This window comes from Streptomyces sp. NPDC057616, from assembly GCF_042800575.1.
Lineage (GTDB): Bacteria > Actinomycetota > Actinomycetes > Streptomycetales > Streptomycetaceae > Streptomyces.
In genome coordinates this window covers 307,876-365,546 of record NZ_JBHVGU010000002.1, presented here as the reverse complement: position 1 = coordinate 365,546, position 57,671 = coordinate 307,876, and the positions used below count along the sequence as shown (strand labels likewise).

The 57,671-nt window shown below is 71.5% G+C and carries 44 protein-coding genes and 1 other RNA gene (1 of these 45 running past the window's edge); 22 read left to right on the top strand and 23 right to left on the bottom strand.

The window, feature by feature from the left end; translation table 11 throughout:
- The 4 genes from ACFU97_RS03475 to ACFU97_RS03460 form a co-directional block, all read left to right on the top strand.
- A protein-coding gene (locus ACFU97_RS03475) for an LpqB family beta-propeller domain-containing protein (protein ID WP_384250261.1) crosses the window boundary here: on the top strand, window positions 1–590 show its end. 1,237 nt of this gene lie to the left of the window's left edge; the window shows 590 of its 1,827 coding nt (coding positions 1,238–1,827); its start codon lies off the left edge, out of view; its stop codon occupies window positions 588–590.
- Between the two features lie 201 nt (window positions 591–791).
- Window positions 792–1,670: a ComF family protein gene (locus ACFU97_RS03470; RefSeq protein ID WP_384250258.1), complete on the top strand. Its 879-nt coding sequence runs from the start codon at window positions 792–794 to the stop codon at window positions 1,668–1,670.
- A gap of 310 nt (window positions 1,671–1,980) precedes the next feature.
- On the top strand, window positions 1,981–2,673 hold the full coding sequence (hpf, locus tag ACFU97_RS03465) for a ribosome hibernation-promoting factor, HPF/YfiA family (protein WP_384250256.1): 693 nt from the start codon (window positions 1,981–1,983) through the stop codon (window positions 2,671–2,673).
- 204 nt (window positions 2,674–2,877) lie between these two features.
- Window positions 2,878–3,624, top strand: coding sequence for a response regulator (locus ACFU97_RS03460; RefSeq protein WP_384250253.1), 747 nt, complete (start codon window positions 2,878–2,880; stop codon window positions 3,622–3,624).
- Window positions 3,625–3,627: 3 nt separating this feature from the next.
- Here the strand turns inward: ACFU97_RS03460 and ACFU97_RS03455 are convergent, their stop codons facing one another.
- Both ACFU97_RS03455 and ACFU97_RS03450 read right to left on the bottom strand, forming a co-directional pair.
- Window positions 3,628–4,812, bottom strand: a complete 1,185-nt coding sequence (locus tag ACFU97_RS03455; protein ID WP_384250251.1) for a winged helix-turn-helix domain-containing protein — start codon at window positions 4,810–4,812, stop codon at window positions 3,628–3,630.
- Between the two features lie 80 nt (window positions 4,813–4,892).
- Window positions 4,893–5,468: a GNAT family N-acetyltransferase gene (locus tag ACFU97_RS03450; protein WP_384250246.1), complete on the bottom strand. Its 576-nt coding sequence runs from the start codon at window positions 5,466–5,468 to the stop codon at window positions 4,893–4,895.
- Window positions 5,469–5,750: 282 nt separating this feature from the next.
- Between ACFU97_RS03450 and secA the strand changes: the two genes are divergently transcribed.
- On the top strand, window positions 5,751–8,564 hold the full coding sequence (gene secA / locus ACFU97_RS03445) for a preprotein translocase subunit SecA (RefSeq protein ID WP_384250243.1): 2,814 nt from the start codon (window positions 5,751–5,753) through the stop codon (window positions 8,562–8,564).
- A gap of 89 nt (window positions 8,565–8,653) precedes the next feature.
- Here the strand turns inward: secA and ACFU97_RS03440 are convergent, their stop codons facing one another.
- Entirely contained in the window at window positions 8,654–9,244 is a 591-nt protein-coding gene (locus ACFU97_RS03440; protein ID WP_384250241.1) for an Rv3235 family protein, read from the bottom strand.
- A 312-nt stretch (window positions 9,245–9,556) separates the two neighbouring features.
- On the opposite strand from ACFU97_RS03440, the gene ACFU97_RS03435 reads away from it, so the two are divergent.
- Together ACFU97_RS03435 and ACFU97_RS03430 are read left to right on the top strand one after the other, a co-directional pair.
- The gene (locus tag ACFU97_RS03435; RefSeq protein ID WP_384250238.1) at window positions 9,557–10,072 is read left to right on the top strand and encodes a DUF6912 family protein; all 516 of its coding nucleotides are present in this window, start codon (window positions 9,557–9,559) and stop codon (window positions 10,070–10,072) included.
- A 116-nt stretch (window positions 10,073–10,188) separates the two neighbouring features.
- Window positions 10,189–10,857 carry an HAD family hydrolase gene (locus tag ACFU97_RS03430; protein WP_384250234.1) on the top strand — a complete coding sequence of 223 codons (669 nt, stop codon included), beginning with the start codon at window positions 10,189–10,191 and terminating at the stop codon, window positions 10,855–10,857.
- 22 nt (window positions 10,858–10,879) lie between these two features.
- Here ACFU97_RS03430 and ACFU97_RS03425 read toward each other — a convergent pair whose 3' ends face one another.
- The gene (locus tag ACFU97_RS03425) at window positions 10,880–11,446 is read right to left on the bottom strand and encodes a DJ-1/PfpI family protein (RefSeq protein WP_384250233.1); all 567 of its coding nucleotides are present in this window, start codon (window positions 11,444–11,446) and stop codon (window positions 10,880–10,882) included.
- A gap of 578 nt (window positions 11,447–12,024) precedes the next feature.
- Here ACFU97_RS03425 and ACFU97_RS03420 point away from each other — a divergent pair.
- Window positions 12,025–16,971 (top strand): NAD-glutamate dehydrogenase, encoded by a 4,947-nt coding sequence (locus tag ACFU97_RS03420; RefSeq protein ID WP_384250231.1) that lies wholly within the window; start codon window positions 12,025–12,027, stop codon window positions 16,969–16,971.
- Between the two features lie 227 nt (window positions 16,972–17,198).
- Here the strand turns inward: ACFU97_RS03420 and ACFU97_RS03415 are convergent, their stop codons facing one another.
- Window positions 17,199–18,047 carry an ABC transporter ATP-binding protein gene (locus tag ACFU97_RS03415; protein WP_384250229.1) on the bottom strand — a complete coding sequence of 283 codons (849 nt, stop codon included), beginning with the start codon at window positions 18,045–18,047 and terminating at the stop codon, window positions 17,199–17,201.
- The gene (locus tag ACFU97_RS03410) at window positions 18,040–18,957 is read right to left on the bottom strand and encodes an ABC transporter permease (RefSeq protein WP_384250226.1); all 918 of its coding nucleotides are present in this window, start codon (window positions 18,955–18,957) and stop codon (window positions 18,040–18,042) included. The genes ACFU97_RS03415 and ACFU97_RS03410 overlap by 8 nt, the downstream gene beginning before the upstream one ends.
- A 151-nt stretch (window positions 18,958–19,108) precedes the next feature.
- On the opposite strand from ACFU97_RS03410, the gene ACFU97_RS03405 reads away from it, so the two are divergent.
- Window positions 19,109–19,735, top strand: coding sequence for a TetR/AcrR family transcriptional regulator (locus ACFU97_RS03405; RefSeq protein ID WP_384250224.1), 627 nt, complete (start codon window positions 19,109–19,111; stop codon window positions 19,733–19,735).
- Window positions 19,736–19,783: 48 nt separating this feature from the next.
- Here ACFU97_RS03405 and ACFU97_RS03400 read toward each other — a convergent pair whose 3' ends face one another.
- On the bottom strand, window positions 19,784–20,467 hold the full coding sequence (locus ACFU97_RS03400; RefSeq protein WP_384250221.1) for a Crp/Fnr family transcriptional regulator: 684 nt from the start codon (window positions 20,465–20,467) through the stop codon (window positions 19,784–19,786).
- Between the two features lie 116 nt (window positions 20,468–20,583).
- Here ACFU97_RS03400 and ACFU97_RS03395 point away from each other — a divergent pair, with 116 nt between their 5' ends.
- The gene (locus ACFU97_RS03395; RefSeq protein WP_384250219.1) at window positions 20,584–20,859 is read left to right on the top strand and encodes a YciI family protein; all 276 of its coding nucleotides are present in this window, start codon (window positions 20,584–20,586) and stop codon (window positions 20,857–20,859) included.
- Here ACFU97_RS03395 and ACFU97_RS03390 read toward each other — a convergent pair.
- The 3 genes from ACFU97_RS03390 to ACFU97_RS03380 form a co-directional block, all read right to left on the bottom strand.
- Window positions 20,847–21,788, bottom strand: a complete 942-nt coding sequence (locus ACFU97_RS03390; RefSeq protein ID WP_384250216.1) for an ADP-ribosylglycohydrolase family protein — start codon at window positions 21,786–21,788, stop codon at window positions 20,847–20,849. The genes ACFU97_RS03395 and ACFU97_RS03390 overlap by 13 nt on opposite strands.
- A gap of 9 nt (window positions 21,789–21,797) precedes the next feature.
- Window positions 21,798–22,778 carry a UDP-glucose 4-epimerase GalE gene (gene galE / locus ACFU97_RS03385; RefSeq protein ID WP_384250214.1) on the bottom strand — a complete coding sequence of 327 codons (981 nt, stop codon included), beginning with the start codon at window positions 22,776–22,778 and terminating at the stop codon, window positions 21,798–21,800.
- A 71-nt stretch (window positions 22,779–22,849) separates the two neighbouring features.
- Window positions 22,850–24,157, bottom strand: a complete 1,308-nt coding sequence (locus tag ACFU97_RS03380; RefSeq protein ID WP_384250212.1) for a glycosyltransferase 87 family protein — start codon at window positions 24,155–24,157, stop codon at window positions 22,850–22,852.
- Between the two features lie 131 nt (window positions 24,158–24,288).
- On the opposite strand from ACFU97_RS03380, the gene ACFU97_RS03375 reads away from it, so the two are divergent.
- The gene (locus ACFU97_RS03375; RefSeq protein WP_384250210.1) at window positions 24,289–25,860 is read left to right on the top strand and encodes a hypothetical protein; all 1,572 of its coding nucleotides are present in this window, start codon (window positions 24,289–24,291) and stop codon (window positions 25,858–25,860) included.
- Here the strand turns inward: ACFU97_RS03375 and ACFU97_RS03370 are convergent.
- Window positions 25,814–26,290 (bottom strand): MarR family winged helix-turn-helix transcriptional regulator, encoded by a 477-nt coding sequence (locus tag ACFU97_RS03370; RefSeq protein WP_384250208.1) that lies wholly within the window; start codon window positions 26,288–26,290, stop codon window positions 25,814–25,816. The genes ACFU97_RS03375 and ACFU97_RS03370 overlap by 47 nt on opposite strands.
- 121 nt (window positions 26,291–26,411) lie before the next feature.
- Here ACFU97_RS03370 and ACFU97_RS03365 point away from each other — a divergent pair, with 121 nt between their 5' ends.
- Window positions 26,412–26,825 carry an organic hydroperoxide resistance protein gene (locus ACFU97_RS03365; protein ID WP_384250206.1) on the top strand — a complete coding sequence of 138 codons (414 nt, stop codon included), beginning with the start codon at window positions 26,412–26,414 and terminating at the stop codon, window positions 26,823–26,825.
- 98 nt (window positions 26,826–26,923) lie between these two features.
- On the opposite strand, the gene ACFU97_RS03360 is transcribed toward ACFU97_RS03365, so the two are convergent.
- The 7 genes from ACFU97_RS03360 to ACFU97_RS03330 form a co-directional block, all read right to left on the bottom strand.
- On the bottom strand, window positions 26,924–29,155 hold the full coding sequence (locus ACFU97_RS03360; protein ID WP_384250204.1) for a CDP-glycerol glycerophosphotransferase family protein: 2,232 nt from the start codon (window positions 29,153–29,155) through the stop codon (window positions 26,924–26,926).
- A gap of 8 nt (window positions 29,156–29,163) precedes the next feature.
- Window positions 29,164–31,365: a CDP-glycerol glycerophosphotransferase family protein gene (locus ACFU97_RS03355; protein WP_384250201.1), complete on the bottom strand. Its 2,202-nt coding sequence runs from the start codon at window positions 31,363–31,365 to the stop codon at window positions 29,164–29,166.
- A gap of 153 nt (window positions 31,366–31,518) precedes the next feature.
- Window positions 31,519–33,765, bottom strand: coding sequence for a CDP-glycerol glycerophosphotransferase family protein (locus ACFU97_RS03350; protein WP_384250199.1), 2,247 nt, complete (start codon window positions 33,763–33,765; stop codon window positions 31,519–31,521).
- A 156-nt stretch (window positions 33,766–33,921) separates the two neighbouring features.
- Window positions 33,922–34,803 (bottom strand): carbohydrate ABC transporter permease, encoded by an 882-nt coding sequence (locus ACFU97_RS03345; RefSeq protein ID WP_384250197.1) that lies wholly within the window; start codon window positions 34,801–34,803, stop codon window positions 33,922–33,924.
- Window positions 34,800–36,149, bottom strand: coding sequence for an ABC transporter permease subunit (locus tag ACFU97_RS03340; RefSeq protein ID WP_384250195.1), 1,350 nt, complete (start codon window positions 36,147–36,149; stop codon window positions 34,800–34,802). The genes ACFU97_RS03345 and ACFU97_RS03340 overlap by 4 nt, the downstream gene beginning before the upstream one ends.
- A gap of 7 nt (window positions 36,150–36,156) precedes the next feature.
- Window positions 36,157–37,548 carry an ABC transporter substrate-binding protein gene (locus ACFU97_RS03335; protein ID WP_384250192.1) on the bottom strand — a complete coding sequence of 464 codons (1,392 nt, stop codon included), beginning with the start codon at window positions 37,546–37,548 and terminating at the stop codon, window positions 36,157–36,159.
- Between the two features lie 186 nt (window positions 37,549–37,734).
- Window positions 37,735–41,139, bottom strand: coding sequence for an FHA domain-containing protein (locus ACFU97_RS03330; protein ID WP_384250190.1), 3,405 nt, complete (start codon window positions 41,137–41,139; stop codon window positions 37,735–37,737).
- Window positions 41,140–41,505: 366 nt separating this feature from the next.
- Between ACFU97_RS03330 and ACFU97_RS03325 the strand changes: the two genes are divergently transcribed.
- From ACFU97_RS03325 to ACFU97_RS03310, 4 genes are all read left to right on the top strand, one after another.
- Complete coding sequence (locus ACFU97_RS03325; RefSeq protein WP_384250188.1) at window positions 41,506–43,152, top strand: serine/threonine-protein kinase; 1,647 nt, start codon at window positions 41,506–41,508, stop codon at window positions 43,150–43,152.
- Between the two features lie 113 nt (window positions 43,153–43,265).
- Complete coding sequence (locus ACFU97_RS03320; RefSeq protein WP_384250186.1) at window positions 43,266–44,507, top strand: serine/threonine-protein kinase; 1,242 nt, start codon at window positions 43,266–43,268, stop codon at window positions 44,505–44,507.
- A gap of 100 nt (window positions 44,508–44,607) precedes the next feature.
- Window positions 44,608–45,714 carry a peptide chain release factor 2 gene (prfB, locus tag ACFU97_RS03315; protein ID WP_384250183.1) on the top strand — a complete coding sequence of 369 codons (1,107 nt, stop codon included), beginning with the start codon at window positions 44,608–44,610 and terminating at the stop codon, window positions 45,712–45,714.
- Window positions 45,715–46,031: 317 nt separating this feature from the next.
- Window positions 46,032–46,853 carry an LPXTG cell wall anchor domain-containing protein gene (locus tag ACFU97_RS03310; protein WP_384250180.1) on the top strand — a complete coding sequence of 274 codons (822 nt, stop codon included), beginning with the start codon at window positions 46,032–46,034 and terminating at the stop codon, window positions 46,851–46,853.
- Window positions 46,854–46,959: 106 nt separating this feature from the next.
- On the opposite strand, the gene ACFU97_RS03305 is transcribed toward ACFU97_RS03310, so the two are convergent.
- Window positions 46,960–47,151 carry a hypothetical protein gene (locus tag ACFU97_RS03305; RefSeq protein WP_384250177.1) on the bottom strand — a complete coding sequence of 64 codons (192 nt, stop codon included), beginning with the start codon at window positions 47,149–47,151 and terminating at the stop codon, window positions 46,960–46,962.
- A gap of 324 nt (window positions 47,152–47,475) precedes the next feature.
- Here ACFU97_RS03305 and ftsE point away from each other — a divergent pair, with 324 nt between their 5' ends.
- The 6 genes from ftsE to ACFU97_RS03275 all read left to right on the top strand — a co-directional run bounded on the left by ftsE (window position 47,476) and on the right by ACFU97_RS03275 (window position 52,520).
- On the top strand, window positions 47,476–48,165 hold the full coding sequence (ftsE, locus tag ACFU97_RS03300) for a cell division ATP-binding protein FtsE (protein WP_004000799.1): 690 nt from the start codon (window positions 47,476–47,478) through the stop codon (window positions 48,163–48,165).
- A gap of 36 nt (window positions 48,166–48,201) precedes the next feature.
- Window positions 48,202–49,122 (top strand): permease-like cell division protein FtsX, encoded by a 921-nt coding sequence (gene ftsX, locus ACFU97_RS03295; RefSeq protein WP_384250175.1) that lies wholly within the window; start codon window positions 48,202–48,204, stop codon window positions 49,120–49,122.
- A gap of 67 nt (window positions 49,123–49,189) precedes the next feature.
- Window positions 49,190–50,368, top strand: a complete 1,179-nt coding sequence (locus ACFU97_RS03290; protein ID WP_384250172.1) for a S41 family peptidase — start codon at window positions 49,190–49,192, stop codon at window positions 50,366–50,368.
- 57 nt (window positions 50,369–50,425) lie between these two features.
- Window positions 50,426–50,968: an SsrA-binding protein SmpB gene (smpB, locus tag ACFU97_RS03285; protein WP_384250311.1), complete on the top strand. Its 543-nt coding sequence runs from the start codon at window positions 50,426–50,428 to the stop codon at window positions 50,966–50,968.
- Between the two features lie 90 nt (window positions 50,969–51,058).
- Window positions 51,059–51,427, top strand: a transfer-messenger RNA (tmRNA) gene (ssrA, locus tag ACFU97_RS03280).
- Between the two features lie 109 nt (window positions 51,428–51,536).
- The gene (locus tag ACFU97_RS03275; protein WP_384250309.1) at window positions 51,537–52,520 is read left to right on the top strand and encodes an alpha/beta hydrolase family esterase; all 984 of its coding nucleotides are present in this window, start codon (window positions 51,537–51,539) and stop codon (window positions 52,518–52,520) included.
- Window positions 52,521–52,529: 9 nt separating this feature from the next.
- Here ACFU97_RS03275 and ACFU97_RS03270 read toward each other — a convergent pair whose 3' ends face one another.
- From ACFU97_RS03270 to ACFU97_RS03255, 4 genes are read right to left on the bottom strand one after another with little or no spacing between them, the layout of a single operon-like run.
- Window positions 52,530–53,540, bottom strand: coding sequence for a LacI family DNA-binding transcriptional regulator (locus ACFU97_RS03270; RefSeq protein WP_384250169.1), 1,011 nt, complete (start codon window positions 53,538–53,540; stop codon window positions 52,530–52,532).
- A complete protein-coding gene (gene yicI / locus ACFU97_RS03265) occupies window positions 53,534–55,834 on the bottom strand; it encodes an alpha-xylosidase (protein ID WP_384250166.1) in 2,301 nt (766 codons plus the stop codon). Before yicI ends, ACFU97_RS03270 begins: the two co-directional genes overlap by 7 nt.
- An 11-nt stretch (window positions 55,835–55,845) precedes the next feature.
- Window positions 55,846–56,670 carry a carbohydrate ABC transporter permease gene (locus ACFU97_RS03260; protein WP_384250163.1) on the bottom strand — a complete coding sequence of 275 codons (825 nt, stop codon included), beginning with the start codon at window positions 56,668–56,670 and terminating at the stop codon, window positions 55,846–55,848.
- Window positions 56,667–57,617: a carbohydrate ABC transporter permease gene (locus ACFU97_RS03255; protein WP_384250306.1), complete on the bottom strand. Its 951-nt coding sequence runs from the start codon at window positions 57,615–57,617 to the stop codon at window positions 56,667–56,669. The genes ACFU97_RS03260 and ACFU97_RS03255 overlap by 4 nt, the downstream gene beginning before the upstream one ends.
- Window positions 57,618–57,671: the final 54 nt, after the last annotated feature.

Here is a 57,671-nt window from a genome sequence, read left to right as displayed (position 1 = left end):
CCGAGGACGACCGCCTGACGGCGCCCAGCTGGGACGCGAACGGCGATCTCTGGGTGGCCGACCGCAACCCCGACAAGCCCCGGCTGCTCCTGCTGGACCAGGGCAAGGGCGAGCCGGTCGAGGTGAAGACCCCGGAACTGGACGGCCGTATCCAGGACGTCCGCGTGGCCGCCGACGGTGTGCGGATCGCGCTCGTGGTGGCGAAGGGCGACAAGACGTCGCTGCTCATCGGGCGGATCGAGCGGCGGCAGGAGTCCGAGGAGACCAGCCCGACGGTCTCGGTGCTCGAACTGCGCTCGGCGGCGCCCGAGTTGGAGGACGTGACGACCATGTCCTGGGCCGGGGACGCCCGGCTCGTGGTCGCCGGCCGCGAACAGGGCGGACTCCAGACGATGCGCTACGTCCAGGTCGACGGCTCCACGCCGGAGGGCCCCGCGCCCGCGGCACTCAGCGGGATCAAGGAGATCACCTCGACCGAGTCCGACGGCCTGCCCATGGTGGCGTACTCGGAGGACGGCATCGTCCGGCTGCCGTCCGGAGCGCAGTGGCAGAAGGTCACGGACGGGCAGGCGCCGGTCTATCCCGGGTGAGGTCCGGGCGGGGTACGGCCTAAGGCTGCGCACGCAGGCCTGCGCAGGGCTGTCGCCCGCGCCCGGGCACGTCTCCGCAGGGCTGTTGCCCGCGTCCCGCGCTCGGCCGTCCCAGGCCCGCTTCGCGCCTGGGACGAGTTGTCCACAGGGAGTTTTCCACAGGGGTGGCCGGGTCACTCGGGCATTGGCACAGTGGTGGGCATGCGGGGGTGGTGGCAGGACCTCACCGACCTGGTGCTGCCGGCCGAGTGCGGAGGCTGCGGGACGCCTCGCACGGTGCTCTGCCCGGAGTGCCGTGCCGCCCTGAGCGGGGCCGCACCGGGCCGGGTGCGACCGGTGCCGGAGCCGCCCGGGCTGCCCGTGGTGCACGCGGCCGCCCGGTACGCCGACGAGGTCCGGGCCGCGCTCCTGGCCCACAAGGAGCGCGGCGCGCTGGCTCTCGCCGCACCGCTCGGCACGGCCCTGGCAGGGGCTGTGCGGGCAGGGATCGACCAGGTGCCGGGTGCGGTGGCGGCCGTGGACGGTGCGCCCGTGCTGCTCGTCCCCGTGCCGTCCTCGCGCGGGGCCGTGCGCGCACGGGGCCACGATCCGGCGCGGCGGATCGCGCTCGCGGCGGCAGGTGAGCTGCGGCGGGCCGGGACCGCGGCCCGGGTGCTCGCCGTGCTGCGGCAGAGGCGTGCCGTGGCCGACCAGTCGGGTCTCAACTCCCGGCAGCGGCTGGAGAATCTGGCGGGCGCGCTGACCGTGGCGCCCGGAGGCGAGCGGCTGCTGCGCGCCGGCCCGGTCGTGCTCGTCGACGACCTGATGACGACGGGCGCGTCGTTGACGGAGGCGGCGCGTGCCGTACGCGCTGCGACGGCGCAGGCGGAAGGGCTGATTCCGTACGGAGATTCAACTAGGCCCGTGTACACGGGAGCTGCGCGGGAAGTGATGGGGGAACAGAGCGTTGGATCAAGAGAAGAAGAGACCGGCCGAGGGCACGCAGTGCCGCTAATAGCGGGCGCGCGCGTCGCGGGTGACGTCGTCTGCGCAGCTGTGGTCGCAGCCCCGCCGGATTCTTTCGAAATAAACCGGAACTGACTGTGTAGTTGCATCGTTGCAGGTAATGAGAGGGTCAATTCACCTGAACGGAGGTACGCCGCAGTAGAGGGTGACGACATCCGTCCGGGCGAGATATGTTCGGTTGTGAGAGAAAGGCGCAGGCCGTCCCTCGCATACCCGAATGCCAGGCTGCGGGTTTTCACAATCACCCGCAGCGGTGGAGTGGAGATCTTGTCCGCGGGGGAGGAGGTGGAAGTCACCGAGTCCGAGGTTCCGGAGTTGCCGGAGCCTGGTGCAAAAGGGAGATGCTCCGCCGCCGAAGCGGAGTGATCCGGGAACGGAGTTCTGCGTGGACATCGTCGTCAAGGGCCGCAAGACCGAGGTGCCCGAGCGGTTCCGCAAGCACGTGGCCGAGAAGCTGAACCTGGAGAAGATCCAGAAGCTCGATGGCAAGGTGATCAGCCTCGACGTCGAGGTGTCCAAGGAGCCCAACCCCCGACAGGCCGACCGCTGTGACCGAGTGGAGATCACGCTCCGCTCCCGCGGTCCGGTGATCCGGGCGGAGGCAGCGGCCAGCGACCCGTACGCCGCACTCGACATGGCGGCGGAGAAGCTGGGCGCCCGGCTGCGCAAGCAGCACGACAAGCGGTTCTCCCGCCGCGGCGCGCGCAGGATCTCGGCGGCCGAGGTCCCCGACCACGTCCCCGGCGCGGCGACGCTCAACGGCCATGGTGAGGCGGTCCGGGACGACGAGCCGGACGGCGTGCCCACCAAGAAGATCGGCTCTCTCGAGGTGAAGGGCGAAGGCCCCCTCATCGTCCGCGAAAAGACTCACGTAGCAGCCCCGATGACACTCGACCAGGCCCTCTACGAGATGGAACTGGTCGGCCACGACTTCTATCTGTTCGTCGACTCCGAGACCAAGGAGCCCAGTGTCGTCTACCGGCGGCACGCCTACGACTACGGGGTCATCCACCTCAGCACGGACCCGATGGTCGCCCAGGCGCAGGCACCCGCGCCGGGCGGCACGCTGGGCGGCTGACGAGCGCGGCTGACGGCTGAGCCGGTGCCCCTGGAGCGCCTGTGCGCCCCCAGGGGCATCGGTGTGCGACCACTACGCGACCCGTTCGGTCACCGCGTTGTCGCCCGGGCATGGAATCATGGCCGCAACGGTCCAACCGGTGGGCCGTTGCCTTGGGTTGGCGTTGGCGCAGCACCACAGGCCACAGCCTCAGGGGGAGGAACGATGGCGGACAGCTTCGGACCGATGCATGACGAGGATGCCGACGACGGCGTCGTCGGCATGGGCCCAGAAGCGGGCTCCCCACGCAAGGAGCCGATCAGAGTCCTGGTCGTGGACGACCACGCCCTCTTCCGCCGGGGTCTGGAGATCGTGCTCGCGGCCGAGGAGGACATCCAGGTCGTCGGGGAGGCCGGGGACGGTGCGGAGGCCGTGGACAAGGCGGCCGACCTGCTGCCCGACATCGTCCTGATGGACGTGCGGATGCCCAAGCGGGGCGGGATCGAGGCCTGCACCTCCATCAAGGAGGTAGCCCCCAGCGCCAAGATCATCATGCTGACGATCAGCGACGAGGAGGCCGACCTCTACGACGCGATCAAGGCGGGCGCGACCGGATACCTGCTCAAGGAGATCTCCACGGACGAGGTGGCCACCGCCATTCGCGCGGTGGCCGACGGGCAGTCGCAGATCAGCCCGTCCATGGCGTCGAAGCTGCTCACCGAGTTCAAGTCGATGATCCAGCGGACCGACGAGCGCCGGCTGGTCCCCGCCCCGCGGCTGACCGACCGCGAGCTGGAGGTCCTCAAGCTCGTCGCGACGGGCATGAACAACCGGGACATCGCCAAGGAGTTGTACATCTCCGAGAACACCGTGAAGAACCACGTGCGCAACATCCTGGAGAAGCTGCAGCTGCACTCCAGGATGGAAGCGGTGGTCTACGCGATGCGGGAGAAGATCCTCGAGATCCGGTGAGGCTCAGCCCAGCGCGCGGGTGAGTTCCGCGGCCAGGGGCTCGCGCAGTTCGGGTGCGTCCACCCGCTCCACGCGCACGTCCGTGCAGTCCACCCAGGTCGCCGCCTCGATGAGGGCCTGCGCGACGGCCGGGACCGCCTTCGGGCCGTCCAGCGTGACCTGCCGGGCCACCAGGGTGTGTCCCTCGCGGGCCGGGTCGACGCGCCCGACCAGCCGGCCGCCGGCGAGGACCGGCATCGCGAAGTAGCCGTAGACCCGCTTGGGCTTGGGGACGTAGGCCTCCAGGCGGTGGGTGAAGCCGAAGATCCGCTCCGTGCGCGCTCTTTCCCAGATCAGGGAGTCGAAGGGCGACAGGAGCGTGGTGCGGTGGCGGCCGCGCGGCGGGGTCTCCAGGGCCGCCGGGTCGGCCCAGGCCGGCTTGCCCCAGCCCTCCACCGTGACCGGGACCAGGCCCGAGTCGGCGATGACCGCGTCCACCTGCTCGCCCTTGAGACGGTGGTAGTCGGCGATGTCCGCGCGCGTGCCGACGCCCAGCGACTGGCCCGCCAGACGGACCAGGCGGCGCAGGCACTCCGTGTCGTCCAGCTCGTCGTGCAGCAGCTCCTGCGGGATCGCACGCTCGGCGAGGTCGTAGACGCGCTTCCAGCCCCTGCGCTCCACGCACACGACCTCGCCGTACATCAGCGCGCGCTCGACGGCGACCTTGGCGCCGGACCAGTCCCACCACTCGCTGGTGCGCTTCGCGCCGCCCAACTCCGTGGCGGTGAGGGGGCCTTCGGCGCGAAGCTGCTTGACGACCTGGTCGTAGGCGCCGTCCGGGAGTTCGTGGTTCCAGTGCGGGCGGCCGCGGTAGGCGCGGCGGCGGAAGGCGAAGTGGGGCCATTCCTCGACGGGGAGGATGCACGCTGCGTGCGACCAGTACTCGAAGGCGTGCGGATGGGCGGACGGGGCCTTCCAGTAGGCGCTCTCCACGGTCTTGCGGCCCACCGCGCCGAGCCGGGCGTACGGGATGAGCTCGTGGGAGCGGGCCAGGACCGAGATCGTGTCCAGCTGGACCGCGCCGAGATGGCGGAGGACGCCGCGTACTCCGGCCCGGCGGTCGGGACTGCCGAGCAGGCCCTGGGCGCGGAGCGCGATACGGCGGGCGTCGTCCGCCGAGAGGTCGGTGAGGGGGCGCGGGGTCGTCATGGTCCGCACGATAGAAGGCGGCACTGACAATCGCCCGCGACCTGCGGATACGTCAGCGGAAGGCCGGTGTCGAGGTGCGGCTAGGCGCCCGGCGCGGGCAGATAGGGCGCCGTCGAGGGCAGGCCCAGGTCCGAGGGCAGCAGCGACCCCACCCAGCAGTCCCGGCGCCCGCCCTGGTGGACGATCGCGGAGCGCAGGACGCCCTCGACGACGAAGCCGGCGCGCTCCGCCACCGCGCGCGAGGCCCTGTTTCCGACCTCCGCGCGCCACTCCATCCGGTCGACCGACAGGTCGGTGAAGGCCCAGCGGGACGCCGCGACGGCGGCCTCCGTGACATAGCCCCTGCCGCGGTACTCCTTGGTGCCCCAGAAGCCGATCTCGGCCACGCTCAGGGAGTGCATGGTCAGGCCGAGCATGCCCACCAGTACCTCCCCTTCGGGGAGGAAGAGGCCGAAGGTGAGCATCGAACCGCTCGCCCAGCCCTCGGGGACGAGCTGGTGGGTGAAGGTCCGTGCGTGCTCCGGGAGATAGGGGGAGGGGATCGTCGTCCAGCGCAGGATGTCGGGGTCCTGCGCGGCGGCGTGCACGGCGTCGGCGTGCTCGGGGCCGACCGTGTGCAGCAGGAGGCGGGCCGTCGTGAGCGTCACGGGTTCCATCGGCCGATTCTGCTTGGACGGTCGATGAAGGCGCCATCTTTTTGGCCGTGCGTGAGCGGGTGATCACAATTCGCGCAATTCGGCGGCGGGGTGCGGCACCATCCGCCGGGCCCGTCCGTTGTCCCTTTTGAAGAAGATTTTGAAGCGGTGCGAGGTGCCTCCTGCGGTCGTCGTCCCGGCAGGCTCCCGGCTTGGTGGGGTCCTCGCATACGATGGCCGTTGCTCAGTACGTCAAATGGAAACCGACCGTCCCAGGCCCGACCGGCAAGGAGACCAACCCCCGTGTCCGTCCTTTCGAAGATCATGCGTGCAGGCGAAGGCAAGATCCTGCGCAAGCTGCACCGCATCGCGGACCAGGTCAACTCCATCGAAGAGGATTTCGTCGCCCTCTCCGACGCCGAGCTGCGGGCCCTCACCGATGAGTACAAGCAGCGCTACGCGGACGGCGAGAGCCTGGACGACCTGCTGCCCGAGGCGTTCGCCACCGTGCGCGAGGCGGCCAAGCGCGTCCTCGGCCAGCGCCACTACGACGTGCAGTTGATGGGTGGCGCCGCGCTCCACCTCGGCTATGTCGCCGAGATGAAGACCGGTGAGGGCAAGACCCTGGTCGGCACCCTGCCGGCGTACCTGAACGCGCTGTCGGGAGACGGCGTCCACATCGTCACGGTCAACGACTACCTGGCCGAGCGTGACTCCGAGATGATGGGCCGCGTCCACAAGTTCCTGGGCCTGGAAGTCGGCTGCATCCTCGCCAACATGACGCCGGCCCAGCGCCGGGAGATGTACGGCTGCGACATCACCTACGGCACGAACAACGAGTTCGGCTTCGACTATCTCCGCGACAACATGGCGTGGTCCCAGGACGAACTCGTCCAGCGCGGGCACAACTTCGCCATCGTCGACGAGGTCGACTCCATCCTCGTCGACGAGGCCCGTACGCCGCTGATCATCTCCGGCCCGGCCGACCAGGCCACCAAGTGGTACGGCGACTTCGCCAAGCTGGTCCTGCGCCTGAAGAGGGGCGAGGCGGGCAACCAGCTCAAGGGCGAGGAGGAGACCGGCGACTACGACGTCGACGAGAAGAAGCGCACGGTCGCCATCCACGAGCCCGGCGTCAGCAAGGTCGAGGACTGGCTGGGCATCGACAACCTCTACGAGTCGGTGAACACGCCTCTGGTGGGCTACCTGAACAACGCCATCAAGGCCAAGGAGCTCTTCAAGAAGGACAAGGACTACGTCGTCATCGACGGCGAGGTCATGATCGTCGACGAGCACACCGGCCGCATCCTCGCCGGCCGCCGCTACAACGAGGGCATGCACCAGGCGATCGAGGCGAAGGAAGGGGTGGACATCAAGGACGAGAACCAGACCCTCGCCACGATCACCCTGCAGAACTTCTTCCGCCTCTACAACAAGCTCTCCGGCATGACCGGTACGGCGATGACCGAGGCCGCCGAGTTCCACCAGATCTACAAGCTCGGTGTGGTCCCGATCCCGACCAACAGGCCGATGATCCGCATGGACCAGTCGGACCTCATCTACCGCACCGAGGTCGCGAAGTTCGAGGCGGTCGTCGACGACATCGCCGAGAAGCACGAGAAGGGCCAGCCGATCCTCGTCGGTACGACGTCGGTCGAGAAGTCCGAGTACCTCTCGCAGCAGCTCTCCAAGCGCGGCATCCAGCACGAGGTGCTGAACGCGAAGCAGCACGACCGTGAGGCGACGATCGTCGCCCAGGCGGGCCGCAGGGGCGCCGTGACCGTGGCCACCAACATGGCCGGCCGTGGTACGGACATCAAGCTCGGCGGCAACCCCGAGGACCTCGCCGAGGCGGAGCTGCGCCAGCGCGGCCTCGACCCCGAGGAGCACATCGAGGAGTGGGCGCAGTACCTGCCCGCCGCGCTGGAGCGGGCCGAGCAGGCCGTCAAGGCGGAGAAGGACGAGGTCGAGGAGCTCGGCGGGCTGTACGTGCTGGGCACCGAGCGGCACGAGTCGCGCCGTATCGACAACCAGCTGCGTGGTCGTTCCGGCCGCCAGGGCGACCCCGGCGAGTCCCGCTTCTACCTCTCGCTCGGCGACGACCTGATGCGGCTGTTCAAGGCCCAGATGGTCGAGCGCGTGATGTCGATGGCGAACGTCCCGGACGACGTGCCGATCGAGAACAAGATGGTCACGCGCGCGATCGCGTCCGCCCAGTCGCAGGTAGAGCAGCAGAACTTCGAGACCCGTAAGAACGTCCTGAAGTACGACGAGGTCCTCAACCGCCAGCGCGAGGTCATCTACGGCGAGCGCCGCCGCGTCCTGGAGGGCGAGGACCTGCAGGAGCAGGTCGGCCACTTCATGGACGACACGATCGACGCGTACATCTCCGCCGAGACCGCCGAGGGCTTCGCGGAGGACTGGGACCTGGAGCGCCTGTGGGGCGCCTTCCGGCAGCTCTACCCGGTGAAGGTCACCGTCGAGGAGCTGGAGGAGGCGGCCGGCGACCGGGCCGGTCTGACCGCCGAGTACATCTCCGAGTCCATCAAGGACGACATCCACGAGCAGTACGAGCAGCGCGAGACGCAGCTCGGCTCCGAGATCATGCGTGAGCTGGAGCGCCGGGTCGTGCTGTCGGTCCTCGACCGCAAGTGGCGCGAGCACCTCTACGAGATGGACTACCTCCAGGAGGGCATCGGCCTGCGCGCGATGGCGCAGAAGGACCCGCTGGTCGAGTACCAGCGCGAGGGCTTCGACATGTTCACCGCCATGATGGAGGGCATCAAGGAGGAGTCCGTCGGCTACCTGTTCAACCTGGAGGTCCAGGTCGAGCAGCAGGTCGAGGAGGTCCCGGTCGAGGACGCGGCGCCGGTCGACATGGCCAAGCAGGACGCCGTGCCGGCGCAGGCGGGCGCCCGTCCGGAGATCCGCGCGAAGGGCCTGGACGCCCCGCAGCGCCGCAACCTCCACTTCTCCGCGCCCACCGTGGACGGCGAGGGCGGCACCATCGAGGGCGACTTCGTCGGCGACGACGAGCCGGTGCGCTCCGAGGCCGACGGCCTCACGCGCGCGGAGCGCCGCAAGCAGGCGCGTGGCGGGCGTCGCCGCAAGAAGTAGCGCAGAAGCAGGAACAGACAGCGGCGCCCGCGGCGTCGCGGCGGCTTGAAGGGCCGGGTCCCCTCGGGGGGATCCGGCCCTTCTGCGTGCTAGTCGTCGCCCGTGGGGCGCGGGGGCCGGGGACCGCCCAGCTCCACCGCCGTGCAGCGCCAGCGGAGGTCCCGGCCGCGTTCCAGACGGAAGGCCATGGCCCGCAGCTGGTCGCCCGCGCCGATGCGGGCGAAGGCCTCGACGGCGCCGGGACGGGCCTCGTAGTAGCCGATGTCGCGGACGACCGGGCGGGCCCCGCGGGCGCGCAGGGGGCTGCGTTCGGCGAGCCAGGCCAGCTCGTCGTAGGCGCGGCCCGCGGTGTGCCCGAGCATCGCGTGGACCGGGCGCAGGCCGCTCAGCACGGCGACCAGGAGCTCGGCGAAGAGGTCGGTGGGGCGGGGCTGGGCCACGGGCCCGGTGAGTGCGGCGGCCGTCGCCCCGGCCGGCGCGCTGGGGACCGCCGGCGGACGGTTGTCGGCGGGCCGGGTGCCGGGGGATAGGGCGCGGGGCGGGCGGCCGCCGCCCGGTGCGGTACGGGTCCGGGTGCCGCCCGGCGTGCGGGGCGGGGTGCCGCCGGGGCGGCGCGGGTCGCGGCGGCCGGGCGGGCGGGATCCCGGCTGGTGCTGTGCCCTGGTCATGACCTTGTGCATGCGCGTCCCCGTTCGGTGGGGCCGGTCCATACCGGCCGGTAACTTGCTGTCGGGGATCTTGTACGGGGCGCGGGACGGCGGCGGCAAGCACCCGCGGACCCGGGGTGGGGCGGCCGGAATGTTCACCTATCAGGGTGACGGCGGGGGTGTCCGGGCCCATGATCACGGGGGTGCGCCGGGTGAGTCGCGAGGCCGGAAGTGGACGCTCCCGGGCCGGTGGGCGGGGACTCGAAAGGGGACGCGCGCACGTATCCTGAAGGCCCTCCGAGCGGCGCGTGGAGCGCCCAGCCACCGACCAGGAAAGCAGCGGCCATGCGCGTCTACGTCCCCCTGACCCTCTCCGGTCTCGCCGAGGCGTACAAGACGGGAGAGCTGGGAGCGGGGCCGCTGGTCGCCTACGCCGTCACGCCCGCCCTGCGCGAGTGGTACGTCTCGGACGACATCGAGGAGCTGGAGTACGCGGCCCTGAACCGCGCCGCTCTGGCCTCGCTGCGGCTCCTGGCCGCGGACGCCGGGGCGGCTCGCCGCCGGGTCGTGGTCGCGGTCGACGTGGCCGACGGCGCGGCCGCCGCCGACCCCGACCGGGGCCTGGACCCGGCCGCGCTCGGCGAGGTGCGGGTCACCGGGCCCATCCGGCTCGCCAGCGCCGCCGCCGTGCACGTCGACCTCGACGACGCGGAGGCGGACGTGACCGCCGCGGCGGGGGCGCTCGGCGCGGCGGACGCCGGGGACGACGACGCGCAGTTCGTCGTGGACGGGGCCGAGGACCACGAGCTGCTCTGGTACGCGACGCAGGAGATCCCCAACCTGGTGGGGCTCGGGGACTGAGTTCCGGCCGCGCCTCGCCCCCTGACCTGCCCGGCCGACCTCGGGCCCGCGCCCGCCCACACACCCCCTGACCTGCGAAGCTCTTGATTGTCAGTGGCGGCGGGTACTTTTTTGGCATGGGGAAGAAGACAGGGGCGGCGCACATCGTCTGGGACTGGAACGGCACGCTGTTCCACGACAACGACGCGATCATCGGGGCGACGAACGCGGCCTTCGCCGAGCTGGGCATGCAGCCGATCACGATGGAGCAGTACCGCGCGCTGTACTGCGTGCCGGTGCCGAAGTTCTACGAGCGGCTCCTGGGCCGGCTGCCGACGGACGCCGAGTGGCTGGTCATGGACGAGACCTTCCACCGCTACTACGCCGAGCAGCGGGCCACCTGCGAGCTCACGGCGGGCGCCACGGACCTGCTGGCCGGGTGGCAGTCGGCGGGCCGCAGCCAGTCGATCCTCAGCATGTACGTGCATGACGAACTGGTCCCGCTGGTGCGGAGATTCGGGATAGAGACGCACTTTCTGCGGGTCGACGGGCGCACGGGACCCTCGGGCGGCAGCAAGGCCGAGCACATGGTGCGCCACCTCGGCTCGCTGACCGACGTGGACCCGACCCGGACGGTGGTCATAGGCGACGCCGCGGACGACGCGGTCGCCGCGCGGCACGCCGGGGCGCAGGCCGTGCTCTACACCGGGGGCTCGCACAGCCGGGCCAGCCTGGAGGAGGTCGGCGTGCCGGTGGTCGACACGCTGGCCGACGCCGTGGCGGAGGCGCAGCGGCTGGCGGCGTGACCGCCACCGCCGCGCCGCCGGATCACGTCACCGGCGCCTTCGCGCGCAGCACGGTCATGAACTCGCGCATCCAGCTCGGGTGGTCGGGCCAGGCGCGGGAGGAGACCAGGGTGCCGTCGACCACGGCCTCGGTGTCCTGGAAGTCGGCGCCGGCGGTCTGCATGTCGGGTTCCAGCGCGGGATACGCGGTGACCCGGCGCCCGCGCAGGCTGTCGACCGCGGCGGTGAGCAGGGGGCCGTGGCAGATCTGGGCGACCGGCTTGTCCGCGTCGAAGAAGGACTTGAGGATCTTGCGGAGTTCCGGGTCGTTCCGCAGGTACTCGGGAGCACGCCCGCCCGGGATGACGAGCGCGGCGTACTGACCGGGGTCGACCTCGGCGAAGGCGAGGTCGGCGGGCCAGGTGTAGCCGGGCTTCTCGGTGTAGGTGTCGAAGCCGGGTTCGAAGTCGTGGACGACGAACCGCAGCTTCTTGCGGGAGGGGGCCGCGATATGGACCTCGTATCCCTCCTCCTGGAGGCGCTGGTAGGGGTACAGGACCTCGAGCGACTCTGCTGCGTCGCCGGTGACGATGAGGATTTTCGCTGTCATGTCGGGCCGCTCCCCTCGGGCGGGCGGGTGCGCTGTCCTGGGCAAGGTGCCTCGCGGGTGCGGCCTTGCCAAGAGGTCCGGTCGTTTTCGTGCAAGGGGGATCAGATGAAGGGCCTGAGTGACCGACCCGCACGACAGTGGGGTCCGTGCCCCTGTGCAGAGTGTCAAAGTTCGACCCCTGGTTTTGTACACATACGGCTCATGACGGGCCCCCCTTGGTGAGCGATAGCCTTGTGGCGTGATCAGCGCGATATCTCGCGGGGGCAGTGTTGCCCCTGCCCCGCGCCCGGTGAGCACGGACCACCTCCGTGACCGGGCGGCAGTCGCTGGTCCTCGCGGGCGGGACGGGGTCGCAGGGGCCCCCAGGACGCCGTACACACCCCGGAAGCGAATGCCGCAGCGATCGGCGTCACACTGCGCGGGCGTGTCGAAAATGGCTGATAACCCCCCGCTCATCTCGCCTTGCGGCATAGCGTCGGAGCAGACCGGAGAACCCGGGCCGAGGCGTCGCACCGCAGGGGAAGAAGCCGTACTTCCTTCTACGTCACGCAACGGCGCGCGACAGGAGCCAGAGGACAATGCAGACCAAGCTGGACGAAGCCAAGGCCGAGCTGCTCGAAAGGGCCGCCCGGGTAGCTGAGAACAGCCCGGTCGGGGGGCACCTACCGACTGGGACGAAGGAAGAGGGCACCCCGGACCGGGACACCGTGCTCGCGTTCCTCCAGCGCTACTACCTGCACACCGCCCCGGAGGACCTCTCCGACCGCGACCCGGTCGACGTCTTCGGAGCAGCGCTCTCGCACTACCGGCTGGCCGAGAACCGCCCTCAGGGCACGGCCAACGTACGGGTCCACACGCCCACGGTGGAGGAGAACGGGTGGACGTGCAGCCACTCCGTCGTCGAGGTCGTCACCGACGACATGCCGTTCCTGGTCGACTCCGTCACCAATGAGCTGACGCGGCAGGGACGCGGCATCCACGTCGTCATCCACCCGCAGATCGTGGTCCGCCGGGACGTCACCGGCCGGCTCATCGAGGTGCTCACCTCGCACACCGGCGGCGAGCTGCCGCACGACGCGCACGTCGAGTCCTGGATCCACGTCGAGATCGACCGCGAGACCGACCGCAGCGACCTCAAGCAGATCACCGCCGATCTGCTGCGCGTCCTGTCCGACGTCCGTGAGGCCGTCGAGGACTGGGACAAGATGCGGGACGCGGCGCTGCGCATGGCCGACGAGCTGCCCGCGGAGCCGGTCGCCACCGACCTGCGCGAGCAGGACATCGAGGAGGCCCGGGAGCTGCTGCGCTGGCTGTCCGCGGACCACTTCACCTTCCTCGGCTACCGCGAGTACCAGCTGCGCGAGGACGACTCGCTGGCCGCCGTGCCCGGCACCGGCCTCGGCATCCTGCGCTCCGACCCGCACCACTCCGAGGACGAGGGCCACCCGGTCAGCCCGTCCTTCGAGCGGCTGCCCGCCGACGCCCGCGCCAAGGCCCGTGAGCACAAGCTCCTCGTCCTGACCAAGGCCAACAGCCGCGCGACCGTGCACCGGCCGTCGTACCTGGACTACATCGGCGTCAAGAAGTTCGACGCGGACGGCAACGTCGTCGGCGAGCGCCGCTTCCTCGGTCTGTTCTCCTCCGCCGCCTACACCGAGTCGGTGCGCCGGGTTCCGGTCATCCGCCGCAAGGTCGAGGAGGTGCTGGAGCGCGCCGGCTTCTCGCCCAACAGCCACGACGGACGCGACCTGCTGCAGATCCTGGAGACGTACCCGCGCGACGAGCTCTTCCAGACCCCGGCCGCCGAGCTCGAGTCCATCGCCACCTCCGTGCTCTACCTCCAGGAGCGCCGGCGGCTGAGGCTCTACCTGCGCCAGGACGAGTACGGCCGCTACTACTCCGCGCTGGTCTACCTCCCGCGCGACCGCTACACCACCGGCGTCCGGTTGCGGATCATCGACATCCTCAAGGAGGAACTCGGCGGTATCAGCGTCGACTTCACGGCCTGGAACACCGAGTCGATCCTCTCCCGTCTGCACTTCGTGGTCCGCGTCCCGCAGGGCACCGAGCTGCCGCAGCTGTCCGACGCCGACAAGGACCGCATCGAGGCGCGCCTGGTGGAGGCCGCGCGCTCGTGGGCCGACGGTTTCGCCGAGGCACTGAACGCCGAGTGCGGCGAGGAGACGGCCGCCGAGCTGCTGCGCAAGTACGGCAGTGCCTTCACCGAGGGCTACAAGGCCGACCACACGCCGCGGGCCGCGGTCGCCGACCTGGTCCACCTCGAGGAGCTGAGCGAGGCCCAGGCCAGGGGCGGCAAGGACTTCGCCCTGAGCCTGTACGAGCCCGTGGGCGCCGCGCCCGAGGAGCGCCGGTTCAAGATCTACCGCAAGGGCGAGGCCGTCTCGCTGTCCGCGGTGCTGCCGGCCCTCAGCCGGCTCGGCGTCGAGGTCACGGACGAGCGGCCGTACGAACTGCGGTGTGCGGACCGCACCACCGCGTGGATCTACGACTTCGGCCTGCGCATGCCCAAGGCGCAGAACGGCAGCGGGGACTACGGCGGCGACGACGCCCGCGAGCGGGTCCAGGAGGCCTTCGCCGCGACCTGGACCGGCAAGGCGGAGAACGACGGCTTCAACGCGCTCGTGCTCAGCGCCGGCCTGACCTGGCGCCAGGCGATGGTGCTGCGGGCGTACGCGAAGTACCTGCGGCAGGCGGGCTCCACCTTCTCGCAGGACTACATGGAGGACACCCTCCGCAACAACGTCCACACCACCCGGCTGCTGGTCTCCCTGTTCGAGGCGCGGATGTCTCCGGACCGCCAGCGCGCGGGCCACGAGATCGTCGACGCCCTGCTCGAAGAGGTCGACGCGGCCCTCGACCAGGTCGCCTCGCTCGACGAGGACCGGATCCTGCGGTCCTTCCTGACCGTCATCAAGGCGACGCTCAGGACGAACTTCTTCCAGGAGGCGACGGGCGGCAAGCCGCACGAGTACGTCTCCATGAAGTTCGACCCGCAGGCGATCCCGGACCTGCCGGCGCCCCGCCCGGCGTACGAGATCTGGGTGTACTCGCCGCGGGTGGAGGGCGTGCACCTGCGCTTCGGCAAGGTCGCGCGCGGCGGTCTGCGCTGGTCCGACCGGCGTGAGGACTTCCGCACCGAGATCCTCGGCCTGGTGAAGGCGCAGATGGTGAAGAACACCGTCATCGTGCCGGTCGGCGCCAAGGGCGGCTTCGTCGCCAAGCAGCTGCCGGACCCGGGCGTGGACCGGGACGCGTGGCTGGCCGAGGGCATCGCCAGCTACAAGACGTTCATCTCGGCGCTGCTCGACATCACCGACAACATGGTGGCCGGCGAGGTCGTGCCGCCGCAGGACGTGGTCCGGCACGACGAGGACGACACCTACCTCGTCGTCGCCGCCGACAAGGGCACCGCGACCTTCTCCGACATCGCCAACGGCGTCGCGGAGACGTACAACTTCTGGCTGGGCGACGCCTTCGCCTCCGGCGGCAGCGCGGGCTACGACCACAAGGGCATGGGCATCACCGCCCGCGGCGCCTGGGAGTCCGTCAAGCGGCACTTCCGGGAGCTGGGCGTCGACACCCAGAGCGAGGACTTCACGGTCGTCGGCATCGGCGACATGTCCGGTGACGTGTTCGGCAACGGCATGCTGCTGAGCGAGCACATCCGCCTGGTGGCCGCCTTCGACCACCGGCACATCTTCATCGACCCGAACCCGGACGCGGCCACCGGCTACGCCGAGCGGCGCCGTGTCTTCGAGCTGCCCCGCTCGAGCTGGGCCGACTACAACACGGACCTGATCTCCGCGGGCGGCGGCGTCTTCCCGCGCAGCGCCAAGGCCATCCCGGTCAACGCGCACATCCGCGAGGCCCTCGGCATCGAGGGCAAGGTCTCCAAGATGACGCCGGCCGACCTGATGAAGGCCATCCTGCTGGCGCCGGTGGACCTGCTGTGGAACGGCGGTATCGGCACCTACGTGAAGGCCTCCACCGAGACGCACGCGGACGTCGGCGACAAGGCCAACGACCCGATCCGCGTCGACGGCGCCGACCTGCGCGTCAGGGTCGTCGGCGAGGGCGGCAACCTGGGCCTGACCCAGCTCGGCCGGATCGAGTTCGCCCGCCAGGGCGGCAAGATCAACACGGACGCGATCGACAACAGCGCGGGCGTGGACACCTCCGACCACGAGGTGAACATCAAGATCCTGCTCAACGGCCTGGTCGCGGACGGCGACATGACCGTCAAGCAGCGCAACAAGATCCTCGCCCAGATGACCGACGAGGTCGGCAGCCTGGTCCTGCGCAACAACTACGCGCAGAACACGGCGATCGCCAACGCGCTGGCCCAGTCCAAGGACATGCTCCACGCCCAGCAGCGCTTCATGCGCCATCTGGTGCGCGAGGGCCATCTGGACCGGGCGCTGGAGTTCCTGCCCACGGACCGCCAGATCCGCGAGCGGCTCACCCAGAGCCAGGGCCTGACGGGTCCGGAGACGGCCGTCCTGCTGGCGTACACGAAGATCACGGTCGCCGACGAGCTGCTGCAGACCTCGCTGCCGGACGACCCGTACCTGCGCACGCTGCTGCACGCGTACTTCCCGACGGAGCTGCGCAGCGAGTTCGGGGACCGGATCGACAACCACCCGCTGCACCGTGAGATCACCACGACCGTGCTGGTCAACGACACGGTCAACACCGGTGGTACGACGTATCTGCACCGGCTGCGCGAGGAGACCGGCGCCTCGCTGGAGGAGATCGTCAGGGCGCAGACCGCGGCCCGCACGATTTTCTCCTCGGCCCCGGTGTGGGACGCGGTGGAGGCGCTCGACAACCAGGTCGAGGCGGACGTCCAGACCCGCATCCGGCTGCACTCGCGCCGGCTGGTGGAACGCGGCACGCGCTGGCTGCTCAACAACCGGCCGCAGCCGCTCCAGCTCGCCGAGACGGTCGACTTCTTCGCCGAGCGCGTCGGGCAGGTCTGGCAACAGCTCACCAAGCTGCTGCGCGGCGCGGACCTCGAGTGGTGGCAGCAGATCTACGACGAGCTGACCGCCGCCGGCGTCCCGCACGAACTCGCCACGCGCGTGGCCGGGTTCTCCTCCGCCTTCCCGGCGCTCGACATCGTCTCGATCGCGGACCGCATGGGCAAGGAGCCGATGGACGTCGCCGAGGTGTACTACGACCTCGCCGACCGGCTGCACATCACCCAGCTGATGGACCGCATCATCGAGCTGCCCCGCGCCGACCGCTGGCAGTCCATGGCCCGCGCCTCCATCCGCGAGGACCTGTACGCGGCCCACGCGGCGCTCACCGCGGACGTCCTGGCCGTCGGCAACGGCGCCTCGACCCCCGAGCAGCGCTTCAAGACGTGGCAGGAGAAGAACGCCGCGATCCTGGGCCGGGCGCGCACGACCCTGGACGAGATCCAGGGCTCGGAGACGTTCGACCTGGCCAACCTGTCGGTGGCGATGCGCACGATGAGGACGCTGCTGCGCACGCACTCGTAGCTCCCGCGACGAAGAGGGCGACAGAAGGGGGCGCCCCCAAACCGCCGGGCCCGGGGGACCCCCTTCTTTTTTTTTTGTTTTCCCTTTGTTTTGGTCCCCCTTCCCTTCCCCCCCTCCTTTTTTCCCCTTGTTTTTTTCTTCTTTGCGGCTCCAGAGGAAGGGAGGGAACGAGAGGGGGGCGCCCCGAGCCGCCCGGCTCGGGGCGCCCCCTTTCGTGCGCGCGTGCTTCAGCTGGGCTGCGGCACCTTGGCCGTGACCACCTTCGGCTTCGCCTTGGGCTTGTCGCTCTTGTCGCCGGTGAACGCCTCGTACTCCTTCATGACGTCCTCGGTGGGGCCGTCCATGCGCAGTTCGCCGCGCTCCAGCCACAGGACCCGCTCGCAGGTGTCGCGGATCGACTTGTTGTTGTGGCTGACCAGGAACACGGTGCCCGCCTGCTCGCGCAGGGCGCGGATGCGCTGCTCGGAGCGCCGCTGGAAGGACCGGTCGCCGGTGGCGAGGGCCTCGTCGATGAGGAGCACGTCGTGGTCCTTGGCGGCGGCGATGGAGAAGCGCAGCCGGGCCCCCATGCCGGAGGAGTACGTCCGCATGGGGAGGGTGATGAAGTCGCCCTTCTCGTTGATCCCGGAGAAGTCGACGATGTCCTGGTAGCGGGACCTGATCTCCTCGCGGGACATGCCCATCGCGAGGCCGCCGAGGAAGACGTTGCGCTCGCCGGTCAGGTCGCCCATCAGGGCCGCGTTGACGCCGAGCAGGGAGGGCTGGCCGTCGGTGTAGATGTGGCCGTTCTCCACCGGCAGCAGGCCCGCGACCGCCTTGAGCAGGGTCGACTTGCCGGAGCCGTTGGTGCCGATCAGGCCGATCGCCTCGCCCTTGTAGGAGACGAAGGAGACGTTCTTGACGGCGTGCACCTTGCGGACGCCCGCAGCCTGCTCGGCGTGCTTGCGGCGCACGATGCGGTTGAGCGCGGCGGTCGCGGAGCCGCGTCCGGCGCCGGTGCCGTTGACCCGGTAGACGATGTCGACGCCGTCGACGACGACGGTGGGGATGCGGGTGTCGTTCACGTGATCAGCCACGGCCGTACGTCTCCTCAGCCTTCCAGAAGTAGATGAAGCCGCCGACGCCGGCGAGCAGCGCCCACCCGGTCGCGAGCGCCCACACGTGCGGCGGCAGCTGCTTGGCGTGGAAGCTGTCGATCAGGGCGTAGCGCATCAGGTCGATGTAGACGGCGGCCGGGTTGGCCTTGAGGACCGGGGCGACCCAGTGCGGCAGACCGCTGCCCTTGCCGGTCAGCTTGTCGATGTTCCACATCACGCCGGAGATGTACATCCAGGTGCGCAGCACGAACGGCATCAGCTGCGCGATGTCCGGCGTCTTGGCGCCCATCCGGGCCATGATCATCGCCACGCCCGCGTTGAAGGTGAACTGCAGCACCAGGGCGGGGAACGCCAGTACCCAGGAGAAGGCGAGCGGCACGCCGAAGCAGAGCAGGATCACGACCAGGGCGGCCATGGAGAACAGCAGCTGCTGCAGCTGCTGGAGGCAGAAGGAGATCGGCAGCGCGGCCCGGGGGAAGTGCAGGGCACGGACGAGGCCGAGGTTGCCGGAGATCGCGCGCGTCCCCGCCAGGATCGAGCTCTGCGTGAACGTCCAGATGAACACGCCCGTCACCAGGAACGGGATGTAGTCCGGCACGCCCTTCTTGGTGTGCAGCAGGACACCGAAGATGAAGTAGTAGACCGCCGCGTTCAGCAGCGGGGTCATGACCTGCCAGACCTGGCCGAGCTTCGCCTGGCTGTACTGCGAGGTGAGCTTGGCGGTGGCGAAGGCGGTGATGAAGTGGCGCCGGGCCCACAGCTGCCGGACGTACTCGGGCAGGGAGGGGCGGGCGCCGCTGACCGAGAGGCCATGACGGGCGGCCAGCGCCGTGAGGTCGTCGTCGGCCGGGGCCGGCGACGGGGGCGGTGTGTGGAGGACCTGGCTCACATCCGCTGCTTTCGCTCGGGGGGAGGCGTTTCTTTACGCTTCTGTTGACGTTCTTTTACGTCGGGACGGGACCGTATCGTCGCAACGTGAGCGTAGGCCCAATCGACGTCGGAACGCAACCGTTTCGTCGTTACGCCCCTATGCTGGTCGCATGACGACGAACGCCGACGAGCCCCAGACGCGTCCGCGCCGCCGCACTCCCGCGGGTGCGGCCGTACTCCGTGAGGACGTGACGGAGGCCATCCGGGCCGCCGTCTTCGAGGAGCTGGCGGCCGTCGGCTATGCGCGGATGTCCATCGAGGGGATCGCGCGGCGCGCGGGCGTCGGCAAGACGGCGGTGTACCGGCGCTGGCGTTCCAAGCTGCACCTGGTGCTCGACGTCGTCTCGGCCATAGCGGTGATGGGTCTGCCGACGCCGGACACGGGCAGCCTCGAGGGCGATCTGCGGTTGCTGTACGAGGTCACCTCGCGGGCCCTGCGCCACCCCGTGGCCTCGCAGATCATCCCGGACCTGCAGGCCGAGGCGGCCCGCAACCCGGAGATCGCCGAGGCCATGCAGAAGACCCTGCGGGAGGGCCAGGAGGGCGTGGCCAGCAAGATCCTGGTCTCCGCCGAGCAGCGCGGCGAGATCCGGGCGGGGTTCGACGACGAGCTGGCGCTCGACCTGATCTCCGGCCCCCTGTACTGGCGCTCGGTGGTGATCCGCAGCCCGAAGCTGCCGAAGGGCTACCTGGCGTCGCTGGCCCGTGCCACGGCGGCGGCGGTCAAGGCGCTCTGACCGGGCGGCGGTACGGCGGTAGGGAAGCGGGCGGCCGCCGACGCGCCGTCAGCGGGCGCCGGGCGCGGCCCGCAGCGCCAGCAGCTCAGGTGCGAGGATCTCGATCCGGCCCGCCCGGGCCGGCCCGACGAGACCGTCGCGGCGCAGGCGCGCGAGGGCCCGGTTGACGGTGACCCGGGTGACCCCGAGCAGATCGGCGAGCTCGCGCTGACCGCCGTCCAGGACCACGTGGCCGTCCGCGGCCGGAGCCTGCAGCAGCCAGGCCGCGAGCCGGGCCTCGCACGGCAGGGTCACCGTGTCCGTCAGCCGGTCCTGCTGGGCGCGGGCCTGCGCGGCCAGCAATCGCAGCAGGTGCGCGCGTACGGCCGCGGAGTCGTCGAGCAGCGCCGTGAAGCGGGCCCGCGGGATCGCCCGCACCGTGCAGGGGGTGAGTGCGGTGTACGTCGCCGTGTGGCCGGCCCCGTCGAGCAGCGCCACCTTGTCCAGCGCGCACGGACCGTCCCACGCCCCGAAACGCACCACGCGCCCGCCCGAGGTCACGGCCGACGCCGCCGTGCGCCCCTCCAGCAGGACGAGCAGGTGGTCGGCGGGAGCGCCCTGCACCCGCAGCACCTCACCCGTGCCGTACCGGCGCCCGACGGAGGCGCTCCACAGGCCCCGCAGCCCTTCCGCCGGCAACGCCGCGAAGAGCGGCACGTCACCCAGCCGCCGCCAGTCCTCCGCCCGCTCCACGCCGCCTCCTCCCGCCGGCGGCGCCTGTATCGCCCGATACAGCGCGGCCCGCCGCACCGGTCCTAGTCTCGCGGCCGTACCAGCCCCCGCAGCCGTAGAGAGGACCGACGACGCCCATGCTGGCCGTAGAACTCGCCTTCACCCCGGCCCCCGAACGCCTGGCGGCCCGCCCCGCCCACCGCGCAACCCTGGCCCGCCTGCACACACAGGGCCACCTCCTCGCGGCAGGACCCTGGTCCGACGACACGGGCGCCCTCCTGCTCTTCACGGCCGACCGCGACCAGCTGGAGAAGATCCTGGACACCGACCCGTACTACCGGCGCACACCCGGGGTCGAGATCCGTGCGATCCGGGAGTGGACACCGATCGTGGGCGCACTTCAGACGTCCTGACCGCTCAGCCGCAGTGCCAGAGCGGCCAACTCCGGCTCGCGCACCACCCGTTCGTCGAAGCCGGGCAGGGGGACGTGCAGCGGGGCGGTCCAGCGTTCGGGGATCGCGTCGGCGCCGTACACGGCTCCCGCGAGGCCGCCGGTCACCGCGGCGACGGTGTCCGTGTCGCCACCCAGGTCGACTGCGGCCCGCACGGCGGCCTCGTACGAGGTGGTGGTGCGCACGGCCCAGACGGCGGAGGCGAGGCAGGGCCAGACGGCGCCGTTGAACTCGGTGGCGAGGTCGGGGTGCCAGTCGGGGGCGAGCACGGTGGCGTACCGGGCGCGGTGGTCGGGATGGACGGCCGCGAGCGTGTCCGGGACGGCCGCGACGGGATCGCCCCCCGACAGCGCGACACGCACCAACTCGTGGAAGACGGCGGTCCCTTCCCAGGCGGCGCGGTCTCCGTGGGTGAGGGCTGCGATGCGGCGGGCGGCGTCCATCGTGGCTTCCCGGCCGGCGTCGGCGAAGTGGACGGCGGAGGTGGCGGCACGCATCAACGCTCCGTTCCCCGCCGCCCGTTGACTGGTCTGGAAGTGCAGCGCCGCGGCCAAGTCCCACGGGTCGCCGCTGGTCAGCACGGCCTCCGTCTGAAGGCCGATGTCCTTGGGGTCGGACGCCGCCCAGCGCCGGAACCGGCCGAAGATGTCCGGGAGTTCGAGGCCGTGGTGCTGCAGCAGGGACTCGCCGACCAGGACCGCCATCTGTGTGTCGTCGGTCGCCTCGCCCGGGTCCCAGCCGCCGCCCCCGCACATCTCGCCGCCCCGGCCCGGCTCGGGGAAGCGGGCCGAGAAGGCCCCCTCGGGCCCGAACTCGAAGGGGGCGCCGAGGGCGTCGCCCACAGCCGAGCCGATGACGGCGCCCAGGGCGCGGTCCGTACGGGTGAGCATGCGCGCAGACTAGCCCCGCACCGCCCCCGGATGCAGTCTCGTCCAGCCGTCCCAGGCCGAGGTGATCATGGACTGGACGTCGTGTTTCGCCGTCCAGGCGAGTTCTGTGGCGGCGCGGTCGGCGGCGGCGACGACGCGGGCCGGGTCGCCCGGGCGGCGGGGGGCGACCGTCGGTGGGCGGTCGTAGCCGGTGAGGGCGTTGATGCGGTCGATCATCTCGCGGACGGAGACGCCTTCGCCGCGGCCGATGTTGAGGGTGAGGTCGCGGCCGGGGGAGGAGCGCAGGGCGCGGGCGGTGGCGACATGGGCCTCTGCCAGGTCGACCACGTGGATGTAGTCGCGCACGCAGGTGCCGTCCGGGGTCGGGTAGTCGTCGCCGAAGATGCGCGGCGGCGCGTCCTCGGTGAGCTTCTCGAAGACCATGGGGATGAGGTTGTGGACGCCGACGTCGGCGAGTTCGCGGGTGGCCGCGCCCGCCACGTTGAAGTAGCGGAGCGAGGCCGTGGCGAGGCCCGTCGCCCGGCCGGTCGCGCGGACCAGCCACTCACCGGCCAGCTTGGTCTCCCCGTACGGCGACATGGGCGCGCACGGCGTCCGCTCCGTCACCAGGTCCACGTCGGGCATGCCGTACACGGCCGCGGACGAGGAGAAGACGAACGACCTGACGCCGGCCGCCGTCACCGCCTCCAGGAGGACGCGCAGCCCCTCGACGTTCTCCCGGTAGTAGTGCAGGGGGAGTTCCACGGACTCGCCCACCTGCTTCTTCGCCGCTAGGTGCACGACTCCGGTGACCTCGTGGTCGGCGACGACGCGGGCGAGCCCCTCGCCGTCCAGCGTCGACCCCAGGACCAGCGGCACCTCCTCCGGTACGCGCTCGGCGATGCCCGTCGACAGGTCGTCGTACACCACGGTCCGCTCGCCCGCCTCGGTCATCGCGCGCACGACGTGCGCCCCGATGTAGCCGGCGCCGCCGGTGATCAGCCAGGTCATGTGCGGACGTCCCCTCGTCGGTCGGCCTGTCGTCTCCCTCGAAGCCCGTATCAGTGAAGCAGGCACGGACGTCACGCGGGCACGGCGGCGGTGACTCCCTGCGTGTCCGAGGGTGCGCGGCGCGGCCGCGGCCGCGCCGGAGGCGGCGTGGCGGTGGAACGCCACAGGCGGGTGAAGGACAGGACGGCGGCCGCGGTCAGCAGCCCGTTGCGGGTCAGCATCAGTGCGCAGCCCGTCCAGGTGCAGTCCCTGACCTCGGAGTACAGGCCCGGATAGACGACGGCGCTGATCGCGGTGGCGACCACGATCAGGGCGGCCACCGGGCGCTGCACGGTGTGCCGCGAGGTCAGGCACACGGCCGCCGCGCCCAGCAGCCAGATCATGTACTGCGGGCTGATCACCCGGCTGGTGACGGTGAACAGCAGCACGGCGCTCAGCGCGGCGTCGAACGGCGTCGCGGGCGTCCAGTGCCGGGCCCGCAGCCGCCACAGGAGCAGGAGCGCGAAGGCGACCGCCGTGAGCGCGAGCATCAGATGCGCGACGGTCCGCACGTGCGGACCGGTGAACTCCAGCGAGCCGTACTGGTAGCGCACCCGCCCGGGCCATCCGGCGTGCGTCGCGAGCGCGAGCGCCGTGCCGCCGAGGGACTCGATCTGCACGCCCCGCCCGCCCTGCTGCTTCAGGAACGCGAAGGGGTTGGCGAACAGCGCCGCGAGAAGGGCCAGCACGGCGGTGCCCGTCGCGGCGGCCCAGGCCCACGCGGAACGCGTCGCCCGTCCTCTCGGCGCGCCCAGCAGCACCAGCGCGGGCCACACCTTCACCAGCGCGCCGAGCGCCGCCAACGCCCCGTACGCGCGCGTGGAGCGCGGCAGCGCCAGCAGGGAGAGCACGGCGAACGCCGTGACCTGCACGTCGTAGCGGACGAGCGGCATGTGCAGCAGGAGCGGGAGGCCGCCGATCCACAGTGCGGCCCCGAGGAGCGTGCTGCCGGGGCGGGTGCCGGCCCGGGTCAGCGCCAGCGTGACCACCACGTCGGTGGCCAGGGTGAGGGCCACGAACGCCTGGAAGTACGTCAGGCCCGGCAGCAGCGCGGGCGACAGCAGCACCGGGCCCGCGCCCGGCGGGTACTGCCAGAGGGGGTCGTGTGCGGGGAAGGCGCCCTGCGCGAGGACGCCGTACCAGTGGTGGTAGAGACGCGACACCTCGCGGGCGACCGAGCCCCGGCCCAGCAGGGGTGCGGCGTTGTGGGCGAGCAGCCACAGCATCAGGGCCCGGGTGGCGAGCCAGGCGGTGGCGAGAGTGAGGAGGCGGTGTTTCCGGACGGTGTTCGTCACGGTGTTCGTCACGGCGGCCGTCACTGTGGTCGTCACTGCATTCATCACGCCGGATCGTAAGCCGGGCGAATGGCGTGCACCGGCTAAAACACCGTCAATCCCCACCAAGGGCCCGGCTACCGCCCAAAATCAGCCGTGTGCTGATCGAGGTAGCGGGGCGGGCGAACCGTCGGCGGATGCGTACGGAGGTCGTGGCCGTGGCGGTTCCCACGGCCGTCATGCTGGCGATCGGGCTGTGGGGTCTCGACCGCGGGGGGATGTGGGGCGACGAGAGCGTCACCTTCCTGGTCGGGCGGCGCTCGGTGCCGCAGATCTGGCAGCTGCTGCACGGGATGGACGCAGTGCACGGGCTGTACTACCTCGCCATGCACCTCGTGCTCGCCGTCCACCCCGGCGAGGTCGTCCTGCGCCTGCCGTCCGTGTGCGGGGCCGCCGCGACGGCGGGCCTGGTCGCGGCGCTGGGCGTCCGGCTGGCCCGCCCTCGGGTCGGCCTGTGGGCCGGCCTGATCTACGCGATCACACCGCTGACCGGCCACTACGCGCAGGAGGGGCGCTCGTACGCCATCGTCTCAGCGGGGGTCGCGGGGGCGACCCTGCTGCTGGTGCCCGTGGTGCAGGGCCGGCCCCGTCCGGGCTGGTGGTGGCGGTACGGCGGCCTGCTCGCGCTGACCTCGCTGCTGCACGAGCTGGTCGTGCTCGCCCTGTGCGCGCACGCGGCGACCCTGGGGCTGGCCCGGGTGCCGCGGACGGTGTGGCGCGGCTGGCTGCGCGCGGCCGGGCTCGTGGGCGCCGTCGTGCTGCCCCTGGTGTGGGTGTCGCAGCGGCAGTCCGGCCAGGTGTCGTGGCTGGTGGCGCCGGACGGGGCCAAGGTGGAGCAGCTCGTGCGGGACTTCGCCGCCGGGCCGACGGGCCCGGTGTTCTGGGTCTGCGTCGCGCTGGTGGCGGTCGGGGTCACGGCACGGCGCACGGCGGTGTTCGCGCTGCCGCTGCTCGTGCTGCCGCCCGCGATCCTGATCTCCGTGTCGCAGTACCGGCCGCTGTTCCACGAGCGCTACGTCCTCTACGCGCTGGCGGGCGCGCCGCTTCTGGCCGCCGCGGGCACCTACCGCGTGGTCGTGCTCCTGGCGCGGCTGCGGCCGGGCGGCCTGCGGCTGCGCCACGGCCGCCTCGGTACGCTCACCGGCGTCCTCGCCGTCACCGCCGCCTTCGTCCAGTGCCTTCCGCTCTACCGGCAGGACCGCTCCCCGGCGCACCGCCCCGAGAACCTCGCGGCCGTGGCCGCCGTCGCGGCCCGCGACATCCGCCCCGGCGATCCCGTGCTGTACCTGCCGTCGAGCTGGCGGCTCGCGGCGCTGACGTACCCGAAGGGCTTCCGGGAGGCCCACGACATCGCGCTGACGGAGTCCGGGCCGCGGTCCGGGACGCTGAGCGGCCTGGAGACCACCCCGGCGGAGCTGCGGCGCAAGCTGGCCGGCCTCAACCGCCTGTGGGTCGTCGCGGACTCCAAGATGCTGAACTCGGGGCGGCTGCCGGCCAACCCGACCGACCGCGTCAAACTCGCGGTCGTGGAGGAGCAGTTCACCGCCCGCGGGAAGTACGTCAGCGGGCGCGTGACCTTCTGCCTCTACGTCCGCCGCCCGGCGCAGGCGGCGGCCGCTCCGCCGGACGCTCAGCGCACCACCGGGTCCGTGCCGGCGCCCGCTACGCCGGTTCCGACACCGCCGCGGCCGCGTCCAGCGCGGTGGTGAGTTCGTCGAGGCGGGTCCGCAGCCGGCGGATCTCCTCGACGTCGAAGCCCGTCGCCGCCGCGATCCGGCGCGGCACCTGCTCCGCCCGCTCGCGCATCGCGGTGCCCTCGGCGGTCAGCCCCACCTCCACCGAGCGCTCGTCCCGGGTGCTGCGCTCGCGCCGGACCAGCCCGGCCGCCTCCAGCCGCTTGAGCAGCGGGGAGAGGGTGCCGGAGTCGAGCCGCAGATGCTCGCCCAGCTTCTTGACCGGCAGATCGCCGTGCTCCCACAGCACCAGCATCACCAGGTACTGCGGATAGGTGAGGCCGAGGTCCTTGAGCAGGACGCGGTAGACGCCGCCGAAGGCGCGGGTGGCGGCGTTCAGGGAGAAGCAGATCTGCTGGTCGAGCCGGAGCCAGTCGGTGGCCGGGGCGTCGGGCGTGGTGGACATGGTTCCAGGGTAGCTCCTGCGAACCATTTAGTTGTGTGCAATTGAATTGTGTGCTCTACTTGTGGTCGTGAGGCGGCCGTGGAAGAGCCGCCGGAACGTGACTTCGAGAGGGATGGTTTCCATGGACGCGCTCTACACCGCTGTCGCCACCGCCACCCACGGCCGGGACGGTCGAGCCTTCACCAACGACGGCAAGGTCGACGTCAAGCTGGCCCCGCCGGTGGAGCTGGGCGGCAACGGGGAGGGCACGAACCCGGAGCAGCTGTTCGCCGCCGGTTACGCCGCCTGCTTCGGCAGCGCCCTCGGTCTCGTCGGCCGTCAGGCGAAGGTCGACGTCAGCGACGCCGCGGTGACCGCCGAGGTCGGCATCGGCAAGCAGGGCGAGGGCTTCGGGCTCAAGGTCACCCTCCGCATCGAGCTGCCCGACACCGTGGACGAGCCGACCGGCCGCAAGCTGGTGGAGACCGCCCACCAGGTCTGCCCGTACTCCAACGCGACCCGCGGCAACATCGAGGTCGACCTCGTCATCGAGTAGGACTCGTAGCCGGATCGAGCGGTGCTCGTCCGGCACGCGTCAGGCGCGGACACCGGTCATCCGGTGTCCGCGCCTGTGTGGTCTTCCGTGACGCTCGGTCAGTTCATCGACGGTGCGCGCTCGGTGGCGGGGGCGGGCAGGACCGGCGCCGTCTGCGGCTCGGTCAGCTGCTCGCCCAGCAGCACCGTGCGGACGACCCGCTCGGCGGCCCGCCCGTCGTCGAACTCGCAGAACCGCACGCGGAAGGCGGCCCGCAGGCCCGCCGACTCCTCGTCCTGCCACGTCCCCGAGGCGAACAGCCACGCCAGCTCCCGGTAGGAGCGCGACACATGGCCCGGCGCCTCGGCGGTGATGTCGAAGTAGGCGCCCCGGCTCGCCGCGTACGCCGCCCAGTCGTCGGCGTGGACCACGATCGGCCGGTCCAGGTTGGCGTAGTCGAACATCAATGCCGAGTAGTCCGTGACCAGCACGTCGGAGGCGAGCATCACGTCCTCGACGTGCGGCTCGTCCGTCGCGTCCACCACGACGCCCCGGGCGTGCAGATCGGCGAGGCCGAGGCCGCGCGCCGTGCCGGTGGCGAGGGAGGGGTGCAGCCGTACGACGAGGGTGTGGCCGGCGCCGAGATCGGCCGCGAACCGGGCCAGGTCGATCCGGTCGACGTGCCCGCCCCTGCGGTACTCGCGGCGGGTCGGCGCATACAGCACGACCGTGTTCCCGGCGGGAATCCCGAGCCGCTCCCGGGTGGCCGCTGCGCGCTGTGCGGGGGCCTCGACCAGCACGTCGTTGCGCGGGCTGCCCGTGCGCAGCGAGGTGAAGTGGCAGGGGTAGGCCCGGTCCCACACCAGCTCGGAGTGCCGGTTGGCGACCAGGCTCAGGTCCCAGCGGTCGGCGCGGTGCAGCATCTTCGGCACGCTGAAGCCGTGCCGGGCGCCGGGCTTGTCCAGCAGGTCGGCGCCCATGTACTTGAGCGGCGTGCCCTGGTGGGTCTGGAGGTGGACGCTGCCGGGGCGCTTGGGCAGGGAGCCGGACCAGTTGACGTTGTTCACCCAGTACGTGGCCCGGGCCGCCACCGCGTGGTAGCCCCGCGAGCCCGGTGTCACGAAGTCGGTGCCCGGCGGCAGCGAGTCCACCGCGTCCTCCCGCACCACCCACACGCCCCTGATGTGCGGCGCGAGTTCACGGGCCTTGGCGTGGATCGCGGCCGGGTCGCCGTGCACGCCCGCGTGGTGGGTCGCCGAGTAGACGGCCAGGTGCGGGTCGAGCGGGAGCCGCGACCGGACGCCGTACACGGCGCGCCGGGCCGCGTTCGCGGCCCGGTCCACGGTGCGGCGCTTGCCCGCCCCGGCCAGCCGGCGCAGCCCGCGCCCCGCGCGCAGCGCCGCGTAGGAGGCGTACGACGACGAGGCCAGCAGCCGCATCTCGGTGCCGCGGGGGCCCTCCGGCGGGGTGAAGCCCGCGGGGCGATGGCGGTCGTGGAAGGCGCGCATCTCGCGGTGGAAGGCCGGGCGGTCCGCCGGGGTCACCCGGTCCTCGCGGGCGATCACGAACAGCATGTGGTCCAGGGCCCGTTCGAACAGCGGCGCCCGGGCCCAGTCGAGGTCCTCGCGCTCCTCCAGGAAGGCGAACAGGCCCTCGTACTGCGGAAAGATGTCGAAGTGCCGGCGTCCCGGGGTCCTGGTGATCGCGCCCTGCCGGCGCTGCCGGTACTCGACGCCGATGCGGTTCAGGCAGGCGATGCGCTCCGCCAGCACCATCGACCGGTAGGTGACCGGTGCGTCCTCGTACAGGCCCGGCTGGTACTGCAGGCCGTGCTCCTGGAAGAAGGCGCGCCGGTACGCCTTGTTCCAGGCGACCAGGAACAGATGCGCGTACCGCGGGCTCTCGCGCAGGCTGAAGACGTCCTGCCCGGCTGCGGCGAGCAGGACGGAGGCGTCGCTGGGGCCGCCCCGGCCCCACCAGTGGGTGCGGACGTGGTCGAAGACCAGGATGTCCGGGTCCTCGGCACTCCTCAGCCGGTCGGCGACGGCGGCCAGCAGGCCCGGGGTGTAGAAGTCGTCGCTGTCGAGGAAGAGGACGTAGTCGCCGCGCGCCTGCTCCAGGCCCGCGTTGCGGGCCCGGCCGAGACCGACGTTCTCGGGCAGGTGCAGCACCCGCACCCGCTCGTCGCGCGCCGCGTACTCGTCGAGGATCGCGCCGCAGCCGTCCGGCGAGCGGTCGTCGACGGCGATCACCTCGAAGTCGGGGTACGACTGTCCGAGCACCGAGTCGATGCACTCGTGCAGAAAGCCCTGCACCTTGAAGACGGGGACGATGATGCTGAAGCGGGGCACTGCTGAGCTCAGCTCCTTACGAGGGTGGAGGCGGCGGGCGCCGGGACACGCTCCGCGAGCGGGGTCACGGGCGGGATCGACTCGGGCGGCTCGCCCAGCAGCACCCGGCGCACCACGCGCTCGGCGGCGCGGCCGTCGTCGAACTGGCAGAAGCGCGCCCGGAAGGCGGCCCTGGCCGCGGTGGACTCCGCGCCCGCCCAGGAGCCGTCGCAAAAGACCCGGGCCAGCTCGCCGGGGGTGCGCGCCACCGGGCCCGGCGGGTGCTCCAGCACGTCGAAGTAGACGCCTCGCAGCTCCCGGTAGACGTCCCAGTCGTCCGCGTAGACGACGACCGGCCGGTCCAGGTTGGCGTAGTCGAACATGATCGACGAGTAGTCGGTGATCAGCGCGTCGGCGGCCAGGCACACGTCCTCCGACGAGCGGTGCGCGGTGACGTCGATGACCCGGCCGGTGTTCTTCGCGGCGCCCTGGTCGTAGAAGTAATGGGCGCGCAGCAGGACGACGAAGTCCTCGCCGATCTCCTCGCACAGGGCCTGCAGGTCCAGGCCCGTCTCGAAGCCGGTGTGGTGGTCGCGGTGGGTGGGCGCGTACAGCAGGGCCGTCTTGCCCTCGGGGATGCCCAGTTCGCGCCGGATGCGGGTCACGTCGTCGGCGGTCGCCGTGTAGTAGACGTCGTTGCGCGGATAGCCGTACTCGAGGGTCTCGTGCACGGCCGGGAAGGCCCGCTCCCACATCTGGGTGGAGTGCCGGTTGGAGGAGAGGTTGTAGTCCCAGCGGTCGACGCGGGCCAGCAGCTTGCCGAAGCTGCCGGTGGCGGCCGCCACCACGGGGTACGTCGCCTGGTCGACGCCCATCTTCTTCAGCGGGGTGCCGTGCTGCGTCGACAGGTGCACGCTGCCCTCGCGCTTGACGACCGCGTCCGCGAAGTTGGCGTTGTTGACGAGGTACTTGGCGCGGGCCAGCACGTCCCAGTACTTCGCGCTGCCGATGACCGCGTGCTCGACGTCCGCGGGCAGGGTGTGCACCTGGTCCGGTTCGACCAGGAACACCGAGCGCAGGTGCGGGGCGAGTTCGCGGGCCTTGGCGTGGATCGCGGCCGGGTTGCAGGCGTAGCCGCGGCCCCAGTACGCGCAGTACACCGCGAGGTTGGCGTCCAGCGGGCGGCGCAGGCCGCGCGCGTAGCGCAGGCGGGTGCGCACCATGCGCGGGCGCGGCAGGCGCTCGGCGACCCGGGACGCCGACTGGTTGGCGCCGCGCAGGGCGCGGAAGGCGGTGTACGCGCCGGTGGCCAGCAGCCGGTGCTGCACGCCGAGGCTGCCGCCGGGCGTGCGGTAACCGGCGGGCCGGTGACGGCGGTAGAGCCTGCTCGCCAGCCGGAAGAAGGTACGGCGCCTGGCGGGCAGCCGCCGGGGATGGGCGGCGGTCTTCAGCACGGCCGCGAAGAGCTGCTCGAAGAGCCGGCCCAGCCGGTCCGGGGACAGGCCCTCCTCGGCGGCGCGGGTGAGCACCAGGTCGGTCTGGGCGAGGAGTTCGAGGTGGTGCTCACCGGGCAGGCCGAGCCGGCTGCCCTGTCTGCGCACCAGATGCCGCACGACGACCTGGTGCAGGACGGCGGCCTTCTCGGCCTTCAGCTGGACCAGACCGCCGAAGCCGACGTCGGTGAAGTGACCGTCCGGGAAAACCAGTTGGCGCTCGGCCAGGAAGGTCCTGCGGTAGGCCGCGCTCCACGCCGGGAGCTGCACGCCGGTCAGCTCCGGCACCTGGTCGGGGGAGAAGGCGCCCGCCGGCTGCTTCGGCAGGACCAGCGCGGCCGGGTTGGTGGGCTCGCCCTCCCACCAGGGGACGCGCTCGTGCTCGACGTACAGGACGTCCACGTCGCCTGTCTCGGTGAGGCGGGCGTCCAGCGCTGCCAGCGCGCCCGGGACGAGGACGTCGTCGCAGTCGAGGAACAGCAGGTACGCGCCGGTCGCCGCCCGCATCCCCGTGTTGCGCGCCCCGGCCAGACCGCCCGAGGGGGGTGAGTGCACCGGGCCGATGCGGGAGTCCCGCTCGGCGTACGCGGCGGCGACGTCCGCCGCGGGCGTGCCGGGCGCGTCGCAGACCGGGATCAGCTCGAAGTCGCCGAAGGACTGCGCCAGAACGGAGTCCAGCGCCTGGGACAGCCGGCCTGACACCCCGTGGGACGGGACGATGATGCTGAAGCGGGGCATTCTGCTCTTTCTGTCGAGGTGCTTGAGGGACTCGGCGGTCGCGGCTCAGCCGAGGCGTCCCGGCCGCCCTGCGGGACGCCAGGTGGACGGTCTGCTCGGTGTGGGCCGCGACGGGCTGGAGGGCATGCGAACTCCCCGGAGTGAGAACGGCGTTCAGTGGCTGTCGGTGACGGTCGCCGGGCCGGCGGGTTGCGGCACGGTGGCCTGCGGGGGGCGCGTGCGGGCCGCGACCACGGAGGGCACCGGGTGGCGCTCGGCCGGCGGGATCACCGGGGGGAGGCCGGTCTCGCCAAGGACGACCCGGCGCACCACGCGCTCGGCCGCGCGCCCGTCGTCGTAGGGGCAGAAGCGCTCGCGGAAGGCGGTGCGCAGCTGGGTGGAGCGGGAGCCGCGCCAGTGGCCGGTGGCGAAGATGTCGATCAGCTCGTCCTCGCTGCGGGCCACCGCGCCCGGCGGGAAGGAGCGCAGGTCGAAGTAGGTGCCCCGGGCCGCCTCGTACGCCTCCCAGTCGTCGGCGTGGATCACGATCGGACGGTCCAGGCCCGCGTAGTCGAACATGATCGGCTCGTAGTCGGTGAGCAGGGCGTCCGAGGCGAGGCAGAGCTCCTCGACGCTGGGATGGCCGGTGACGTCGATGATCCGCGCGCCCTGCTGCACGGGGTCGTGCGTGCGCGCCAGGACGACGAAGCGGGGGCCCAGGCGGCGCAGCAGGCGTTCCAGGTCGAGGGCGGAGCGCTGGGTGCGACGGTAGTCGCGGCGGCAGGGCGCGTACAGCACGGCCACGCTGTCCTCGGGGATGCCGAGACGGGCGCGCAGCCGCGTCACGTCCGCCGAAGTCGCCTTCTGGAACACGTCGTTGCGGGGGCTGCCGTGCTCCAGGGTGGTGTAGCCGCCCGGGAAGACGCGCTCCCAGGTCAGCGTGGAGTGGAGGTTGCCGGACAGGACGTAGTCCCATCGGTCGACGTCGTCGAGGAGCGCGCCGAAGTCCGTGTCGCGGGCGGCCGCGGGGTGTTCCTGGAGGTCCAGGCCCATGTGCCCGAGCGGGGTGCCCGCCTGCGTCTGGACGAGGACCTGGCCGCGGCGCTTGACCAGCCGGCGCTCGAACCCGGTGTTGGAGACGAGGTACTTGGAGCGGGCCAGGGCCGTCCAGTAGGCGGCCGTGCCGGGGGAGACCCGGCCGGTGGCCGGCGGGACGGTGTGGTGGTGCTCGGGGCGGGCGATCCACGCCGTGCGGATGTGCGGCGCGTGCGCGCGGAACGCCGCCTCCAGGGCGCCCGGGTGGCAGCCGGGGCCGCGGCCGTCGTCCGCGGTGAAGACGGCGCGGTCGGCGCGCAGCGGGAGGCGGAGCTGGACGCGGTAGTGCAGCCTGAGGGCCGCCGACCGCGCGGTGCGCAGCAGCCCCGCGCCGAGCTTGGCCGTCCTGCGGTGCAGGGCCGCCGCGTGCTGCAGGCCGCGGTACGTCCGGTGCAGGCCCCAGCGGATCAGGGTGTGCCGCAGGCGGGCGGGCGCCGGCAGCGGGATGCCGGGGACGCGGTAACGGCGGTGGTGGGCACGGGCCTTGCGCAGGAACTCGGTGCGCGAGTCGCGCGGCAGGCGCTCGCGGTGGGCGAAGACCTTGGTGAGGTGGTCGGCCATGCGGCGGAACAACACCGGCCGCCAGCGGGCGAGTTCGGGGTGCTCGTCGAGGAACGCGAAGACCCGGTCGTACTGTTCGAAGATGTCGAAGTGCTTCCGGCTGCTGGTGCCGAGGATGTTGCCCTGGCGGCGCTGGCGGTAGTGGACGCACACGCGGTCCAGGGTCGTGAGGGACTCCGCGCTCATCAGGACCGGGAAGGTCCAGGGGGTGTCCTCGTAGTAGCCCGGCGGGAAGGTGAAGCCCTCGCGTTCGACGAACTCCCGTCGGCAGGCCTTGTTCCAGGCCACCATCAGCAGGTGCAGCAGGCCCGGGCGGTCCTCCAGGCGGAAGGGGGCCGGGCCCTGCTCGGTCAGCTGCACCGAGACCACGTTGCGCACGGTCTCGCCCGACCAGTAGGTGCGCGCGTAGTCGTAGACCAGCACGTCGGGTTCGCCGGTCTCCTTCAGGCGGTCGGCGATCGAGCGCAGGGCGTGCGGGGTGAGGGTGTCGTCGCCGTCCAGGAAGATCAGGTAGTCGCCGCTCGCCCGCTCCATGCCGGCGTTGCGGGCGCCGCCGAGGCCCCGGTTGGCGGGCAGGTGCAGCGGGCGCACGCGCGGATCGCGGGCCGCGAACCGGTCGATGATCGCGCCGCTGCTGTCCGGTGAGCAGTCGTCGACCGCGATCAGTTCGAGATCGGGATACGACTGCGACAGCACCGAGTCCAGGCACTCGTGGAGATACGCCTGAACCTTGTACGCGGGGACGATGACACTGAACCTGGGCAAGGCACATCCATGGGTCGGCGCGGACGACTGGGCCTTGCCCGGGAACGGCCGATGGAGTGACTTGGTTACGTCCCCTACGGCATACGGGGGATCTGTGGTGAACGGAAAGGGTCGGAACCGTGACGTCCCGACCCCTCTGTTCCGTTGTCCTACAGCCTACTTGACCGCGCCCGCCATCACGCCGGACACGAACTGCCGCTGGAACGCGAAGAACACGGCCAGCGGGATCACCATCGAGATGAACGCGCCGGGTGCCAGCACGTCGATGTTGTTGCCGAACTGCCGTACCTGCTGCTGGAGTGCGACCGTCAGCGGCTGGGACTGGGAGTCGGAGAAGACCAGCGCCACCAGCATGTCGTTCCACACCCACAGGAACTGGAAGATGCCGAGGGACGCGATCGCCGGCGCGCCCAGCGGCAGGACGACGGTGAAGAAGAGCCGGGTCTCACCGGCGCCGTCCAGCCGTGCCGCCTCCATGAGTTCACGCGGGATCTCCGCGAAGAAGTTGCGCAACAGGAAGATGGCGAACGGCAGTCCGAAGCCGACGTGGAAGAGGACCACGCCGATGATGTCGCCGAAGATGCCGATCTTGCCGAAGAGGTCGGCGAGCGGGATCAGGGCCACCTGGACGGGGACGACCAGCAGGGCGACCACGACCAGGAACCACCAGTCGCGGCCCTTGAAGTCCATCCAGGCGAACGCGTATCCGGCCATCGCGCCGATGAGCACCACGAGCAGCGTCGCCGGGACCGTGATCCAGACGGTGTTCAGCAGCGACTGCGTGATCGCGTCGTTCTCCAGCAGGGACTTGTAGCTCTTGGCGGTCAGCTGGCCCGGCGCGCTGAACGCCTTCCACCAGCCCGAGGTGGCGATGTCGGTCGGGTCGCGGAACGAGGAGACCAGCAGGCCGAAGGTGGGCACCAGCCAGAACAGGGCGACGAGGATCAGGAAGATCCGCATCACCCCGCCTCCCGCACCGCTCGCCACCCGGGAGGCGAAGGAGCGCTTGCCGTGCACGGACGTGTCGAGGGCGGTCATCGGCGCTCCTTCCTCAGCCGGCGGATGTTCACGACCATCACCGGCAGTACGAGCAGCAGCAGGATGACGCCGATCGCGCTGCCGACGCCCTCGTTGCCGCCTCCGCCGAAGGACGACAGGAACAGCTGCAGGGCAAGGACGTTGGCGTCGGGCTGACTCGGCTGCGGGGCGATGATGTAGACCAGGTCGAAGATCTTCATCACGTTGATCATCAGCGTGATGAGGACGACCGCCAGGACCGGTGCGAGCAGCGGCACGGTGACCTTGCGGAACACCTGCCACTCGTTGGCCCCGTCGACCCGCGCCGCCTCCAGGAGGTTGCGGTCCACGCCCGCGAGGCCCGCCGCGATCAGCACCATCGCGAAACCCGCCCACATCCACACGTACGAGCCGATGATGGCCGGGGTGACCAGCGTCGGGCCGAGCCAGTCGATGCCGTTGTACGGGGCCGAGAAGTTCGAGGCGGGGAGCCTGAGTTGGGCCCCGTCGGCCTTGTCGGGAAGGCTGAAGGTGCCGTCGGCTCCGGTGGTGGCGGAGGCGACCGTCTTCCCGTCCTTGACCGCCTCCACCTTCACGCCCTTCAGCGCCTTCTCGCCCGGATCGATCCGGCCCTTGGCGCCGCCGCCGCCCAGCTTGAAGTCCAGCCAGACGGTGCCGGTCACGCCGGAACCCGTCGCCGCCTTCGCGTTCTCGGGGTTGCCGGGCAGCTTGTTGGGCGCGATGCCGACCAGCGGGAGCAGGGCCGGGGTGCCCGCGTGCACGGTGCCGGTGGTGGTGAACGACCCGCCGCCGGAGGGCTTGAGGTCGCTCGCCGTCGCGTTCGGCCGGGCGCCCGGATACACCGACGACGACACGAACGTGTCGTGGACGGCCTTGGCGACCGCGTTGGCCGCGCCCAGGTTGGGGTCCTGCTCGTACACCAGGCGGAAGATGATGCCGGCGGCGAGCATCGAGATCGCCATCGGCATGAAGACGATGAGCTTGAACGCCGTTCCCCAGCGCACCCGTTCGGTCAGGACGGCGAAGATCAGGCCGAGCGCCGTGACGACGGCCGGTGCCACCGCGACCCAGATCGCCGTGTTGCGTACGGCGGTCAGGGTGGCGTCGTTGGTGAAGATGTCGCCGTAGTTCTTCAGCCCCACGAAATCGGAGCCGCCGGCGTCGTAGAGGCTGCGCCAGATCGAGTACACGATCGGGTAGACCACGAGCGCCCCGAGGAGCACGAGCGCGGGCAGCAGGAACAGCACCGCCACCCACAGCCGCGTCCCCGTGACGCTCTTGCGCGGCGAGACGGAGGGCGTCGGCAGTGCGCCGGCGCCCCCCGTCGTCTTCGCTACCGACGTCACGGCGGCGTCAGCCTGCGGCGTAGGCCTTGGCCGCGTCGGCCTCCAGCTTCTGCTGGGTGCCGGCGACGTCCTTCGGATTGCGCAGGAAGTCCTGCAGGTCCTTCCACTCACCGACGCCGGCCGTACCGCCGAACGCCGCCGGTGCCTGGTCGGACATGTCGAAGCGGAAGTTGTCGCCCGCCGCGAGCAGGGACTGGGCGATCTGCTTGGTGATGGCGTCCTTGTACGACGCCATGTCCATCTCCTTGTTCGGGGAGAGGATGCCGCCCTGCGCCGCCCAGATGTTCGCCGCGTCGGTGGAGGCCAGGAAGGTCAGCAGCGCCTGGGCGCCCTTGCCGTCCTTCAGCGCCACCGCGACGTCGCCGCCGCTGACCACGGGCGGGATGCCGCCGATGGTCGGGAACGGGAAGACCTTGGCGTCCTTGCCGAGCACGGCCTTGGTGTCGGCGTTGATGTTGGCCGTCACGAAGTCGCCCTCGAAGACCATCGCGGCCGGGTTGTCACCGGAGAAGGTCTGGGTGACCGACTTCGGGAACTCCGTGTTCAGCGCACCCTTGTTGCCGCCCGCGAGCAGGTCGTTCTTGCCCCAGAGCTGGGCGAGCGTGGTGAGCGCCTTCGTCACGGACGGGTCGGTCCACTTGATCTTGTGCGCGGCCAGCTGGTCGTACTTCTGGGGCCCGGCCTGCGAGAGGTAGATGTTCTCGAACCAGTCCGTGAGCGTCCAGCCGTCCGCACCGGCGACGGAGACGGCCGGGGAGCCGGCGTCCGACAGTGTCTGCGCGGTACTGAGGAAGGTCTTCCAGGTCTTGGGCGTGCTGGTGATGCCGGCCGCCTGGAAGGCCGCGGTGTTGTACCAGACCAGGGACTTGTTGGCGGCCTTGGCGTAGACGCCGTACTGCTTGCCCTTCCAGGCGCCGAGGTCCACCCAGCCCTTGGAGAAGTTCTTGTCCAGCTGGGCCTTGGCGTCCGCGCCCATGGGCTTGAGCCAGCCCTTGTCCGCGAACTCGTGCAACACGCCCACCTGGGGCAGGAACGCGACGTCCGGCGGCTTGCCGCCCTGGATCTTGGTACCGAGGAAGGTGGAGGTGTTGTTGCCCGTGGGCACGAAGTTGATCTTGGCGCCGGTCCGCTTCTTGAACTCGTCCATGACCTTCATGAAGTTCTTCTGCTCGGCGCCGGTCCAGACGGCGGCGACCTCCAGCGTCTGGCCGTCGAGCTTGGGCAGCGTCACGCTGCTGCCGCCTCCGCTGCCGCTCGCGCTCGCGCTGGAGCCGCCGTTGCTGCTCTTGTTGTCGTTGCCGCCGCAGCCTGTGAGTGCCAGCGCGAGGGCTGCCGCGAGGAGCGCGGCGCCGGGTTTGGCGGCCTTGAGTGTCCGGTTCTTGCTGCTCGTGCTGCGCATCACTGCCCCGTTCTTCGATCTTCGTCGAACGTCGAGCGCTGTCCCGTGGATCTGGTCTACGCCCGTCGGAATGGGTCGGCAAGTGCGCGTAGGTTGTCAACCGGGGGATCGTGACCGCGTCGTGACCGGGTGTTCGGTGTCGGCGTGACCGTGGCCGTCGTGCGCGGCAGTGCTACGGCGGAAGTGCTACAGCAGTGAGGGCACCTCTGAGGCCGAGACCTCCCGGGCCGCTCGCTCCAGCGCGCTGGCGAGGAGGGCCAAGTCGGTGGGGCCGTTGCCCAGTTCCCGCACCGGGCGGCGGGTCGGGGGGTCGCCCATGCGGTGCCAGTCCAGAGGGACGACCGTCGGGCGGAGGGTGGCCGTGCGGGGGATGCGGCCCGTGACGCGGCCGCCCTGGAAGGGGGTCGACCTGCCGTCCGGCCAGGTGAGCCGGCCGCGGCCCGGGGCCCGCTCGTCCGGTCCGGCGGCCGGGGCCTCCAGGGTCACGCGCAGGGTGGCCCGCTGCGCGGGTTCGGTGTCCGCCGTACGGCCGCCCGGGGCGGTCGCGGCCACCAGGTGCACGCCGAGGCGCTCGCCCTCGCGGGCCACGGCCTCCAGCGCCCGCATGACGGAACCCGCGGCCGGCCGGCCGGGCGAGCCGAGCGCTGGGCACACCAGCGCGTCCAGGTCGTCCACGACGACCACGAGCCGGGGCAGCGGCGGCGCCGCCTCGGTCTGCCGGCGGGCGGCTCCCGGGCGCAGCCGCATGGTCGAACTGGGCGGGCTGTCCAGGTCGCCCGACGCGGTCGGGCCGGTCGCGCGCTGGGCGACGATGCGGCCCGAGAGCTCCCGGCCCGTGTGCCACTCCGCGAACCCGCCGCGGCCCAGCAGCTCCGAACGGCGCTTCAGCTCGGCGCTCAGGGACTGGGCGAACTCCCGCATGAGGACAGGGTCGTTGGCGGTGAGATGGGTCGTCACGTGCGGGACGTCCGTACAGACCCGCAGGCCCTCACCGTGGGCGCCCGCTCCGGACGAGGTGCCGCCGGCGCTCACGCTGTCCCGGCCGTCCATCAGGACGATGCCCAGCCGGTCCGGGCGCTCGGCCGCGGCCAGCGAGGCGACCACGGCCCGCAGCAGCTCCGTCCGTCCGCTGCCCGCCGGGCCCTCGATCAGCAGATGCGGGCCGTCGACGCCGAGGTCCGCGCAGACCGGGCCGCGCGGGCCGGCGCCGAGCACGGCCCAGGCCCGTCCGCCGAGCGCCTGGGCGTCGTCCGCCGCGTCCGCCCAACGCGCCATCAGCGAGGCCGGGGTGGCCCGCGCGAGGCCCAACTCGTCCAGCAGCCGCGCCGCTTGCGGCAGCGGCACGGACACGCGCGCCTGCCGCTCGGTCCCGGAGCCGTCCGTCCTCAGCGGCGCCAGCGCCCGCGCGAACCGCTCGGCCCAGGCCAGGGACACCGCGTCCACGACGGCCATGGTGCCCGGGCCTATGGGGGCGGTGTGCGCCCCGGCGCCCGGGGCCGCAGAGCCGTCGGCCGGTGCCTCCGGCGCCCGTCCCGCGGGGGCGCCGGGGGCGGTCCGTGCCACCCGCATCAGCCGCAGTGCCGTCGCCACGTCGCCGCTCAGCAGCGCGACCGCGCCGCAGTCCCGGAAGGCCGGTGCCACCGCGCAGGCCGCCTCGTACGTCTCCGTCACCGGGGACGCGGGCGACGCCGACGCCGTCTCGGCGAGGCAGACCACGTGGATACCGGCGCGTGGGCCCTCCAGTGCCAGGCGCGTCACCGCCTCCCGCACGGCGGCGCCTCCGGGGTCGCCGTCCACGACGACGACGGTGTGCGGACCGGCGAAGCCGTCCGTCTCCTCCCGGGCGTCGTCCTCGCGGGCCCAGGAGGGCCTGCGGGCGGCGGCGCGGGCCGGGGCCGCGGGTGTGCGGGCCGGCGGCCGGGTGCCGTTGCGCACCTCCGCCTCCTGGTCGTCCAGGCGCCGCAGCAGCTCGCCCGTGCGGGCCGTGGCCTGCTCCCGGTCGTAGGCGAGCAGGAGGCGGCAGTCCTGGCCGTGGCCGGGGCGCAGGTGGGGGAGCCAGCCCAGCCAGGACCACTCGGCCGTGCGCTCCTCCAGCGAGCGGGCGCGGTCCGCGCTGATCAGGACGATCTCCAGGGCCTCGGGGGAGTGCAGCGCGGCGAGCTGCGCCACCACCGCGCGGGCCAGTCCGGACAGCCGCGCGCGCGGGCCGGCCAGGCCCAGGGCCCCGGCCTCGCGCAGGTCCGCCGTCACCGGCACCGCGGGCAGCAGCCCGGAGCCGTCGGGCGCCGTGCGGTCCGCGGTGCCCAGCCGGACCGTGAGCGCCTCGGGGTGGCCCGGGGTGCGCTCCCACAGCCGCGGGCCCGGGCCGAGCGCGGTCAGCAGCAGGGCGGCCGGGTCGGGCCAGGTCTCCGGGAGCTGGGGTCCGCCGAGCGGCTCGGGCCGCGGCGCGCCGGAGCCGTCCTCCTCGTCGTACACCTCGTCGCCGGGCGCCAGGTGCTCGCCGCGGCCGCCGGCCAGCCGTCGTGCCCAGGCCGAGAGCCCGCCGCGCCTGCGCACACCCGGTGGTACGTCGGTGCCGCGCGGCGGCGTGCCCTTGCGCCCGCCGGACGGTTCGCCCTCGGGGGCGGGGGAGGCGGCCGTGTCCCATGCCACGGCGCCGTACCGCCCCGCGTGGGTGTCGCCGGCGGCCTGCGTGTCGTGGTCCCTGCTCTCGATGTGGGGTGCCCTGCCCTGCTCGGGCACCAGCGGCTGCCCGGCCGGGCCGTGTCCGTGGGCGGCGGGCACGCCGCGCGAGGGGGTGGCGTTCGGGTCGCCGCCGTCGGGCACGCGCGCGTGGGGCATGGTCGCCGCCGGGGCGGCGCCTGCCGGGGCCGCGGGCACCGGGTCGACGGTGATCTCCTCGCCGGACTTCACGCGCACCTGGCCCTCGCCGTCCGGGACGGTCGGGACGCGCGCGCCGGGTCCTCCGGCCGGGGCGACGCGCAGCGCCGACTCCCCGATGCGCAGCAGCGCGCCCGGTGCGAAGCGCACCCGGCGGGAGCTCAGACGGGTGCCGTCCAGCGTCGAGCCGTTCGTGGAGTCGAGGTCGGCGACCGAGACCTGGCCGTCGGGCGCGACCGTGACCGCGCAGTGCAGGCGGGAGACGTCCGGGTCGTCGAGCGGCACGTCGGCGTCGGCGGAGCGGCCGATGCGGATCTCGCCGCCGTGCAGCAGGTGGACGCCGCCCGCGTCCGGGCCCGCGATCACGTGCAGCTGGGTCGGGGCGTCGTCCAGCTCGGGGTGCGGCTCGGGCTCGGCCGGGGCGCCCAGGGAGAGCACGGCGCCGTCGATCAGCGGGGGCTCGCCCAGGGTGCAGCGCCGGTCGTCCAGGCGCTCCGCGTCCGCGTACAGCACCACCGGGCCGCCGGACTCGCGGGTCCGCTCGGGCTGGGCGGCACCCGTGTCGCCCGCGACCGCCGAGGCCAGTGCCGAGGCCACCACGGACAGGGCCGTGCCCGCGGGCGCCGTGACCAGCACGTCGCAGCTCGCGGTGCGGCCCCGCTCCCGGTCGGACGGTCCCAGCGGGTCTACGACGGTCAGCCGGATCTGCATCGCCGTCAGCGGTCCCTTCTGCGCGGGCGCGGGCGAGGTCCCACCAAGATCCCACCCCACACGAGCACATCGGCCAGTACTCCAGGCATCCTCGCACCTGCCACTGACAACGCGCCCGCCGCTCGGGCAAAGGTGATCTTGATTGGTCGGCTCTGCCCGCAAAAGTGCCTGACAGGTGACGTAGCCGGGACCGCTTGAGATCGGTCACGTCCACTTCGGGCAACCGGCGGACCGAGTCGAGCGTCTTTCCTTCGAACATGTCCCGGGATGTGTACGTAAGACGCAGGGGACGGCGACAGGTCGTCGCCGTACCCGTCGGCACTACAGTGGGTCGGAACGGTAAGCAAGCAGCAGGGAGCACATGACGTGCGGCCGGTAGGCAGCAAGTACCTGCTCGAGGAGCCGCTCGGTCGCGGCGCCACGGGCACCGTCTGGCGGGCCCGCCAGCGAGAGACCGCGGGGGCCGAGGCCGCCGTGCCCGGGCAGCCCGGCGAGACCGTCGCGATCAAGGTCCTCAAGGAAGAGCTCGCGAGCGACCCCGACATCGTGATGCGGTTCCTCCGGGAGCGCTCCGTCCTGCTCCGGCTGACCCACCCGAACATCGTCCGGGTCCGCGACCTGGTGGTCGAGGGGGATCTGCTGGCGCTGGTCATGGACCTCGTCGAAGGCCCCGACCTGCACCGCTACCTGCGCGAGAACGGCCCGTTCACGCCCGTGGCGGCCGCCCTGCTCACCGCCCAGATCGCCGACGCGCTCGCGGCCAGCCACGCCGACGGCGTGGTCCACCGCGACCTGAAGCCGGCCAACGTCCTGCTCAAGCAGGACGGCGGGCAGATGCACCCGATGCTCACCGACTTCGGCATCGCCCGGCTCGCCGACTCCCCGGGCCTGACCCGCACACAGGAGTTCGTGGGCACGCCCGCGTACGTCGCGCCGGAGAGCGCCGAGGGCCGCCCGCAGACCTCCGCCGTCGACATCTACGGCGCCGGCATCCTGATGTACGAGCTGGTCACCGGCCGTCCGCCGTTCGCCGGCAGCTCCGCCCTGGAGGTGCTGCACCAGCACCTGAGCGCCGAGCCGCGCCGCCCCTCCACGGTTCCGGACCCGCTGTGGACGGTCATAGAGCGCTGCCTGAGCAAGAACCCCGACGAGCGGCCCAGCGCCGAGAACCTCGCGCGCGGCCTGCGCGTGGTCTCCGAGGGCATCGGGGTGCACGCGAACTCCGCGCAGATCGCCGCCGCGGAGGGCATCGCCGCCCTGCTGGCCCCGGACCCGGCGCCGGCCTTCGTCCCCGGCTCGGGCGACCCGACGCAGGTGCTGCCGCACGGCGCCGGCTCCTACGACCCGAACGCCGCGACCGCCTTCCTGCCCCACACCGGCGGCCCTGCGGGCGCCGCCGACCCCACCGCCGTCCTGCCGAACACCGGGGCGGCCGACCCGACCGCCGTCATGCCGCCGATGCCCCAGGGACAGCCGGGGCAGCAGCCCGAGCAGCCGCATCCCTGGCAGAACCAGCTGCGCGCCGCCCGCGACCGCAACGAGCAGACCCAGGTCCAGCAGTACCTCGACCCGAACGAGGACCCGCTGCGCCGCCGCCCGCAGCGGCAGGTCGCCCGCCCGCAACAGCAGCCGCGGCAGCAGCGCCGGCAGCAGGCGCCGCCCGAGGGCTACGGCTACCCGCAGCAGCAACAGCCGCAGCGCTACGCCCCGCAGCCCCAGCAGCCCCAGCCGCAGCGGTACGCGCCGCCGCAGCAGCCCCAGCGCGAGCCGCGGGCACCGCGGCAGCGCAGCGCCAACCCGATGAAGATCCCCGGGCTGGGCTGCCTCAAGGGCTGCCTGTTCACGATCGTCATCCTGTTCGTCGCCGGCTGGCTGGTCTGGGAGCTCAGCCCGCTCCAGGAGTGGATCGGGACGACCAAGAGCTACTGGCAGCAGCTGACCGACATGTTCCACACGGTGACCGGCTGGGTCGGGAAGCTGGGCGACCTGGTCGGGGGCAGCGGCGGCAACTGACAGCCGGGCTTGGTGATTTGTCGACACCCGGCGGGTGATTTCGGTCTCGGCGGTGAAGGTTGGCTCCTCGGACGCGTAGTTTTAGCGATTAACACGCGTCGGTAGGAGCAGTCTTGGCACGGAAGATCGGCAGCCGGTACACCGCGAACCAGATCCTGGGGCGGGGCAGCGCCGGCACGGTGTGGCTGGGCGAGGGACCCGAGGGGCCGGTCGCCATCAAGCTGCTGCGCGAGGATCTCGCGTCCGACCAGGAACTCGTCGGCCGCTTCGTCCAGGAGCGCACGGCGCTGCTCGGCCTGGACCACCCGAACGTCGTCTCCGTCCGCGACCTGGTGGTGGACGGCAACGACCTCGCGCTGGTCATGGACCTGGTCCGCGGCACCGACCTGCGCACCCGCCTCGACCGCGAACGGCGGCTCGCGCCCGCGGCGGCGGTGGCGATCGTGGCGGACGTCGCCGACGGGCTCGCGGCCGCGCACGCGGCGGGGGTCGTGCATCGCGACGTGAAGCCGGAGAACGTGCTGCTGGACATGCAGGGCCCGCTCGGCCCGGGCGGCTCGCACCCCGCCCTGCTCACCGACTTCGGCGTCGCCAAGCTGATCGACTCCCCGCGGCGCACCCGCGCGACGAAGATCATCGGTACGCCCGACTACCTGGCGCCGGAGATCGTGGAGGGCCTGCCTCCGCGGGCGGCCGTCGACATCTACGCCCTCGCCACCGTCCTCTACGAGCTCCTGGCGGGCTTCACGCCGTTCGGCGGCGGGCACCCCGGCGCCGTGCTGCGACGGCACGTCACCGAGACCGTGGTCCCGCTGCCCGGCATCCCGGACGAGCTGTGGCAGCTCCTCGTGCAGTGCCTGGCCAAGGCGCCGGCCTCGCGGCTGCGGGCCTCCGAGCTGGGCGGCCGGCTGCGGGAGCTGCTGCCCCTGGTCGAGGGGATGCCGCCGCTGGACGTGGACGAGCCGGACACCGAGCCGGGGGAGGAGCCGGAGGCGCCGGCCGGGGAGCCCGCGGCGCCCACGCGCGAGCAGGTGCGGCGGGGCGCCGTACCACTGGTGCCGGGCGCGAAGCCGGCCGACTCCAACCGGGACACCCACACCTCGATGCGGGTGCCGGCCCCCGACGAGCTCGCGGGCGGTGCCCGCGGCACGGCCCGCGCACCCCGAGCGAGCGGGGCCCCGCGCCCCGGCTCCGCCCGCCACCGCGCCGTCACCCGGCGCCGCCGCCTGACCCTGGGCGTCGCGGCCCTGCTGCTGGCGGCGGCAGCGGGCGTGGGCACGTGGCTGGCGACGTCGGGGGACGACGCGGGGGCGACGCCCCAGGACAGGAGCAGCTCGGCGCCGGCGTCACCCTGATCGCGCAGGCGGCCGGTGCTCCCGGCCCGCCCGGCACCGGCCGAGGCCCGGCACGGCGGCCCGGCGCTGCTCGCCTGGCGGAGCCGTTACGCTGGAGGGCGTGGCAGTCGTCGATGTATCCGAAGAGCTCAAGTCCCTCTCCTCGACCATGGAGTCGATCGAGGCCGTTCTGGACCTCGACAAGCTGAGGGCAGACATCGCCGTGCTCGAGGAGCAGGCGGCCGCGCCGTCCCTGTGGGACAACCCGGACGAGGCGCAGAAGATCACCAGCAAGCTGAGCCATCTGCAGGCCGAGGTCAGGAAGGCCGAGGCGCTGCGGGGGCGGATCGACGATCTCGCCGTGCTCTTCGAGATGGCCGAGGAGGAGGACGACCCGGACACCCGTGCCGAGGCCGAGTCCGAGCTCGCCGCCGTCCGCAAGGCGCTGGACGAGATGGAGGTCCGCACGCTCCTGTCCGGCGAGTACGACTCCCGGGAAGCGCTCGTGAACATCCGCGCGGAGGCCGGCGGCGTCGACGCCGCCGACTTCGCCGAGAAGCTGCAGCGCATGTACCTGCGCTGGGCGGAGCAGAAGGGCTACAAGACCGAGATCTACGAGACGTCGTACGCGGAAGAGGCCGGCATCAAGTCGACCACCTTCGCCGTGCAGGTTCCGTACGCCTACGGCACGCTCTCCGTCGAGCAGGGCACCCACCGCCTGGTGCGCATCTCGCCCTTCGACAACCAGGGCCGCCGGCAGACCTCCTTCGCGGGTGTCGAGGTGCTCCCGGTGGTCGAGCAGACCGACCACATCGAGATCGACGAGTCCGAGCTGCGCGTGGACGTCTACCGCTCCTCGGGCCCCGGCGGCCAGGGCGTCAACACCACGGACTCCGCGGTGCGCCTGACCCACATCCCCACCGGCATCGTCGTCTCCTGCCAGAACGAGCGGTCGCAGATCCAGAACAAGGCCACCGCGATGAACGTCCTCCAGGCCAAGCTGCTCGAGCGGCGCCGCCAGGAGGAGCAGGCCAAGATGGACGCGCTCAAGGGCGACGGCGGCAACTCCTGGGGCAACCAGATGCGTTCGTACGTCCTGCACCCGTACCAGATGGTCAAGGACCTGCGGACGGAGTTCGAGGTCGGCAACCCCGAGGCCGTGTTCAACGGCGAGATCGACGGGTTCCTCGAGGCGGGAATTCGCTGGCGCAAGCAGCAGGAGAAGTAAGCAGAAGAAGTACGTTTGTCGACAAGGCAACTGCCGCCCGTGAGGCGGCAGTTGCCTTTTTCGTGACCGCTTCCGCGCGCGATGTCTGGGTTTTACATCACACTCACACGCTTCAATGACCGGCATAGGACACGTAGTTGGACATTGCGCCCGCAATGGCCTTGACGTTGCATTGAAAAATGGGAAGGGTGAAGCGTGGCATGCGTATCTCTGGGGCGCATGTGAACCGGGGGGCTTTCATCACGTAGCTGTCTCCGTCGATCACGGCCCCCGAGCGCCGCCCAACTGACGATTCAGCTACTGGGGGTAGCAACCACATGACCAAGAAGACGCGGATCCGTGTCGCACGGATCGCCGCGGGTGCCGTGATCGCTGCGGGCGCTTCGCTGACCGCCGCCGGTGCCGCTTCCGCCGCGGGTATCGACGTCGGCGTGGACGCGGGTCCCGTCAACGTCGGCGTGAGCCTCGGCACGGCCGACGACGGTGGCACCACGGACGGTGGGACCACCGACGGCGGCACCACCACCGACGGCGGCACGACCGACGGCGGCTGCCCCATCAGCGTGTGCACCGACGGTGGCACCACCACTGACGGTGGCACGACCGACGGCGGCACCACGGACGGCGGGACGACCGACGGCGGCACCACCACCGACGGCGGCACGACCGACGGTGGCACCACGGACGGTGGGACGACCGACGGTGGCACCACCACCGACGGTGGCACCACGGACGGTGGCAGCACGACCGGCGGCTCGACCGACGGCGGCAGCACCACCGGCGGCAGCACCACCGGCGGCAGCACCACCGGTGGCGGCTCGACCGGCGGCGGCAGCACCACCGGCGGTGGCAGCACCGGCGGTGACCACGGCAACTCCGGCGGCTCCAGCACCGGTGGCACCAGCCCCGAGGGCGGCAGCAACGACAACTCCGCCCAGGACGAGGGCTCCTCGGCCCTCACCGACACCGGTTCGGACACCTCGGACCAGGGCCAGAACAACAACGGCGCCCAGCTCGCCGAGACCGGTGCCGGTCAGACCGCGTTCCTGCTGGTCGGCGCCGCGACGATGATCGCCGGCGGCATCGGCTTCCGCGTGCTGCCGCGCCTCATGGGCGGCCGCGGCGGTGCGGCTGCCTGACGGTAGCCGCCCGCGCACGCCATGTGTGCGACGACGTACGACGAGGGGCCCGGAGCGTGCAATCGCTCCGGGCCCCTCGGGCGTCTGTGGGTGTCTGTGCCGCGCTCTAAACGGTCTGGTGCGCCAGCAGCGCCACCGCCGCGATCAGCACCGCGAGCAGTGCGATCAGCGCCATGGGGTTGAGCCCCGCGAAGAAGTTCTCCTGCTGCAGCCGCTCGCGGTTCGCACGGCACACGGGGCACCGGCCCTCGCTCACGGGCGCCGCGCAGTTAGCGCACACCAGCCGGTCGTACGTCATGCGCTCGCCCTCCTTGACATTGCTTCCACCGGAAGAACGCTCGGGGGTCGTCGAACGTTCCCCTCTCTACTGTGCCAGGTTCCTCCGGAGGTCGCGCGGGGGTCGCCCGCAAGGGGTGCGTGGGGGTCGTCACGCGACTGCGGGTCGTGGGGGCCGATCGTGCAGTTCCCCGCGCCCCTTGGGTGAGCTGCCACGAGGCCATCTGTGAAAGCTCGGCGGTACAAAAAGGCACAAGCCCCATGCAACCCTCACCGGCGCCTGCGGCCGTGCACCTGACTCGCGTATGGTCACGCTCACCTACCCCCGGCGACCCGTGGTGCATCCGTGATCCGATTCGACAACGTCTCCAAGGTCTACCCCAAGCAGACCCGCCCCGCACTCAGGGATGTCTCCCTGGAAGTGGAGAAGGGCGAGTTCGTGTTCCTCGTGGGGTCCTCCGGCTCCGGAAAGTCCACCTTCCTGCGGCTGATCCTCCGCGAGGAGCGGTGCAGTCACGGTCAGGTGCACGTCCTGGGCAAGGACCTCGCGCGCCTCTCCAACTGGAAGGTGCCGCAGATGCGGCGCCAGTTGGGGACGGTGTTCCAGGACTTCCGCCTCCTGCCGAACAAGACGGTGGCGGAGAACGTCGCCTTCGCGCAGGAGGTGATCGGCAAGTCGCGCGGCGAGATCCGCAAGTCCGTGCCCCAGGTGCTCGACCTCGTCGGTCTCGGCGGGAAGGAGGACCGGATGCCCGGTGAGTTGTCCGGTGGTGAGCAGCAGCGCGTGGCCATCGCGCGCGCCTTCGTGAACCGCCCCAAGCTGCTCATCGCGGACGAACCGACCGGAAACCTCGACCCGCAGACCTCCGTCGGCATCATGAAGCTGCTCGACCGGATCAACCGGACCGGCACCACCGTGGTGATGGCGACGCACGACCAGAACATCGTGGACCAGATGCGCAAGCGCGTCATCGAGTTGGAGAAGGGCCGCCTCGTCCGCGACCAGGCACGCGGCGTCTACGGCTACCAGCACTGACCGCGACCGTCCACGGAAAGGCCTGAAGAAGACGCCATGCGCGCCCAGTTCGTAGTCTCCGAGATCGGTGTCGGTCTCCGCCGCAACCTCACGATGACCTTCGCGGTGATCGTCTCCGTCGCCCTGTCGCTCGCCCTGTTCGGCGGGTCGCTCCTGATGAGCGACCAGGTCAGCACGATGAAGGGCTACTGGTACGACAAGGTCAACGTCTCGATCTTCCTCTGCAACAAGAGCGACGCCGAGTCCGACCCCAACTGCGCCAAGGGCGCGGTCACCGAGGACCAGAAGAAGGCCATCATGTCCGACCTGGGCAAGATGTCCTCGGTCGTGCAGAAGGTGACCTACGAGTCGCAGGACGAGGCCTACAAGCACTACAAGCAGCAGTTCGGCGACTCCCCGCTGGCCAGCTCCCTCACGCCGGACCAGATGCAGGAGTCGTACCGGATCAAGCTGAAGGACCCGCAGAAGTACCAGGTCATCGCGACCGCCTTCGACGGGCGCGACGGCGTGCAGTCGGTGCAGGACCAGAAGGGCATCCTCGACAACCTCTTCGGGCTGCTGAACGGCATGAACTGGGCCGCGCGCGCGGTCATGGCGCTGATGCTCGTCGTCGCGCTGATGCTGATCGTCAACACCGTGCGCGTCTCGGCGTTCAGCCGGCGGCGCGAGACCGGGATCATGCGCCTGGTCGGTGCCTCGGGCTTCTACATCCAGGCGCCGTTCATCATGGAGGCGGCGGTCGCCGGACTCATCGGAGGCGGCGTCGCCTGCGGATTCCTGGTGGTCGCCCGGTACTTCATCATCGACCACGGCCTGGACCTGTCCCACAAGCTGAATCTGATCAACTTCATCGGCTGGGACGCCGTGTTGACGAAGTTGCCGCTCATCCTGGCCACCAGTCTGCTCATGCCCGCGCTTGCCGCGTTCTTCGCGTTGCGCAAGTACCTGAAGGTGTGACGCATGCCAAGGGGGCCGTACGGTCAACCGGCCGTACGGCTCTTCTCGTTGTCCTAGACTCACCGGCATGTCAGGTCGCGACCTGTTGGCCCAGCCCCGCCGTTTCCGCCGCGGGGCCGCCCTGACATTGGTCTTCGCGAGCGTGCTGGTCGCCGGCGCCGCGACCGGCTCGTTCCCCGAGAGCGACCGGAAATCCGCCGCGGGCGAGGCCCGTTCGGCCGTCCCCGCCGGTCACCACGAGGACGTGGCCAAGGCGGCCCAGGAGGCCATGGCCGACGGCAAGTCCCCGATGGAGGCCGCCGAGCGTGCGGTCAGCCGCAGCGGCGACCGCTGGGGAGCCGTCTACTCCCAAGGGGACTACGAGGAGTTCGAAGAGGCCCTCGACGGCCAGTACACCGGCGTCGGCCTGTGGGCGCGGCGCGAGCGGGACGGCCTGATCGAGGTGACCAAGGTGGCCTCCGGCTCGCCCGCGGCGGCCGCCGGGATCCGTGCGGGCGACCGGCTGCGCAGCATCGACGGTGAGAAGGCCGACGGGCGGCCGGTCACCGAGGTCGTCTCCCTGCTGCGCGGCGACGCCCAGGACGCGCCCGCCGGCACGGCGGTCCGGCTCGGCCTGCAGCGCGGCACGCGCGCGTGGACCGAGACGGTGCGCCGGGCCCGGCTGTCCACGGACTCGGTCGGCGTCCGCAGGCTGGCCGGCGGGGTCACCGTGATCAGGATCGCCGCGTTCACCAAGGGCTCCGGAGACGTCGTGCGCGCCGCCGTACGGCAGGTCCCGGTCGGCGCCGGGATCATCCTCGACCTGCGCGGCAACTCCGGCGGCCTGGTCACCGAGGCCGTGACCACCGCCTCGGCCTTCCTGGACGGCGGCCTCGTGGCCACCTACGACGTCAACGGCGAGGAGCAGGCGCTGCACGCCGATCCCGGCGGCGACACGGCGAGACCGCTGGTCGCGCTCGTCGACGGTGGGACGATGAGCGCGGCCGAGCTGCTGACCGGCGCCCTCCAGGACCGCGGACGTGCGGTCGTCGTGGGCTCCCGCACCTTCGGCAAGGGCTCGGTGCAGATGCCGAGCAGGCTCCCGGGCGGCTCGGTCGCCGAGCTGACCGTCGGGCACTACCGCACCCCCTCCGGCCGCAGCGTCGACGGACACGGCATCACGCCCGACCTCGAGGTCACCGCGCAGGGCCAGAAGGCCGTCGACCGGGCCGAGACCGTGCTCGCCGGCGTGGGCGACGCCGATTAACGGCTGGTCCGCACCCCCCTTCGTAGTGCGAAAATGGACAGCACTATGAGCAAGGGAATGTACGTACCCAAGGAGTCCCAGCCCAAGCAGGGCGGGGGCGGTGCCAAGGCCAAGGACGGCGAGAAGGGCGGCAAGCGCAAGATCGTCGCCCAGAACAAGAAGGCCCGGCACGACTACGCCATCATCGACACCTACGAGGCCGGTCTCGTCCTGACCGGTACGGAGGTCAAGTCGCTGCGCGAGGGACGCACCTCGCTGACCGACGGCTTCGTCCAGATCGACCGGGGTGAGGCGTGGCTGCACAACGCCCACATCCCCGAGTACCACCAGGGCAGCTGGACCAACCACTCCGCGCGCCGCAAGCGCAAGCTGCTGCTGCACCGCGAGGAGATCGACAAGCTGGCGGCCAAGACCCAGGAGACGGGTCACACGATCGTGCCCCTCGCCCTGTACTTCAGGGACGGCCGGGCGAAGGCGGAGATCGCGCTGGCGCGCGGCAAGAAGGAGTACGACAAGCGCCAGACCCTGCGCGAGCAGCAGGACCGGCGGGAGTCGGACCGCGCGATCGCGGCGGCGAAGCGCAGGCAGCGGGCCGTCTAGCCGCCGGGAATACGGTGGCATCCGCGTGCGCTGTTCCCGTACGATGGGATCGCGCCCCGACGGAGGGTGCACGCATTGAAAACACAACATGGGGATGATCGGTTTCGACAGCGGCTGTCGAAGCAGGGGAAGCGTGTCGAGGAAGCGGCAATGATCTCGTAAACCATATGTCGCAAAAAATAATCGCCAACACCAAGCGCGATTCCTTCGCCCTCGCTGCCTAAGTAGCGACTTGCGAAGTGTCAGCCCGGGGCTGTTCCCGACCCGGATCCTGGCATCAGCTAGGGAACTAAACCTTGATCCCGGTCACGGGGTGAAGAGGGAAACCAAACAGTGACTGGGCCCGTCGGCGACTTGTTCGCGTGATCGCCGGGGCCGAGAAAATCACAGCGAACTGCACACGGAGAAGCCCTGATTCCGCACCGTTGGACGCGGGTTCGATTCCCGCCATCTCCACTCCTCATGTTGAAGGCCCGGTGGTCCCAGACCACCGGGCCTTCGTCGTGTTTGTGGGCTCCGGCTCCATATCGGCGACTGGTCCACGCTTCTACGGTCCCTCCCCATGACCATGACACACAGCAGAGCCGCAAGCCGCCGCATCTGTCTCGTGGTGACGTTCCTCGTCGCCCTCCTCTCCTTCGTCGCGCCGGGCCGGGCGCACGCCGCGTCCCTCCAGGAGGTCACCGGGTTCGGGTCCAACCCGGGTGCGCTGCGGATGTTCCGCTACGTGCCCGACGGGCTGCCGGCCGGACGGCCCGTCGTCGTCGCACTGCACGGGTGCACGCAGGACGCCGCCGGATACGGCAACGGGAGCGGATGGATCCAGCTCGCCGACCGGTGGAAGTTCTCCGTCGTGCTGCCGCAGCAGCAGAGCGCCAACAACGCGTCGAACTGCTTCGACTGGTTCCAGACCGGGGACATCGCGCGGGGGCAGGGCGAGGCCGCGAGCATCGCGCAGATGCTGGACCGGCAGCTCGCCGACACCGGCGGCGACGTCTCGCGCGCCTACGTCACCGGGCTGTCCGCGGGCGGGGCGATGACCTCGGTGATGATGGCGGCCTACCCGGAGAAGTTCGCCGCCGGAGGGGTCGTCGCCGGGCTGCCCTACGGTTGCGCGCAGGCCGCCGGATCGCCGTACGTGTGCATGTACGTCGGGGCGACGCAGACCGCGCAGCAGTGGGGCGACCGGGTGCGGGCCGCCCGGCCCGGCTACACCGGGCCCTGGCCCACGCTCACCGTCTTCCAGGGCAGCGCCGACTACACCGTCAAGCCCGTCAACATGACCGACCTGATGAAGCAGTGGACCGATGTGCAGGGGGCCGACCAGACCGCCGACGTCAGCGACACCGTCGCCGGCTACCCGCACCAGGTCTTCCGCGACTCCGCCGGGAAGGCCGTCGTGGAGACGTACAGCATCACGGGGATGGGGCACGGGCAGCCGGTCGACCCCGGCACCGGCAGCGAGCAGTGCGGGACCGCCGGGGCCTACATCCTCGACGTGAACCTGTGCGCCGCCTACCGCCTCGGCCTCGGCTGGGGGCTCGCGGGCTGAAGTCCCCTCTCACGCAAGGGTCCGCGGCGCCGTGCTCGCCCGCTCCGTCAGCCTCGGCGGCAGCAGCGTGGCCTCGGGTACGGCGCCGCCGTCCAGCTTCTTCATCAGCAACTGCACCGCCCGCTCGCCCACTTCGGCCGAGGGCAGGGCCACGGAGGTGACCGGGACCCGGACGGACTCGGCGAGCTCGTCCGGGCAGATCGCGGTGACCGACAGATCGCCGGGAACGCGCAGGCCCAGCTGCTCGAAGGCGTCGATGAGCGGCTCCACGACCGGCTCGTTGTGGACGACGACCCCGGTCAACGCGGGCTGCTCGCGCAGCAGTTGCTCGGCGACCAGGCGGGCGGCCGCGGGTGAGGCCTCGCACGGGTGGACCGAGGAGGCCAGCCCGCTGCGGTCCGCGGCGGCGGTGAAGCCCTGCACCACGCGCTGGGCGAACGCGGTCCGGCGCAGATACACCTCCGGCGGCGAGCCGACCAGCGCCACCGTCCGGTGCCCGAGCCGCGCCAGATGCTCCACGCACGCCTCGCCGGCCGCCATGAAGTCCAGGTCGATGCAGGTGAGACCGGTGGCATCGGCCGGGAAGCCGATCATCACCGACGGCCGCTCCAGCGAGCGCAGCAACCCCAGCCGGGCGTCGTGCAGCTGGACGTCCATCACGATCAGCGCGTCCACCAGCGCCGTGTCGGCGACCCGGCGCAGACCGTCGTCGCCCTCCTCCTGGGTGAGGAGGAGGACGTCGTGGTCGTAGCGGCGGGCCGTCGTCACCACCGACACGGCGAACTGCATCACGACCGGCACATGGATGCCGGCCCGTAGGGGGACCACGAGCGCCAGGACGTTCGAGCGGCTGCTGGCCAGCGCCCGGGCGCCCGCGTGCGGCCGGTAGCCCAGCTCGCGGATGGCCTCGGCCACCCGCCGCCGGGTCTCCTCGGAGATCGGGCGCTTGCCGCTGAGCGCGTAGGAGACCGTGCTGGGGGAGACCCCGGCGTGCCGCGCCACATCGGTGATCTTCACCATCGGTCCGGCTCCTGCCCCCGCTCCTCCTCCAGCTCCAGGGAGAGGAAGCCCGTGCCCGGCCGCGCCGTCGCCGTCCGCTCCCCGGCCGCCAGCGCCCAGGCCGCCGCGGGATCGCTGCACGAGGCCCGCAGCGTGTCCCCTTCGCGTACGACGGTGAAGGTCACGTCGCCCACCGGCACCGTCACCTGCGCGCCGCGCTCCAGGCCGTAGGCCCGCAGTGTCACGCCGTCCGCGAAGTCGTAGTCGGGCCGGTCCTGCACCGCGCCCACCGGGATCACCGCGCCCGGCCTGACCAGCAGCGGCACGCTCAGGAAGCCGTGCCGCTCGCGTACCCAGCGCGGGCCGGTCACCGTCCGCCCGCTCAGGTAGTGGGTCCAGGTGCCCTCGGGCACGTAGTAGGAGACGTCCCCCTCGTCGTCGAAGACCGGCGCGACCAGCAGGTCGGGGCCGAGCATGTACTGCCGTTCGAGATGGGCGCACGCCGGGTCGTCCGGGAACTCCAGCACCATCGCCCGCATCATCGGCAGGCCCTCGGCGTGCGCGGTGCGCGCCGCCTCGTACAGATACGGCATGAGCCGCAGCTTGAGCCGGGTGAACAGGCGCAACACGTCCACCGACTCCTCGTCGAAGAGCCACGGCACCCGGTACGAGGAGCTGCCGTGCAGCCGGCTGTGCGAGGACAGCAGGCCGAAGGCGATCCAGCGCTTGAACAGCGCGGGCGTCGGGGTGCCCTCGAAGCCGCCGATGTCGTGGCTCCAGTAGCCGAAGCCCGACAGGCCGAGCGAGAGCCCGCCGCGCAGCGACTCGGCCATCGACTCGTACGTCGCCTCGCAGTCGCCGCCCCAGTGCACCGGGAACCGCTGGCTGCCGGTGGTCGCCGAGCGGGCGAAGAGCACGGCCTCGCCCTCGCCGCGGTGCTTGCGCAGCACGTCGAAGACGGTGCGGTTGTAGAGGTAGGTGTAGTAGTTGTGCATCCGCTCGGGGTCCGAGCCGTCGGACCAGGCCACGTCGACCGGCACCCGCTCGCCGAAGTCGGTCTTGAAGCAGTCGACGCCCTGTGCGAGCAGCGCCTCCAGCTTGCTCGCGTACCAGTCGCGGGCGGCCGGGCTGGTGAAGTCGACCAGCGCCATGCCCGGTTGCCACATGTCCCACTGCCAGACGCTGCCGTCCGGCCGTCTCAGCAGGTGCCCGAGCGCCTTGCCCTCCGCGAACAGCGGTGAGCGCTGGGCGATGTAGGGGTTGATCCAGACGCAGATGTGCAGGCCGCGCTCCTTGAGCCGGGCCAGCATGCCCTCCGGGTCGGGGAAGACCCGCGGGTCCCACTGGAAGTCGCACCAGTTGAACTCGCGCATCCAGAAGCAGTCGAAGTGGAAGACGGACAGCGGCAGTTCACGCTCCCGCATGCCCTCGATGAAGGACGTCACCGTCTCCTCGTCGTAGGAGGTGGTGAAGGACGTCGACAGCCACAGGCCGAAGGACCAGGCCGGCGGCAGGGCCGGGCGGCCGGTCAGGGCCGAGTACTTGCGCAGGATCTCCTTCGGGCTCGGCCCGTGGATGACGTAGTACGTCAGCTCCTGCGTCTCGGCGCTGAACTGCACCCTGGACACCGCCTCCGAGCCGACCTCGAAGGAGACCTTGCCGGGGTGGTCGACGAAGACGCCGTAGCCCGCGTCCGTCAGATAGAACGGGACGTTCTTGTAGGCCTGTTCGGTGGCCGTGCCGCCGTCGGCGTTCCAGATGTCGACGACCTGGCCGTTCTTGACCAGCGGGCCGAAGCGTTCGCCGAGGCCGTAGACGGAGGTGCCGACCGTCAGGCCCAGCTGCTCGCGCAGGTAGTGGCCTCCGGTGGCGGAGTCCCGCATGATGCCCATGCCCTTGGGGCCGCTGGAGGTCAGGACCCGGCCGTGCGCGAGGAAGTCCAGGTGCCAGGTGCCGGTGCGGGCCAGCTTCAGCGACAGGGCGCCGGAGGTGAGGGTCGCGTGCTCCTCGTCGTAGGAGACGTGCGGTGCGAACTCCTCGCCGGTGAGCTCGAATTCGGGTCCGCGGGGCTGCTCGCCCTCGAAGTGGGTGAAGGTGACCCCGATGACGTCGGGCATCGGAGCGCTCGCACTGATCGTCACGACCGGTCCCTTCAGCAGGTCGCCGCGGTGCCGGATGGGCTGCGTCGGCGCATGGATCTCCAGCGAGCCTCCCCCGGAGGGGGTGCCCCCAGCCGCCTCGACGTCGAGGACCTCGACCGGGTGGGCCGCGGTGACGCCCTCGCGCAGCAGCCAGTAACCATCGGAGAACTTCACGTGGGGAGTCCTTACTTGACGGCACCCACGGCGATGCCGCGGGTGAGGGTCCGCTGGAAGACGAGGAAGAAGACGATCGCGGGCAGGACACCGAGCAGGGCCGCCGCGTTGGTCATCGTCGCGTCCATCAGGCGCTGGCCCTGGAGGACGCCGAGGGCCACCGAGACCGTCTGGTTGTCGTTGGAGATCAGCATGACCAGGGGGAGCAGGAACTCGTTCCAGGTCCAGATGAAGAAGAAGACCAGCAGCACGCCGATGGTGGGCCGGCTGACGGGGACGACGATCCGCCACAGGACCTGCCACTTGTTCGCGCCGTCGATCCTGGCCGCCTCGATGATCTCCCGCGGGAACTGGCCGAGGACGGACGAGAGCAGGTACGTGCCGAAGGCCGCCTGGATCACCGTGAAGACGATGATCACGCTCAGCCTCGTGTCGTACAGGCCGGCCTGCTTGCTCAGGTAGTAGACCGGGTAGACCAGCGCCTCCTGCGGCAGCATGTTCGCCAGCACGAAGAAGGCCAGGACCCAGGTGCGGCCCTTGATCCGCCCGATGCCGATCGCGTACGCGTTCAGGACGGACAGGACGGCCGCGAGGACGGCCACCGAGCCGCTGATCAGCACGGAGTTGACCAGCTTCTGGCTGTAGTCGACGCGCTGCCAGAAGTCCTTGAGGCCGTCCAGGTAGAGGCCGTGGGGGAGGCTGAGCGGGCCGTTCTGCGAGTACTCGGTGGGCGACTTCACCGCGTTGACCGCGACGATCACGAACGGGACGACCATGAACAGGGCGGCGATGCACAGGGCGATCAGCACCGGGTAGCGGCGCAGGGCGGTCGTCATGCGCGGTCCCCTTCCTCGCTGCGGGTCTGGAGCTTGAGCAGGACCAGGGAGAGGACCAGGATGATCACGGTGAGGATCGTGGAGATCGCGGCGCCGTAGCCGACCTGCGTCTTCTCGAAGAAGGTGGAGAAGGAGAAGTAGGACGGCACGTCGGTGGCGCCGCCCGGGCCGCCCTTGGTCAGGACGTACACCGCGCCGAACACCTTGAGCGCGGCGATGGTGCACCAGGTCAGGACGACGTAGATCTCCGGGCGGATCTGCGGCAGCGTGATGTGCCAGAAGCGGCGCCACCAGCCGGCGCCGTCCAGCTCGGCCGCCTCGTACAACTGCGGGTCCACGCGCTGCAGTCCGGCCATGAAGACGACCAGCGGGAAGCCGATCTGCACCCAGACCATCACGCCCATGACGCTGTAGAGCGCGATGTCGGGGTCGCCGAGCCAGTCCTGCTGCCAGGAGCCCAGCCCCACCGCTTTCAGCAGCTCGTTGAGCGAACCGTTGTCGGGCGCGAGGATCCAGCTCCAGACGATGCCGGCGACCGCGATCGGCAGCACCTGCGGGAGGTAGAAGCAGGCGCGCAGCACCGCCGCCCACCGCGACCCGAAGTGCTTGCCGACGTAGTCGAACAGGGCGGCGGCCAGCACCAGGCCGACCATCGTCGGCACGGCCGCCATGGCGACGACCATGAACAGGCTGTGCCGGAAGGACGCCCAGAACTCCGCATCGTCCATCAGCTCGCGGTAGTTGGCGAGCCCGGTCCACTTCGGGCTGCCGATGCCCTGCCACTCGGTGAAGCTCACGCCCGTGTTCATCAGGAACGGGACGACGACGATCGTCAGGAACGCGAGGATGCCGGGCAGCAGGAACAGCGCGTACGAGTCGCGGGTACGGGGGCGGGGGGGGGGGGGGGGCGGGTGTTTTTTTGCCGCCCCCTCACCCCATTCCCCGATCCCCCCCCCCTTTTCTGCGAGCCCCTTTTTTCAGCCCCCTTTAGGGGGTCGAGA

Coding starts and splice junctions, on each gene's coding strand:
- ACFU97_RS03270 (WP_384250169.1), bottom strand. CDS start 53,540: ATGGTGAAGATCACCGATGTGGCGCGGCACGCCGGGGTCTCCCCCAGC.
- ftsX (WP_384250175.1), top strand. CDS start 48,202: ATGCGCGCCCAGTTCGTAGTCTCCGAGATCGGTGTCGGTCTCCGCCGC.
- ACFU97_RS03375 (WP_384250210.1), top strand. CDS start 24,289: ATGCGTACGGAGGTCGTGGCCGTGGCGGTTCCCACGGCCGTCATGCTG.
- ACFU97_RS03440 (WP_384250241.1), bottom strand. CDS start 9,244: ATGCACAAGGTCATGACCAGGGCACAGCACCAGCCGGGATCCCGCCCG.
- ACFU97_RS03310 (WP_384250180.1), top strand. CDS start 46,032: ATGACCAAGAAGACGCGGATCCGTGTCGCACGGATCGCCGCGGGTGCC.
- ACFU97_RS03460 (WP_384250253.1), top strand. CDS start 2,878: ATGGCGGACAGCTTCGGACCGATGCATGACGAGGATGCCGACGACGGC.
- ACFU97_RS03370 (WP_384250208.1), bottom strand. CDS start 26,290: ATGTCCACCACGCCCGACGCCCCGGCCACCGACTGGCTCCGGCTCGAC.
- ACFU97_RS03455 (WP_384250251.1), bottom strand. CDS start 4,812: ATGACGACCCCGCGCCCCCTCACCGACCTCTCGGCGGACGACGCCCGC.
- ACFU97_RS03420 (WP_384250231.1), top strand. CDS start 12,025: ATGCAGACCAAGCTGGACGAAGCCAAGGCCGAGCTGCTCGAAAGGGCC.
- ACFU97_RS03275 (WP_384250309.1), top strand. CDS start 51,537: ATGACACACAGCAGAGCCGCAAGCCGCCGCATCTGTCTCGTGGTGACG.
- ACFU97_RS03335 (WP_384250192.1), bottom strand. CDS start 37,548: ATGCGCAGCACGAGCAGCAAGAACCGGACACTCAAGGCCGCCAAACCC.
- ACFU97_RS03355 (WP_384250201.1), bottom strand. CDS start 31,365: ATGCCCCGCTTCAGCATCATCGTCCCGTCCCACGGGGTGTCAGGCCGG.
- galE (WP_384250214.1), bottom strand. CDS start 22,778: ATGACCTGGCTGATCACCGGCGGCGCCGGCTACATCGGGGCGCACGTC.
- ACFU97_RS03330 (WP_384250190.1), bottom strand. CDS start 41,139: ATGCAGATCCGGCTGACCGTCGTAGACCCGCTGGGACCGTCCGACCGG.
- ACFU97_RS03305 (WP_384250177.1), bottom strand. CDS start 47,151: ATGACGTACGACCGGCTGGTGTGCGCTAACTGCGCGGCGCCCGTGAGC.
- ACFU97_RS03450 (WP_384250246.1), bottom strand. CDS start 5,468: ATGGAACCCGTGACGCTCACGACGGCCCGCCTCCTGCTGCACACGGTC.
- ACFU97_RS03395 (WP_384250219.1), top strand. CDS start 20,584: ATGCTGGCCGTAGAACTCGCCTTCACCCCGGCCCCCGAACGCCTGGCG.
- ACFU97_RS03290 (WP_384250172.1), top strand. CDS start 49,190: ATGTCAGGTCGCGACCTGTTGGCCCAGCCCCGCCGTTTCCGCCGCGGG.
- smpB (WP_384250311.1), top strand. CDS start 50,426: ATGTACGTACCCAAGGAGTCCCAGCCCAAGCAGGGCGGGGGCGGTGCC.
- ACFU97_RS03260 (WP_384250163.1), bottom strand. CDS start 56,670: ATGACGACCGCCCTGCGCCGCTACCCGGTGCTGATCGCCCTGTGCATC.
- ACFU97_RS03435 (WP_384250238.1), top strand. CDS start 9,557: ATGCGCGTCTACGTCCCCCTGACCCTCTCCGGTCTCGCCGAGGCGTAC.
- ACFU97_RS03405 (WP_384250224.1), top strand. CDS start 19,109: ATGACGACGAACGCCGACGAGCCCCAGACGCGTCCGCGCCGCCGCACT.
- ACFU97_RS03345 (WP_384250197.1), bottom strand. CDS start 34,803: ATGACCGCCCTCGACACGTCCGTGCACGGCAAGCGCTCCTTCGCCTCC.
- ACFU97_RS03380 (WP_384250212.1), bottom strand. CDS start 24,157: ATGAATGCAGTGACGACCACAGTGACGGCCGCCGTGACGAACACCGTG.
- ACFU97_RS03365 (WP_384250206.1), top strand. CDS start 26,412: ATGGACGCGCTCTACACCGCTGTCGCCACCGCCACCCACGGCCGGGAC.
- ACFU97_RS03390 (WP_384250216.1), bottom strand. CDS start 21,788: ATGCTCACCCGTACGGACCGCGCCCTGGGCGCCGTCATCGGCTCGGCT.
- ACFU97_RS03425 (WP_384250233.1), bottom strand. CDS start 11,446: ATGACAGCGAAAATCCTCATCGTCACCGGCGACGCAGCAGAGTCGCTC.
- ACFU97_RS03430 (WP_384250234.1), top strand. CDS start 10,189: ATGGGGAAGAAGACAGGGGCGGCGCACATCGTCTGGGACTGGAACGGC.
- ACFU97_RS03470 (WP_384250258.1), top strand. CDS start 792: ATGCGGGGGTGGTGGCAGGACCTCACCGACCTGGTGCTGCCGGCCGAG.